The sequence below is a fragment of the Filifactor sp. genome (assembly GCF_057248345.1).
Map to the genome: position 1 here is coordinate 57,672 of NZ_DBHIIC010000003.1, position 44,558 is coordinate 102,229.

Annotated in this window: 49 protein-coding genes (2 of these 49 cut by a window edge); 43 read left to right on the top strand and 6 right to left on the bottom strand. The window is 35.3% G+C overall.

Annotated elements, in window-relative coordinates; translation table 11 throughout:
- A protein-coding gene (locus ACO5GE_RS01170; RefSeq protein WP_484829090.1) for an ATP-binding cassette domain-containing protein crosses the window boundary here: on the bottom strand, positions 1–16 show its beginning. The gene continues 578 nt to the left of window position 1, outside the view; 16 of the gene's 594 nt are visible here — the first part of the coding sequence; it begins with the start codon at positions 14–16; its stop codon lies off the left edge, out of view.
- On the bottom strand, positions 1–785 hold the 5' portion of the coding sequence (locus ACO5GE_RS01175; RefSeq protein WP_484829091.1) for an ABC transporter permease. It extends 4 nt beyond the left edge of the window; only the first 785 of its 789 coding nucleotides appear in the window; its start codon is at positions 783–785; the stop codon falls past the left edge of the window. The genes ACO5GE_RS01170 and ACO5GE_RS01175 overlap by 20 nt, the downstream gene beginning before the upstream one ends.
- Complete coding sequence (locus ACO5GE_RS01180) at positions 760–1,773, bottom strand: ABC transporter substrate-binding protein (RefSeq protein ID WP_484829092.1); 1,014 nt, start codon at positions 1,771–1,773, stop codon at positions 760–762. Before ACO5GE_RS01180 ends, ACO5GE_RS01175 begins: the two co-directional genes overlap by 26 nt.
- 546 nt (positions 1,774–2,319) lie before the next feature.
- On the opposite strand from ACO5GE_RS01180, the gene ACO5GE_RS01185 reads away from it, so the two are divergent.
- The 6 genes from ACO5GE_RS01185 (at position 2,320) to ACO5GE_RS01210 (ending at position 5,914) form a co-directional block, all read left to right on the top strand.
- Positions 2,320–2,916 carry a hypothetical protein gene (locus ACO5GE_RS01185; RefSeq protein ID WP_484829093.1) on the top strand — a complete coding sequence of 199 codons (597 nt, stop codon included), beginning with the start codon at positions 2,320–2,322 and terminating at the stop codon, positions 2,914–2,916.
- Between the two features lie 10 nt (positions 2,917–2,926).
- Positions 2,927–3,625, top strand: coding sequence for a hypothetical protein (locus ACO5GE_RS01190; RefSeq protein ID WP_484829094.1), 699 nt, complete (start codon positions 2,927–2,929; stop codon positions 3,623–3,625).
- 123 nt (positions 3,626–3,748) lie between these two features.
- Positions 3,749–4,258, top strand: coding sequence for a hypothetical protein (locus ACO5GE_RS01195; protein ID WP_484829095.1), 510 nt, complete (start codon positions 3,749–3,751; stop codon positions 4,256–4,258).
- Between the two features lie 45 nt (positions 4,259–4,303).
- Positions 4,304–4,801, top strand: a complete 498-nt coding sequence (locus tag ACO5GE_RS01200; RefSeq protein ID WP_484829096.1) for a hypothetical protein — start codon at positions 4,304–4,306, stop codon at positions 4,799–4,801.
- Positions 4,802–4,870: 69 nt separating this feature from the next.
- Positions 4,871–5,365 carry a hypothetical protein gene (locus ACO5GE_RS01205; RefSeq protein ID WP_484829097.1) on the top strand — a complete coding sequence of 165 codons (495 nt, stop codon included), beginning with the start codon at positions 4,871–4,873 and terminating at the stop codon, positions 5,363–5,365.
- Positions 5,366–5,434: 69 nt separating this feature from the next.
- Positions 5,435–5,914, top strand: coding sequence for a hypothetical protein (locus ACO5GE_RS01210; protein ID WP_484829098.1), 480 nt, complete (start codon positions 5,435–5,437; stop codon positions 5,912–5,914).
- A gap of 431 nt (positions 5,915–6,345) precedes the next feature.
- On the opposite strand, the gene ACO5GE_RS01215 is transcribed toward ACO5GE_RS01210, so the two are convergent.
- A complete protein-coding gene (locus tag ACO5GE_RS01215; protein WP_484829099.1) occupies positions 6,346–7,554 on the bottom strand; it encodes a BaiN/RdsA family NAD(P)/FAD-dependent oxidoreductase in 1,209 nt (402 codons plus the stop codon).
- A 40-nt stretch (positions 7,555–7,594) separates the two neighbouring features.
- Between ACO5GE_RS01215 and ACO5GE_RS01220 the strand changes: the two genes are divergently transcribed.
- From ACO5GE_RS01220 to hpf, 25 genes are all read left to right on the top strand, one after another.
- Entirely contained in the window at positions 7,595–7,864 is a 270-nt protein-coding gene (locus ACO5GE_RS01220) for a hypothetical protein (protein ID WP_484829100.1), read from the top strand.
- A gap of 439 nt (positions 7,865–8,303) precedes the next feature.
- Entirely contained in the window at positions 8,304–8,603 is a 300-nt protein-coding gene (locus ACO5GE_RS01225; protein WP_484829101.1) for a hypothetical protein, read from the top strand.
- Positions 8,604–9,297: 694 nt separating this feature from the next.
- Positions 9,298–10,728: an MBOAT family O-acyltransferase gene (locus ACO5GE_RS01230; protein WP_484829102.1), complete on the top strand. Its 1,431-nt coding sequence runs from the start codon at positions 9,298–9,300 to the stop codon at positions 10,726–10,728.
- Positions 10,729–10,843: 115 nt separating this feature from the next.
- Positions 10,844–12,130, top strand: coding sequence for an alginate O-acetyltransferase AlgX-related protein (locus ACO5GE_RS01235; protein WP_484829103.1), 1,287 nt, complete (start codon positions 10,844–10,846; stop codon positions 12,128–12,130).
- A 136-nt stretch (positions 12,131–12,266) separates the two neighbouring features.
- Positions 12,267–13,205: a peptide-methionine (R)-S-oxide reductase MsrB gene (gene msrB, locus ACO5GE_RS01240; protein ID WP_484829104.1), complete on the top strand. Its 939-nt coding sequence runs from the start codon at positions 12,267–12,269 to the stop codon at positions 13,203–13,205.
- A 424-nt stretch (positions 13,206–13,629) separates the two neighbouring features.
- Positions 13,630–13,893 carry a hypothetical protein gene (locus ACO5GE_RS01245; RefSeq protein ID WP_484829105.1) on the top strand — a complete coding sequence of 88 codons (264 nt, stop codon included), beginning with the start codon at positions 13,630–13,632 and terminating at the stop codon, positions 13,891–13,893.
- 479 nt (positions 13,894–14,372) lie between these two features.
- Positions 14,373–14,693, top strand: coding sequence for a hypothetical protein (locus tag ACO5GE_RS01250; protein ID WP_484829106.1), 321 nt, complete (start codon positions 14,373–14,375; stop codon positions 14,691–14,693).
- 2 nt (positions 14,694–14,695) lie between these two features.
- Positions 14,696–15,754 carry a V-type ATPase subunit gene (locus ACO5GE_RS01255; RefSeq protein ID WP_484829107.1) on the top strand — a complete coding sequence of 353 codons (1,059 nt, stop codon included), beginning with the start codon at positions 14,696–14,698 and terminating at the stop codon, positions 15,752–15,754.
- Between the two features lie 7 nt (positions 15,755–15,761).
- Entirely contained in the window at positions 15,762–17,738 is a 1,977-nt protein-coding gene (locus tag ACO5GE_RS01260) for a V-type ATP synthase subunit I (RefSeq protein WP_484829108.1), read from the top strand.
- Complete coding sequence (locus ACO5GE_RS01265) at positions 17,738–18,163, top strand: ATP synthase subunit C (RefSeq protein ID WP_484829109.1); 426 nt, start codon at positions 17,738–17,740, stop codon at positions 18,161–18,163. Before ACO5GE_RS01260 ends, ACO5GE_RS01265 begins: the two co-directional genes overlap by 1 nt.
- A gap of 11 nt (positions 18,164–18,174) precedes the next feature.
- A complete protein-coding gene (locus ACO5GE_RS01270) occupies positions 18,175–18,483 on the top strand; it encodes a V-type ATP synthase subunit F (RefSeq protein WP_484829110.1) in 309 nt (102 codons plus the stop codon).
- 18 nt (positions 18,484–18,501) lie between these two features.
- The gene (locus ACO5GE_RS01275) at positions 18,502–19,143 is read left to right on the top strand and encodes a V-type ATP synthase subunit E (protein ID WP_484829111.1); all 642 of its coding nucleotides are present in this window, start codon (positions 18,502–18,504) and stop codon (positions 19,141–19,143) included.
- Positions 19,136–20,920 carry a V-type ATP synthase subunit A gene (locus tag ACO5GE_RS01280; RefSeq protein ID WP_484829112.1) on the top strand — a complete coding sequence of 595 codons (1,785 nt, stop codon included), beginning with the start codon at positions 19,136–19,138 and terminating at the stop codon, positions 20,918–20,920. Before ACO5GE_RS01275 ends, ACO5GE_RS01280 begins: the two co-directional genes overlap by 8 nt.
- Entirely contained in the window at positions 20,920–22,296 is a 1,377-nt protein-coding gene (locus ACO5GE_RS01285; protein WP_484829113.1) for a V-type ATP synthase subunit B, read from the top strand. Before ACO5GE_RS01280 ends, ACO5GE_RS01285 begins: the two co-directional genes overlap by 1 nt.
- An 8-nt stretch (positions 22,297–22,304) precedes the next feature.
- Entirely contained in the window at positions 22,305–22,943 is a 639-nt protein-coding gene (locus ACO5GE_RS01290) for a V-type ATP synthase subunit D (protein WP_484829114.1), read from the top strand.
- Between the two features lie 594 nt (positions 22,944–23,537).
- The gene (locus tag ACO5GE_RS01295; RefSeq protein ID WP_484829115.1) at positions 23,538–24,743 is read left to right on the top strand and encodes a stalk domain-containing protein; all 1,206 of its coding nucleotides are present in this window, start codon (positions 23,538–23,540) and stop codon (positions 24,741–24,743) included.
- Positions 24,744–24,841: 98 nt separating this feature from the next.
- Positions 24,842–25,090 (top strand): hypothetical protein, encoded by a 249-nt coding sequence (locus ACO5GE_RS01300; protein ID WP_484829116.1) that lies wholly within the window; start codon positions 24,842–24,844, stop codon positions 25,088–25,090.
- Between the two features lie 446 nt (positions 25,091–25,536).
- Positions 25,537–25,821, top strand: a complete 285-nt coding sequence (locus ACO5GE_RS01305; RefSeq protein WP_014263141.1) for a co-chaperone GroES — start codon at positions 25,537–25,539, stop codon at positions 25,819–25,821.
- Positions 25,822–25,863: 42 nt separating this feature from the next.
- On the top strand, positions 25,864–27,486 hold the full coding sequence (gene groL, locus ACO5GE_RS01310; RefSeq protein ID WP_484829117.1) for a chaperonin GroEL: 1,623 nt from the start codon (positions 25,864–25,866) through the stop codon (positions 27,484–27,486).
- Positions 27,487–27,837: 351 nt separating this feature from the next.
- On the top strand, positions 27,838–28,137 hold the full coding sequence (locus ACO5GE_RS01315) for a LysO family transporter (RefSeq protein ID WP_484829118.1): 300 nt from the start codon (positions 27,838–27,840) through the stop codon (positions 28,135–28,137).
- Positions 28,138–28,731, top strand: coding sequence for a LysO family transporter (locus tag ACO5GE_RS01320; protein ID WP_484829119.1), 594 nt, complete (start codon positions 28,138–28,140; stop codon positions 28,729–28,731).
- Positions 28,732–28,800: 69 nt separating this feature from the next.
- On the top strand, positions 28,801–30,222 hold the full coding sequence (locus ACO5GE_RS01325; RefSeq protein ID WP_484829120.1) for a TldD/PmbA family protein: 1,422 nt from the start codon (positions 28,801–28,803) through the stop codon (positions 30,220–30,222).
- Positions 30,222–31,517: a metallopeptidase TldD-related protein gene (locus ACO5GE_RS01330; RefSeq protein WP_484829121.1), complete on the top strand. Its 1,296-nt coding sequence runs from the start codon at positions 30,222–30,224 to the stop codon at positions 31,515–31,517. The genes ACO5GE_RS01325 and ACO5GE_RS01330 overlap by 1 nt, the downstream gene beginning before the upstream one ends.
- Positions 31,518–31,564: 47 nt before the next feature.
- Positions 31,565–31,837: a hypothetical protein gene (locus ACO5GE_RS01335; RefSeq protein ID WP_484829122.1), complete on the top strand. Its 273-nt coding sequence runs from the start codon at positions 31,565–31,567 to the stop codon at positions 31,835–31,837.
- Positions 31,838–32,191: 354 nt separating this feature from the next.
- On the top strand, positions 32,192–32,710 hold the full coding sequence (gene hpf / locus ACO5GE_RS01340; RefSeq protein ID WP_484829123.1) for a ribosome hibernation-promoting factor, HPF/YfiA family: 519 nt from the start codon (positions 32,192–32,194) through the stop codon (positions 32,708–32,710).
- Between the two features lie 149 nt (positions 32,711–32,859).
- On the opposite strand, the gene dcm is transcribed toward hpf, so the two are convergent.
- Positions 32,860–34,104: a DNA (cytosine-5-)-methyltransferase gene (gene dcm / locus ACO5GE_RS01345; RefSeq protein ID WP_484829124.1), complete on the bottom strand. Its 1,245-nt coding sequence runs from the start codon at positions 34,102–34,104 to the stop codon at positions 32,860–32,862.
- 14 nt (positions 34,105–34,118) lie between these two features.
- Entirely contained in the window at positions 34,119–35,600 is a 1,482-nt protein-coding gene (locus ACO5GE_RS01350) for a Sau3AI family type II restriction endonuclease (RefSeq protein ID WP_484829125.1), read from the bottom strand.
- 226 nt (positions 35,601–35,826) lie between these two features.
- Between ACO5GE_RS01350 and ACO5GE_RS01355 the strand changes: the two genes are divergently transcribed.
- From ACO5GE_RS01355 to ACO5GE_RS01410, 12 genes are all read left to right on the top strand, one after another.
- Positions 35,827–36,453 (top strand): hypothetical protein, encoded by a 627-nt coding sequence (locus ACO5GE_RS01355; protein ID WP_484829126.1) that lies wholly within the window; start codon positions 35,827–35,829, stop codon positions 36,451–36,453.
- Positions 36,454–36,491: 38 nt separating this feature from the next.
- On the top strand, positions 36,492–37,310 hold the full coding sequence (locus ACO5GE_RS01360; RefSeq protein ID WP_484829127.1) for a hypothetical protein: 819 nt from the start codon (positions 36,492–36,494) through the stop codon (positions 37,308–37,310).
- 96 nt (positions 37,311–37,406) lie between these two features.
- Entirely contained in the window at positions 37,407–37,862 is a 456-nt protein-coding gene (locus tag ACO5GE_RS01365; protein ID WP_273159960.1) for a hypothetical protein, read from the top strand.
- Positions 37,863–38,441 carry a hypothetical protein gene (locus ACO5GE_RS01370; RefSeq protein ID WP_484829128.1) on the top strand — a complete coding sequence of 193 codons (579 nt, stop codon included), beginning with the start codon at positions 37,863–37,865 and terminating at the stop codon, positions 38,439–38,441. It abuts the gene before it with no gap.
- Positions 38,442–38,954: 513 nt separating this feature from the next.
- Positions 38,955–39,263, top strand: a complete 309-nt coding sequence (locus ACO5GE_RS01375) for a hypothetical protein (protein ID WP_484829129.1) — start codon at positions 38,955–38,957, stop codon at positions 39,261–39,263.
- Between the two features lie 188 nt (positions 39,264–39,451).
- On the top strand, positions 39,452–39,907 hold the full coding sequence (locus tag ACO5GE_RS01380) for a hypothetical protein (protein WP_484829130.1): 456 nt from the start codon (positions 39,452–39,454) through the stop codon (positions 39,905–39,907).
- Positions 39,908–40,052: 145 nt separating this feature from the next.
- Positions 40,053–40,286 (top strand): hypothetical protein, encoded by a 234-nt coding sequence (locus ACO5GE_RS01385; protein ID WP_484829131.1) that lies wholly within the window; start codon positions 40,053–40,055, stop codon positions 40,284–40,286.
- A gap of 683 nt (positions 40,287–40,969) precedes the next feature.
- Positions 40,970–41,332 carry a hypothetical protein gene (locus tag ACO5GE_RS01390; protein ID WP_484829132.1) on the top strand — a complete coding sequence of 121 codons (363 nt, stop codon included), beginning with the start codon at positions 40,970–40,972 and terminating at the stop codon, positions 41,330–41,332.
- A 330-nt stretch (positions 41,333–41,662) separates the two neighbouring features.
- Positions 41,663–42,631: a hypothetical protein gene (locus ACO5GE_RS01395; protein ID WP_484829133.1), complete on the top strand. Its 969-nt coding sequence runs from the start codon at positions 41,663–41,665 to the stop codon at positions 42,629–42,631.
- 241 nt (positions 42,632–42,872) lie between these two features.
- On the top strand, positions 42,873–43,301 hold the full coding sequence (locus tag ACO5GE_RS01400) for a hypothetical protein (RefSeq protein ID WP_484829134.1): 429 nt from the start codon (positions 42,873–42,875) through the stop codon (positions 43,299–43,301).
- Positions 43,302–43,433: 132 nt separating this feature from the next.
- Complete coding sequence (locus ACO5GE_RS01405) at positions 43,434–44,003, top strand: hypothetical protein (protein WP_484829135.1); 570 nt, start codon at positions 43,434–43,436, stop codon at positions 44,001–44,003.
- A gap of 92 nt (positions 44,004–44,095) precedes the next feature.
- Positions 44,096–44,558: DUF2185 domain-containing protein (locus ACO5GE_RS01410; RefSeq protein WP_484829136.1), on the top strand; the 463-nt coding region annotated here is incomplete at its 3' end.

Consider the following 44,558-nt stretch of genomic DNA (forward strand, 5'->3'; position numbering starts at 1 on the left):
GAATTGTGATGTCCATTGTTTCCTCCTTCCAAATAAATGACCAATTTGTCAAAAAAAGCTAACACAAGATACTTGAACAGTATGCTGAGTAGCAGAATGACGATAGTCCAAGCAAACAAATCAGACGTTAACAAATAGACCTTGGAAGTGTAGAGTTGTTCACCGATAGAGTATTTCGGAATTCCGATGACTTCTGCAGCAATTCCTGATTTCCACGCAAGTGCACAAGAAATATTGCAGGCAGAACGAAAATACGGAAATACTTCAGAAACATATATGACACGAACCAATCTTTTTTTGTCGACACGAAATACAGTAGCCATTTCCAAAAGACCTTTTGGTATATTGTCAATTCCACTTAACACATTGCGATAGATAATCGGAACAACCATCAAAAAAGAAATAAAGATGGAAAGATTTTTGGAAGATATCCAAATCAGACACAGAATGATAAAAGAAACAACCGGAGTTGCCTGGACAGTTGTAATGATTGGTTCAAGTAGGATACGAACAGTTCGATTCAAAGATGAAATAATCGCAAGTATCAATCCCAAAACAATTCCTAAGAAAAAACCGAAGCCGATTTTTGCAGAAGACAACAGAACCGTTTTCCAAAAATCAAGTTCTAAACTGAGAACGAAAAGTCTTTGAAAAGCAGAAACAGGAGATACCAAAAGTATCTCCTGTCCAATGATTCTACTTGTCAGTTCCCAAACAATCAGCCAAAAGATAAGTGCGACCAAATAAGTTTGTTTTTTGTTATTGAATATAGTAGAATTCTTCACCCGGTAATTTTCCTCCAATTGATTTTGGGTTTGCTTCATAAAGAACATTCAAGTATCCACCCAACAATTCTTTCATATTTCCACCGTCGATATAAACAATATTACATAGAGGAATTGCTCTTTTTGCAATTGGTTCCGGTACAATATCAGCCTCTGCAATCAAAGCGGCAGCTTCGTCTATATTGGAGTTGGTAAATTCAATTGATTTTTTGTAATCTTCCAAGAATGCTTTTACCAATTCAGGATTTTGTTCTACAAATTCTTTTTGTGCTACGATGACACCGGTAATCAAAACTCCGGTTTTTTGATCCGGATGTGATTCATTAACAACAGTCCATTCTTTTGTAAAATCTAACGCTACACGAAGACCGTCATTTTTCATTTGTGCAGCCGTTACAAAAGGTTGAGGAAGAACTGCAATTCCGTTTTTGTCATTCGTTAACGCTGCAAGACATTCTGCGTGTTCGGATTTGTATTCTATTGTTACATCTTTTTCCGGATCAAGTCCATTTCCTTTTAGGATGTAGTTCAGTACATATTCCGGAGTAGCACCTTTTCCACTGGAGTAGATTGTTTTGCCTTTCAAGTCAGAAACACTGTGGACAGTATCTCCGTTTTCTACGACATACAATACACCAAGTGTGTTGATTGCAAGTGTTACGATTTTTCCTTCTGTCTTGTTATAAAGAGCAGAAGAAACATTGGATGGAACAGCTGCAATATCAACTTCTCCTGTTGCCACTTTTGGAATCACTTCATCAACTGCATTCAAAACTTCAATGTCATAAGCTTTTGTTTCCAAGTCTTTTTGGTCATGAATCATTTTTGCCATACCCATTGCAGTAGGGCCTTTTAATGCTGCAATTTTAATGGTTGTCTGTTCTGTTGCAGGAGGTGTTTGAGCCTCATCTGAAGTTGTGTTGTTGCAAGCTGTCAAACCTCCAACCATAAGCAAAGTTGCCAGTAATACCGATAATTTCTTTTTCATAGAAATCCTCCTTCATATAAAATCATTGAGTAAAAATTGTCATTTCAAAGTTCTTTCTGTATCAGAAGTTCCTGAGATAGAAGAAAAGATTTGACAATTTTTTTTGAATCAAAAATTGTAAAAAATCGTATCAGAAAAATCGTTTCGCATTGTATCGATAAACATTCTCTTTTACACTAAGATTATAACGAATAATTTGTATTTTCGCAAGAGATAACCGTATTTCAATATTGATTCATGACAGGAGAGTTTCGTTTATTTGAAAACAATGGAAACAGAAATCTATCAGAGAGAAAGCACCTGAAAATTGTTGGGGCATAGGAATCAACAAAGGATAGAAAAATTGTCATCATACGATTGACATAATAATAATAATAGGAGTATTCTTTTTTTAGAGAGGTGATAGCTCTCAATACAAAAATAGATTGTAACTCAAAGGAGGCGTATGAAGTTGGACTCCATCTATCCACAAAGATATAAGAACGGAGATTGAGAAAGAAATATTCTAAGGAAATCTTTTAAAATTATATTGGGGAGGAAAGAGATATGAAAAAATTGATTAGTTCAATGTTAGTGGTTACAATGTTAATTTCAGGTAGTAGCGTGATGAGTTATGCTGATGAAAATACATCAGAAACTACTGATATCGTACAGTTTGAAATGGACAACGAGAATCATACGGATAAGTCTGATATTATAGAATTTGAAAAAAATTTAGATGACTCAGAGTTAGAAGATATTGAATATTTTGTCGAAGATGATGGAGAGTTAAAGAAAGTTTCTCGTGAGTATGCTTTACACACTAAGTTGCCATCTGTTGCAGCCAGTGTGAAAGCTACGATATATGAAATCTCCGGCGATTATGCATATGTAGGAGTGTCTGTTACAGCGACAGCACCGATTAAAAGATATCGTGGTACGGCTATCATGTATGATTTGGGTGCTGTTCATGAATATGAACGAAGTCGTACTACAATCACCTTGCATAATTCAAGTGGAAGTACTTTTTTAGGGGATGAGTATACTATGTATGTTGGTAATGCAAACTCCGTTAGAATTAAATTAACGGATGGAACTTTTGAAGATTTGAATGGGAGAACAGGTTCGATGCATTCCTTCAAATCGGGTTCTTTTCATAGATAGGATAAGATAAATGAAAACAACATTGAAATTTCCAAAATATGAACGAGTGAAAGGTTATGAGATAGGATTGATTTCTCAAGATGAAATGGAAGAAATCATAAAATATAATGTGAACATTCAGATTTGTTTGGCAAGTTATATTGTATTCAATTCAACTTTAGAGGATCCGAATGAAAGAGTCTGTACAGGCTTGGGCTTTGCGACCGGTGATATTGTTCAAGAACTTGATTTGTTCAAAAAGCTTTTTCCAATATTCTACTTAGTTGCTTTACCTGATAACAAAGGAGTCTATTGTCAACTTGCTTCTATGAGTATGGAATCGGGAGCAAAGGATGTTTTTTGTGAATTAAGAAAAAAAGGACAAATAAATGAATGGGTAAAGTATTTCATACTGAGAGAATTTAGAGATGATTGTTCCGGTATTGTGTATGATAGATATTGGTATCGACCACATAAAAGCATCCAAAACATTGTGTTGGATGAACAAGTTGACAAGATAAAATCAGATTCTTTTTTTCAATGGTTTTTAGATGAAAATCGAAATTGTTTTGGATATAAAATTATTCTTTCCGGATTTAAATTGGAAGAAATTTGGAAAGATGAGATGATATTTTCTTTTAGTAAGTTAGTTGATTCGCTCTACGTAGAGATTATAGACGGACATAAATTCTTAAATTGGAAACGTTCGGATACTATATCTTTAAACTAATTTAATAGCATGGTTATCTTGTATCATCGGATTGTGTTGTGGTCGAAGAGTTGGAGAAAAAATATTGATATGACTTCACTTTGTAATAAATTATCTATCAATAACATAATGGAGAGATGTTCTATGAATAAATATATATCTGACAATGTATTTCTAATCAACGCGGGGATTATTTTGGTAAGTTTTCCCTTAGCATATATCGCATATTATGTAGACGGAAGCATTATTGGGAATAGGTATATCGTTGCGTTATTTGCTGCACTTTTTTACATTCAGCGTCAAATGAAACCGTATTTAGAAGAAAAAGAAAAGTATGAAATGGATAAATATCCTCTTGAATTAAAGGTACTCGCAGGTTCAATTATATTATCCGGAGTGATGACTTTTAGTATGGAAAATCTGGTGAGTCAATACACCATATTGCAATTCTTTCAAAAATATCCTCTTTGGCCAATTCATCTTTTAAGACCGTTTGAGTATGTGATTGCACACCGTAATTATGTGAATGGAATTGAAGTCAAAAAATACGATTTTTGGTCACAGGATGAGAGAAAGAAGAAAGAGCAAGAAAAAAAGAAGAGAACAAAACAGAGGAGAAATAAAGAAGAAAGAAGACGGAATCATTTTGGGTAGAGGATAACACCATAATAGAGGAAAAGGATAAGAAGGTGGACTGTTATGAAAAAGTGGATATCGAAACATGTATTTCTTATAGATGCGATTTTTTTCTTTGGATTGTTTCCGTTAACTTACATGGCTTATCTCTATAAGCAAGAGTTATGGAAAAATGAATTTATCATTGCTTTGTCTGTAGTGGTGATTTTAGTTGATAGATATCTTAAACCGTTTATCAAAGAAAAAGAAGTATATTGTGTCAATATTCGTCCTGTTCAAACAGTTATTTTTTTTATTTCGTGTATGTTTTTGTCCTTCCTCCGTGGAATGGTAGAAAAACGAAGTTTTCTTGGTTTTTTATCAATGTATCCTTTTTCGGTGATTCTTTTTTTGGTTCCTATCGAACAACTGTTGAATCATCGTAATTATGTGAACGGAATTGAAGTGGAAAAATACGATTTTTGGTCACAGGATGAGAGAAAGAAGAAAAAACAGGAAAAAAAAGAAGAGAAAGAAAGAGAAAAGAAAGCAAAAAAAGAGAACAAAACAGAGGAGAAATAAAGAAGACGGAATCATTTTGGGTAGAGGATAACACCATAATAGAGGAAAAGGATAAGAAGGTGGGCTGTTATGAAAAAGTGGATATCGGAACATGTATTTCTAGTTGATTCAGTTGTATATTTTTTGTTTACCCTATATTTAAGTATCAATTATTTAGCCGGTAGAAACTCGTGGATAGATGCTCCTTTTTGGTGTTTTTTTGTTATCATAGTATATCTACATGTCTTGAAAAGAGCGAAAAAACAATATACGGTAAACAGTTTGGGATTTTGGATTATTATACTTCCTGTTATGGAACTTTTTTCTCGTATCGTTATCGGGATGGGTGTAGGTGTAGGGATGAACACCATTGAGAAAAATTCCTTGTTTTCTTTTCTGTTCATATACCATTTTTGGAAATTTACCCTTTTTATGGCAATTCAACAACTATTGAATCATCGCAATTATGTAAACGGAATCGAAGTGGAAAAATACGATTTTTGGTCACAGGATGAGAGAAAGAAGAAAGAGCAAGAAAAAAGAGAAAAGAAAGAGAGATATAAGAACAAAACAGAGGAGAAATAAAGAAGACGGAAACATTTTGGTTAGAGGCTAACACCATAATTGAGGAAAAGGATAAGAAGGTGGATTGCTATGAAAAAATGGATATCGGAACATGTATTTCTTATAGAGGCGTTCTTAACATTCATAAATTTTCCGTTACTATATATCATCTATAAGCAAGGTTTATGGACAAAGGAATTTATGATTCCTCTGTTTGTAGTGGTGTTTATAGCGGCGATTTCAATTGATAGATATCTTAAACCGTTTATCAAAGAAAAAGAAGTGTACTGTGTCGATGTTCGTAATGTTAAAGCGATCGTTGTGTTTGTTTCCTTTCTGTTTTTTACAAATCTTAGTGATAAAGTGGACAAACAAAGTTTTCTTGGATTTTTATCAATGTATCCTGTTTGGGTGATTCATTTTTTGTTTCCTATCGAACAACTATTGAATCATCGCAATTATGTAAACGGAATCGAAGTCAAAAAATATGATTTTTGGTCACAGGATGAGAAAAAGAAGAAGGAGCAGGAAAAAAGAGACGAACGAAACAACGAACATGAGGAGGAATAAAGAAAAGAAGTTGAGATTTTCATTGGCAGGAATCACTGATAAGGTATCATAACAATTTGCTTTTTTCTAATGTGGGTATAGTTGATTCTGTTTTCATCAGTATATACACTGTCTGTATTTTGAAATCGTGTTTCGTATGAAACAAAAGATAGATAAGCCGGTTGAAAGCAAATAGGATAAAAGAGCATAGCAAAACACTCTTATGGGAATGAGTGATTGCTATGCTTTTTTGTTACAATACTTTTTTGCTACTATGCACTCTGTTTTTCATAAATGATATTCTGATTCGGATATCTATTTGAATCCCTATCGGCAGTTAATTTTTATAGGGAATAGTTCTCATTCTGTACTGTTTGTGTTCAGCGTGTAGATAAACCATCGTGTTACAGTATTATTTTTTCGGAACACGATAGCGATTATGATTGTGTTTTTTATAATACTTCTCCTGCAAGATGTCCGCTTGAAAAGGCACAGGTGATGTTGTATCCACCGGTATAGGCATGAATATCTATCACTTCTCCGGCAAAGTAGAGATTGTCGATTATTTTGGACTTCATCGTTTGCGGATTGATTTCTTTGAGTGAGATTCCACCGGCAGTAACGAATGCTTTTTCGATAGGGAGACTTCCGTTTACTTTGAATCGAAAATCTTTGATGTGTTCGATGATGCTTTGTAAGGTTTTGTCATTCAATTGGTAGCTTTTGGTATCGGCATATTCCATACAGATAAAATCGGCATACCTCTGCGGAAGATAGTTTTTTAATATATTTTTGAGTGTTTTTTTCGGTTCAACTTGGATGATGTGAAGAAGTTCCGCTTTGGATATGTTCGGCAAAGCGTCTAAGGAGAGGGTAACCTCTCTTTCTTTTTGTTTCAACACAAAACCGGAGCATCTCAATGCTGCCGGTCCCGATATTCCAAAGTGTGTGAAGATGATATCGGAATGTTGCGTAACGACAGTTTTGTTTTTGGCATTTAAGACTTTGAGCTCAATATTTTGCAAGGAGAGTCCTTGCAAGATCTGTGCTTGAATGAACGATTCTTTGCTTGTCAATGCAACTTCGGACGGATAGAGGTCGGTTACTGTGTGTCCGATTTTTTGTGCAAGGCGGTATCCGTCTCCGTTTGAGCCTGTATGAGGGAAGGACATTCCACCTGTTGCAAGGATATAGTTTTTGGCTTGGATGATACTGTTATCTTCCAAAACAAGGGAGTCGATATGATGTTCCGTTACCTTCCAATCTGTTACTCTTGCATGATATCGAACAGAAACATTGTTTTTTTGAAGTTCCTGCCTCAAAGTGGACAAAATAGTTTTGGAAGAGTCGCTTACCGGAAACATTCTTCCGTTATCATCTTCTTTGAGCGGAGTATTTCGACTTTGAAAAAACTGAATGATGTCCTGGTTATCAAACTTTGAAAAGGCACTATACAAAAATTTGCCGTTTCCGATAATATTACTGATAAGATTTTCTATCGGAATGTTGTTAGTCACATTACATCGCCCTCCTCCGGTAAGAAGAAGTTTTTTTCCGAGAGAGTCATTTTTTTCCAAAAGAATGACTTTGTGAGTTTTGCTTGCGTGAATGGCTGCCATGATACCGGCAGGGCCTCCGCCGATTACAGCAATATCGAACATAGTGTGAATTCCTTTCTGAAAGTGATGGTTTGTTGTTCCTTTGCAACAGAAACGGGATACAACGATGACGGCAATAGGGACATTCGTTTTTTATTTTGGGATAGAATCGTTTTATTACCGTCAAATAAATAGATTGTTGTCAGCACGAAAAGACCGAACGAAACATGGTCTTATTTGTTATTGTTGTAGTTATCTGTATTCACAAACAGGAAAAGAGAAATTGATGTCAGAAAAAGGACATAATAAATCATTTTTGTCGTTCTCTTTTGTGTTGCCAATCGTGTGTTTTGTGAAGTTAAGTGTATCGTAAGCGTTGTTGTTTTTCAACTGTAGAAACAAACTTTTATCAAAAGAAATCGTTGATAGGAGAGGTTACAGTTTGAAATTACGTGAATGGAGTTTTGTCTGAGTAAAAATTTTGTAACAATAGTATTTGGGATTGGTTTTGTGATAGAATAAATGTGAATACCGGATGAATGAAATCAGATATTGAAAAATATTGTGATTTGTCGAAATTTCAGCAGATATGGTTAGTGTAGTTTTGATTTTTGCGATAGAATATCGGAAAATTGTCGAAAAAAGGAGAGATAATTATGTTTTCAGGATTTATCATGTTAGTGGTTTTGTTAATCTTTGCTTTATTTTTTGTGTTGTTGAAAAAATAATTTTTTAGACATATTTGGAAGTTTGTTTCAGAAGTGAAAAGTTGTTGATGACATGTTATTAACAGATAGGAAAGAGGGATACAGATGTGGATGTTGTTCGGTGTGCCGGCGATTCTATTTGCAGTATGGAATGTGATGTTTGCCGTACAAAAGAAAAATTCGGAGTATCTTCGATTTTTGAGCATGGCTTTTACGGCATTGACGCTATGTGCATTTTATCATCTTGAGGCACAATGGGTGATTCATCATGATTGGAGTGCATTGGAAGATACGATGCCTACCATGTCAAAAGCGTTGTGGGTGTTGACAATTCTCTCTATTCTTTTGAACGGCAGTTCTTTGTTGTGTAAGAAGACGTCAGATTCTGACAGGATAAGAAAGTAAGAATATCATCGGCAAAACGAAGTGTGAAAATTGAAAAGAGAAATAGAGCCTATTTGGAAATGGATGAAATGAGTTGCTTTGTTGATTAGGAAAAGAATCGGAAGAATGGAAGATACAGAAAGTACGATAAAATACAGTAAAATAAAACGGACTAATATACAAATAGTAATATAAAAACACAGTAAGAGAACAGACGGGATAATAGAATCTATTGTGGATAGACTTGTGAGTAAAAATCGACAGTTGATTCACTAAGCACTGAGGCATGCGATGTCAAGGTGCTTTTTGATTGTCATAAGAGGAACAGAGCCTATTTGGAAATGGATGAAATGAATTGTTTTGTTGATTGGGAAAAGGAATTGTTGATTGGAAAAAGAAATGGAAGATAAGTAAAGATAAGTTATGAGAACGAAAGATAAGGCAAGAAATGAGGAGCATAGTTACGATATAACAAAATAATAAAACCGTTCTGCTTTGAATCATTTGAAGGAATTTATATAGAAGGTCAACATCCGATAGGTGTTTTGAAGATATACTAACATAGGAATTCGGATGGATGATGGAACATGGATAGGATAAGAGTTTTTTTGACTGATAAGAGATTATCAGATGGATAGAGGATTCTGAAATGATTATCGTATTCTAAGAAACAGTATGATATAATTTAGCTATCAAAAAAGAGAGGAAGAACAGTATGTTATTTAGCAGTGGTATTTTTTTGTTCTGGTTTTTGCCGATTACAGTAGCGATTTACTACTTATTACCACATAGATTATTAAAAAACAGTTGGTTGTTTTTTGTGAGTATCTTTTTTTACGGATACGGAGAGCCTCTTTTTGTATTGCTGATGTTGTCTTCAATAGGGTTTAACTATTTGATGGGACTTGGAATACACTATTTTCAATCATCGAAAAAAACACAACAGTTTATTCTGTGGCTTATGGTGATTGGCAATTTATCGTTGTTTTATGTGTTCAAATATTTGGACTTTAGCATTGTGAATGCAAACGCACTGCTTGGAACAAGTTATCCTCTCAAGAAGATTACTTTGCCGATTGGGATTTCTTTTTTTACATTTCAGGCAATGAGTTATGTGTTGGATATTTATCGCAATCCGAAAGAAAATCCTGTCCAAAAAAATCCTTTTTTGGTCGGATTGTATGTCTCTTTGTTTCCTCAGTTGATTGCAGGCCCGATTGTTCGTTATGAAACGGTTGCCAAAGAGATGAAGGAGCGTCATGAGAATTGGAATGATTTTTCAGAAGGAACGGTGCGATTTTTGGTCGGTTTCTTGAAAAAAGTATTGCTTGCAAACAATATGGCAATTATTGCCGATGTGGCGTTTTCTTCTCCGACATCTGATTTGGGAATATCTTTTGCATGGTTGGGTGCAATTTGCTACACACTTCAAATTTATTTTGATTTTTCGGGGTATTCCGATATGGCAATCGGACTTGGAAAGATATTCGGATTCCATTTTTTGGAAAACTTCAACTATCCTTATGCAGCAACTTCGATTACCGATTTTTGGAGAAGATGGCATATTTCATTGAGTTCGTGGTTCCGTGACTATGTGTATATCCCCTTGGGTGGAAATCGAGTGGGAAAAACAAGACAGTTCGCGAATCTGTTTGTGGTTTGGTTGCTGACGGGAATTTGGCATGGAGCAAACTGGACATTTATTTTGTGGGGAATGTACTACTTTGTGTGGTTATCCTTTGAAAAATTCCTTCTTCCGAAAAAGTGGAAACAAAAGTTGGAGAGCAGTATATTCGGACATCTCTATGTGATGGTTCTTGTTACCATCGGATGGGTTATCTTTCGAGCAGATACACTCTCTTATGCAATTCAATATCTCGGTGCGATGTTTTCGTTTGGGACAACCGGTATTGTGCCTGCTCGAAGTTTATTCTATGTAAGAGAGTACGGTATTGTGTTTGTGATGAGCATTGTAGGAAGTGTTCCGATTTTTTCTTCGTTGGAACAATGGGCTGAGAGCAGAAATTGGAAGATTCAATTGGGATACCATAGTGTGGTCATGGTTGTGATTTCTGTGTTGTTCTATGGTGCAGTCGTATCTATTGTCAAGGGAAGTTACAATCCGTTTATCTACTTTAATTTTTAGAGAAGTTTTGTTCTTAGAGGAAGAAAGTTCGGATAGGATATTTCTGAATTGAGTTGTGTTAGGGTATGTCATATATGGTAAGGTTGGAAAAGAGAAGGTGAGGAGGAACGGTCAGTTGAATTTGTCAAAAGATACCATCAAAAAAATAAGAAACAGTGTTTTGACTGTACTGTTCTTTTGCTTTTTGGGATATTATTTCATTCATAACAATTTCTATAGTCCGAATGTTTTTTTTACTGCGTATCGTGAAGCTTTTTCATCGAAACAAAGTTTTTTTGAAAATGATAGGAATGTGAAACAGGCAATTTTGAAGGAAGAGAATCGATATAACGAGGCATTTTTTGATAGGCAGAAGTTTTTGGATCAATACGGTACGATTCAAAAGAAACTTCATCGTCATGTCGTGGATGATGCCGACAGAACAAGAACGGTATTTGTCGGACAAGAAGATATGTTGTACTATGTGGTTGACAAGCCCTTTGAGGTAAATTCGTTTGTTGATTCGTTTGAACAATTAAACGAGTTCTTAGCATTGAAGGAAATTCCGTTTGTCTATGTGCAGTGTCCGTACAAGCATTTGAAAAATTCTACCGTTTTTCCTGTCGGGGTGGCAGACTATGGAAATCAGATGGCGGATGAGTTTGTGAATCGATTGAGAGAAAAACAAATCTCTGTTTTGGATTTGAATACCTTAGCAGTGCAAGGAAACGAAGATACTGTTTTAAGAGAGCAGAACGATTTTTTTAAGACGGATACGCATTGGAGGATTCCAACGGCTTTTTGGGGGTATCAACAAATTGTAAGATTCTTAGAGCAAAAGGATGTACGTTTGGAGAATGTATCTCTTTCTACCAATCGTGAGCAGTATAACGAAAAAAAATGGGAGAAAACATATTTGGGTTCTCACGCAAAGAGAGTGGGAACGGCATTTTATGATAAAAAAGATGATGTGTCGGTCTTACTTCCGAAGTTTGACACGTCGTTGTCCTACACGAAGTGGAATCGGGAAGGGAAACAGATTAAGAAAAGAGAAGGAACATTTGAAGAGAGTTTTTTGTTTTACGGATATATCACGGAGGAAGATATTTTTCAAGACAAATATATTGTCTTTATGGATTGGGGCGCATCGGAGGATTGGATTCAAAACCGTAATGTAAAAAACGGAACAAAGGTATTGGTCATCAAAGATTCTTTTGCGATGCCGATTGCGGGTTTTTTGAGCTTGAATGTGTCGGAGCTAAGAATGTTGGATATTCGAAAAGAAAATCGTCCACAAAGTATCAAGAAGTATGTGGAAGAATATCAACCGGATGTCGTGTTGTTTGTTGCCTCTCCGACAAGTATGTACTACAGTCCGGAAATGTTTGAGATGAAAGAAACAATCAAAGACTTGAAACAGTAGAAGACTTGAAACAGTAGAAGACTTGAAACAATTGAACAATGGCAGAGTATATCATCTTGGTATACAGGTACCTAATAGGATGTGCCATCTTGTATCATGAGTTCTCAAAATGGGAAAGAAAGGAAAGGTGTAGAGGATGGAAAAGAGAGAGATTTATTTAGCAGGAGGTTGCTTTTGGGGAGTAGAGGCATACTTCCATGAAATGCTGGGAGTATTGTCTACAGAAGTCGGATATGCAAACGGAGAATCTGATAAGGCAACTTATGAAACTTTGAAACAGACGGGACACAGTGAAACAGTTCACATTGTCTATAACGAAGAGAAACTATCGCTTACAATGTTGTTGGACGCATTTTTCAAAATCATTGATCCGACCTCTGTCAACAAACAGGGAGGAGATGTCGGAACGCAGTATCGTACAGGAATTTATTTTGTAGGAGAGGAAGAAGAGGTAATCAAAGACTTTGTTGCCACAAAACAACAGGAATATGATAAACCGATTGTTGTTGAAGTGGAGCCTCTACGCAACTTTGTGCGTGCAGAAGAATACCATCAACAATATTTGGATAAAAATCCGGGGGGCTATTGTCATGTGGATTTAACGGATATTCCGAACAAAAAACCGAAAATTGAGGAAGTCTACGAAAAACCGGATGATGATTTTTTGATGGAACATTTGACAGACTTACAGTATGTGGTTACACAACATTCTCATACGGAGCCTCCTTTTGACAATGAGTATTTTGATACGTTTGAAAAGGGGATTTATGTGGATATTACAACAGGGGAACCGTTGTTCTTATCAGATGACAAATTTGATTCGGGATGTGGTTGGCCGGCATTTTCAAGACCGATTGATCAGGAGTCTTTACAGTATGTAGAGGATTTGAGTCACAATATGCAGAGAGTGGAAGTCAGAAGTAAGAACGGACAATCTCACTTAGGCCATGTTTTTGTAGACGGACCGAAAGAGTTGGGTGGACTTCGTTATTGTATCAACAGTGCATCACTTCGTTTTATTCCGATGGACAAAATGGATGAAGAAGGATACGGAAAGTGGAAAGTACTTCTTTAGGAAGAAAAAGTAGAACTACAATAAGAAATAAATCATAATTTTGAATCAAAAATAATACGGAAGATAGAGCAATCGGATAAAAAGTTTGCTCTATCAAAAACAGTTGACATGACAAAAAATTTGATAAAAATAGATATATTGTAAAAAACAATTTGTATATAAGTTCACAAAAATTTTGATGCGAATTTTCATCGAAGTTGAGGGTGTTATAAGTTTGTGAGAAAGAGTGCTTGCAGCCTTTTATTTTTAGTTCTGTTGCTGTTAACTTCGGTATTTCAGAGTAGTTTACAATGTTTTTGTATGATAAAGATACAATACTTGACGCAATATCATATTTTAGGATGTTCAATAAGATAGGTTTATTTTTTAAAAGATAAGGTGTATATCAGCGATGAAATAAATAAAAAATAAGGAGGCGATAATAATGTCAGATGTGGATTTTATGTGTGGGTTGATTGTATTTAGCATAATCGTTGGTCTTATCCTAATTGCTATCATACTAATCATTCCTCCTTTATCCGTTTTATACATACTGCTTTCAGCTCCGTTTTGGTGGTATGTGGCAGAACAAGCCAACAAAGGTGTGATAAGTAAAGACTATGTCAAAAATCTTCCGCTTGGAAAATTGCTTATTTCTCCATTTCAGTTTTATTATTGCCTATTTTTTCGAAAACCATATCATTTCTAAGAGCCTTTCGGAAGGCTCTTTTTTATTTAGTTGAAAAGACTTTAGAGATGGTAAGAGACAAGAGAAGTATTTCTTATCTTATAACTTTGCAAAACACAGTAATATTTGTCATATAAAGTATGTGAAATTTGTAAAATAATAATAAGTCATGTAAGCGTTGAATTTTATGGAAATAGAAATAAGATTTAATGTATAATTGATCAAAATTAGGTAAATTTTAGTAACAAATAAGGTAAAATAGTATGTTTTTTGTAAAAAAATAGCAAAAATAGTGTGAATATATCAGATATGAATCTTATAGCAAACGATTTCCTTCTCAAAAATTAAAGTTTTTTGAAAAATATAATCTTTGATTTTTTGTAGAAATAGGTATATTATGTCATTAGGCCTTAAAGTTGGGTAAAATTCGCTTATTACAAAGGGTACATACCATTGAGCTTTTTGCCGAACATGAATTTTGAAAGAAAGGGGTGGGAAAGGTGGAAGAAATCATCAAATCCATTATTCAAATAGACAGAAATGCAATTAGAAGACAGGAAGAAGCACAAGAAGAACTTGATTTGCTTGGGCGTCAGAAAAAAGATTTACTTTTAAAACTAAAGTCTGAAATGGAAGCAAAAAACAAGGAAGAAATTGAAGCGTATCGTGAAAAAGCGAAAGCGGAAATTTTGGAAGAAGAAAAGGTCATTCGGGAAGAAGGGGAAGAGCGTTCTAAAAGACTGGATGCACGATATCAAGAATATTCCGATAAGATTAGTGAAGAGACTTTTCGCATGATATTAAGAAGTATGGAGGGATAGGTATGGGAAGTGCAAGTGAATTTTCAGCACTGAATACGAAAATCCAATCTATGCGAGGGGATCTATTGCAACAACAAGATTATCAACAATTGTTTCGGTTGAATTCAACAAGAGAAATTGCACAATACCTATCGAACAACACGATTTATCGAGAAGCTCTGAAGGATACGAATCTCAAAGAGATTCACCGTGGAGAATTGGAAATCAAAATTAGAAATCATGGTGTGAGCAGGGTGCGTAGTCTCTCTTTTTATTTGAAAAAAGAGTATAAGGACTTGTTGAAAGCGATTTTGTTTCGATATGAGGTGGAGAATGTCCAAGTAATTTTACGTGGACTTAGTCAAAAAAGGCCAATCCAAGACATCAAAAGAATTCTTTATGATACAAAGTCTTATTTGAACTTAGATTATGATTTATTGTTAGGATCTGAGAGTGTAGATGAGTTCTTTCTACATTTTCAAGGAACCATCCTTGAGGATGCTTTCAGAAATGTAACAAAAGAAGATGTCAAAAAAAGAGAGTTTCATATCGAAATGAATGTCGACTATGTTTACTTTTTGAATCTGATTAAAAAAGCGGAAAAGTTGGATAAGGAAGACCGTGACATTGTGACTTCTATTGTCGGAGCGTTTATTGATTTTACAAACGGACAATGGATTTATCGGGCGAAGAAGAATTATAAGTTATCGGATGAGGAAATCTTGAATTACACCTTGAAAGGTGGAGCGAAACTGAGCTTTAACAAAATGAAAGATATGATTTATTCTAATAACTTTGAAACACAGTTTAAGGAGTTTTTTGATAAGAGTTATCGTGGGATGTTGGAAAAAGATGAATATATCTACGGACAACGTATGATGTCACAATATTTGTCAAAAAAGATGAGAGAAGTTTCCAAGAAACATCCGATGAGCATTGCTCCTTTAATTGAGTATGTGCGTCTGTTGGAATATGAAAACTTGAATATGGTTACTGTAGTAGAAAGTGCAAAATACAAAGAAGCAGATAAATGGAAGTATATGATACCTACAACAACAGAAATGAGAAAGGAAGGAAGGTGATTGAAAAATGGCAGTAGAAAAGATGAAGCTTATGAATATCGTTGCTCCAATCGAAGATATGCATGACATCTTAAAAGACTTGATTTTGAGCGAAAAATTGCATGTCAAAAACTATACCAAGGATAAGATTGCTGATTCCTTAACGATGTCGGTGTTGTCCAAGTACGAAGATCCTATTCGTGATTTGGGCAGATTCACGAGATATCGTCCGGAAAAGATTGATTTCAAATCATTGGATGAAGACATCGTACAGATTGAACAGTTGTTGGATGTAAAAATTCCGGTAAAGAAGAATGTAGACGACCACTACGAATTTGACAATGTAGCAAATCGTATCAGAGAAATCTATCATTCCTTGAGACCGTTGAGCAAGGATCGTCTTTTTGAAGACAAAGAAATTCGTGATAAAGAAGAATTTCTGGAAAATATTGAATTTTTGAAGGATATGGATTTTGATGTTTCGGAAATTCAAAATATGGAGCATTTCAATTATCATATCGGAACTTTGACGAAAGAACGTCGTATCAAGTTGCGTGATAACTATGAAAATATTCCGGCAGTAGTTCTTCATATCGGTAGTTCAGCAGGAACGGAATCCTATTTGATTTTTACACTGAAACAAAATGAAGAAGAAACGAGTAAAATACTGAAATCGTTGAATTTTAGAGAAATTGCCATTCCGGAAAATGTGACCGGTTTGGTAAGTGAGGTAGCCCAAGACATCAAGAAACAGGTTGATGCTTTGAAGGAAAAGAAAGAAGACAGGCTGTCTATTGTAAAAGGAATTCAAACACAATATTTGGAAGAAATTGTTTTGTTGAATTCTGAGCTTCAGTTGGAAAAAGAAATTCATGAACTGAAGAACAATGTTGCAGTAACCAAAAACTTCTTCTACTTCACAGGTTGGATTTCAGAATTTGATTGGAAAGAAGTGGAGCAGGAGTTACTTCGTAAATATGAGAATATCATTGTTCATCCGGTGGAATCCAAAGAGGTGGAAAGAGAAATTATTCCTCCTACCAGATTGAGAAATAACAGTTTGATTAAACCGTTTGAATTATTAGTAAATATGTATGGAATTCCAAATTACAATGAGTTGGACCCTACTTTCTTCTTGGGAATTACTTATTTGATTTTATTTGGAGCAATGTTCGGAGATGTTGGACAAGGACTTGTATTTATCTTAATTGGGTTCTTGTTGTCTCCTAAGAGAAAACCGTCTCCATACGGAGAGATTTTGAAACGAATCGGGATCAGTTCTACGATATTCGGTTTTCTATACGGAAGTATCTTCGGATTGGAAGAAGTCATTCCGGCATTGCTTGTAAGACCGATGGAAAACATCAACCAAGTGTTATACACTGCAATTGGATTTGGGGTTGTTCTATTACTTATCAGTTTTGGAATGTCTATGTATAACCTCGGTGTAGAAGGTAAGAAGGATGAAATGATTTTTGGAAATCATGGATTGGCTGGTTTTATATTCTATATTGTACTGTTGGTAGGATTATTACAGACAGTGTTAGGATCCAGTGTTATTCCTTCTGTTGTATTAGTAGTTGTGTCCGTTATTGCATTGGGAATGATTTTGCTTCGAGTACCGTTGTATGCAATGATGAAGAAAGAGAAACCTCACTATGAAGAAGGTAAGTCTTCTTACTATATTGAAGGTGGATTTAACTTGATAGAAACAATTTTGAGTTTCTTATCAAACACAATTTCGTTCATTCGGGTAGGAGCGTTCGCATTGAACCATGTCGGTTTATTCTTAGCGTTCACTACGATGGCGAATATGGTAAACAATAAAGCAATCGGTATCTTTATCATGGTACTCGGAAACATCATTATCATTGGATTGGAAGGCTTGATTGTATTGATTCAAGGGCTTCGTTTAGAGTACTATGAGTTATTTGGAAAATATTTTAAAGGAGACGGACGTGCGTTTGTTCCGGTAACATTTATAGAAAAAGAGGGGGAAATCTAATGAACTACGTGTTAGCATTAATGATATTTTTTGTATTATCTACAATCGGTGTAGGTATTCGTTTGTATATTAAAGGTGGAAAACAAGACAGCTTGAAAAGTGTAATTATGGCGAATGTGGCATTGTTCACACCATTGGTAGGTTCTTCTATTGCTATGATGATGCCAAAAATCATCTTCGCTGCCGGAGAAACAGCTGCAAATCCAAGTGCAGGATTAGGATTAGGATATATCGGTGCTGCTTTGGCGACAGGTATGGCAACAATCGGAGCCGGATATGCAGTAGGTGCTGCAGGTGCTGCGGCTCTTGGAGCAGTTTCTGAAGATGAAAAAATTCTTGGTAAAACATTGATCTTCGTTGGTCTTGCAGAAGGGATTGCTATTTACGGTCTAATCGTTTCTATCATGATTTTAGGAAGACTTTAGGATGTGATTATATGAGAACAATGCTCATATCTGATAACAACGATACCCTCGTTGGAATGCGTTTGGGCGGAGTAAAATCCGTTTTGGCGAGTAACAAAGAAGAAGTGATAGAAGCGATTGAGTTTGCTTTATCAAAAGAAGAAGTTGGAATTTTGATTGTGACAGAGAAAGTGTTTGAAATGGCGAAAGCAGAATTGCTTGATATTAGAATGAATCGTCGAACACCACTTATCGTTGAAATTCCTGATCGACATGGTCAAATAAGAGATGATAACTATATTACACAGTATATTAACGAATCTGTAGGAATTAAGCTGTAAGGGAGGAGGTTAAACAACATGATAACCTTGGAAGAGAAATTAAAGCAATTTAGTGATATGATAGATGAGAAAGTAGAGCTGGAAATCAGTGAACAATTGGCTGAAAAACAAGCGGAAGTACAAGCGTTTTTGGAAGAAGAAAAATCAAGAGTAGAGTCCGCTTTGGAACGTGAGAAACGTTCTGCACTACGTCGTATAGACAGACAAAAATTGGAGAGAGTTTCTACAATCAAACAAGAAGAAAAAAGAAATTATCTGAGAAAAAATGAATTATTTATCCAAGATTTAATTCAAAAAGTAGAAGAAAAATCAAGAGACTTTGTTTTGACACCGGATTATCCACCTTTCATTGCAAGAGTATTGGGACAGACACTGGCGAAAAATGAAATCGGTTTAGACAGACAAATAACAATTTATATTTGTCCATCCAACTTTGATGAAGTAAAACGTCAATTCCAAGAATTGGTAACAGAAAGAGGGTACAAGCATGTTCAATTCAAAGAAGGTGAAATACGCGAAATAGGTGGATTCATCTTAGAAGTATTGGAAGATGATATTCGTATCAACAAAACCATTATCAGAACAATGGATAATATGAGAGAACCAATCGGACAATACTTGAGCAACTATGTAAGAGAAGGGACTGAATTGAATGGATAAATCAAAAGCAATAACAACATCCGTCAACGGACCGGTTGTTCAAGCGTCCGGAATGAAAGACTTTGAAGTTCGTGAAATGGTCATGGTAGGAAGCAAAAAGCTTCTTGGAGAAGTTATTTCTTTGGAAGGCGATGTTGGAACCATTCAGGTTTATGAAGAAACAGAAGGTTTGAAAGCAGGAGAAACGATTACTCCGACAGATCGTCCCCTTTCTTTGACATTAGGACCGGGAATGATTGGAAATATCTTTGATGGAATTGAACGTCCTTTGGAAAGAATCCAAGAGATTTCAGGAGAATTTATCGCAGAAGGAATCGGTTTGATTTCTCTTGATATGGAGAAAGTATGGGACGTGGAAATGCTTATCTCTGAAGGAGACTTTGTTCAAGAAGGTCAAGTATATGCTAAAGTTCAAGAAACTGATTTGATAGAACATCGTTTGATGATACCTCAAGGAGTAAGAGGAGAAGTTCATGATGTAAAACCTTCAGGACAATATAATATTGAAGAGGTTGTTGCAATGGTTGCAACCAACCGTGGCGAGAAAGAATTGAAACTGTATCAAAAATGGCCTGTTCGTACCCCGCGACCTGTTCGTGAAAGACGTCCGATTCAAGAGTTATTGATTACAGGACAACGGGTATTGGATATTTTCTTCCCGATTGCAAAAGGTGGAACAGCTGCATTGCCGGGAGGATTCGGTACCGGAAAAACAATGACACAACACCAGTTAGCTAAATGGTCAGATGCAGATATTATCGTATACATCGGTTGTGGAGAACGTGGAAATGAAATGACAGAAGTTTTGGAAGACTTTCCGAAACTGATTGACCCGAAAAGTGGAAAACCACTGATGGATCGTACTATCTTGATTGCAAATACATCCAATATGCCGGTTGCTGCTCGTGAGGCCAGTATTTACACAGGAATCACAATGGCTGAATACTATCGTGATATGGGATACCATGTAGCGATTATGGCTGATTCTACTTCTCGTTGGGCAGAGGCTCTTCGTGAAATTTCAGGACGTTTGGAAGAAATGCCTGCAGAAGAAGGATATCCTGCATATCTTCCATCTCGTTTGGCACAGTTCTATGAAAGAGCGGGATATGTTACCACATTAGATGGAGAAGACGGTTCTGTTACCATCATCGGTGCAGTATCTCCTCCGGGAGGAGACTTCTCTGAACCTGTTACAGAAAATACAAAACGTTTCGTAAATGCGTTTTTGGCATTGGACCGTAAGTTGGCTTATGCACGACATTATCCTGCTATCGGATATTTGACAAGCTATAGTGGATACGGAAAAGTGTTACAAGATTTTTATGCGCAAGAAGTAGCTGAAGATTTGACAGAAATTAGAGATCGTATGATGTTGGTATTGCATGAAGAAGAAAAATTGAATGCAATCGTACAATTGGTTGGAGAAGATGTACTTCCTGATGACCAAAGAATTACTCTTGAAATTGCAAAAGTAATCAAGAGAGGATTCTTGCAACAAAATGCAATGCATGCGGACGACACCTTCGTACCGCTACAAAAACAATACTTGATGTTGAAAACAATCGACCATCTAAATCAACGTGCAAAAGACGCGTTGGCAGAAGGAATTCCTCAAAGAGAAATTCGAAACTCAGAATTATTTGAAGAAGTAATTAAGATGAAATATACGATTCCAAATAGTGATTTGAGTAAAATTGGAGAGTTGGTATATACCATCGACACCTTCTATGACGGATTGATTAAAAGATACGAAAAACGGAAGGATGTGAAGTAATGAGCGACAGAGAATATTTGCACCTCAATCGGGTAAAGGGAGACCTAATCGTATTAGAGGGCGTAAAAAATGCAGCCTATGGCGAAATACTAAACATCACTTTAGAAGACGGTAAGAAAAGAAACGGAAAAATTGTTGCCGTTCAAGGTGACAAGGTAGTTGCTCAAGTTTTCCAAGGGACACAGGGAGTTTCTACGAACAACGTAGCGGTTAACTTTACGGGAAAACCGTTGGAAATTCCACTTTCAATGGATATTTTAGGAAGACAGTTCAACGGATTGGGACAAAGTGTGGACGGAATCGGTCCGATTTATTCCTCAAAGAGATACAATGTAAACGGAAGACCGATGAATCCGGTTGCACGTTCTTATCCGAGAGACTATTTAGAAACCGGTATTTCTGCGATTGACAGCTTGATGACATTGATTCGTGGACAAAAATTACCGATTTTCTCAGGAAACGGATTGCCACACAATGAGTTGGCTGCACAAATCGTAAGACAAGCATCTGTAAAGGGAGAAGAATCCAACTTTGCAATCGTATTCGGTGCAATGGGAATCAAGCACGATGATGCTGACTTCTTCAGACAATCATTTGAAGGATCAGGTGTTATCGAGCGTGTTGTTATGTATGTCAACCTTGCAGACGATCCGGCAGTAGAACGTATTTCCACGCCAAGATGTGCGCTGACTGCAGCTGAATACCTTGCCTATGAAGAAGGAATGCACGTACTTGTTATTTTGACAGATATTACTGCCTATGCCGAGGCGCTTCGTGAACTTTCTTCAGCAAGAGAAGAAGTACCGAGCCGTAAAGGATATCCGGGGTATCTATACAGTGACTTGGCAACACTTTATGAAAGAGCCGGAATGGTATTGGGTAAAAAAGGTTCTGTAACCTTGTTACCAATCTTGACCATGCCGAATGATGATATCACTCACCCAATTCCTGACTTAACAGGATATATCACAGAAGGTCAGATTGTATTGTCAAGAGATTTGGCAAAACAAAATGTATATCCTCCAATCAACGTATTACCATCTTTGTCTCGTTTGATGAAAGACGGTATCGGAGACGGATTTACAAGAGAAGACCATGATGAAGTATCTTCCCAATTGTTCTCTTCTTACTCAAGAGTTCAGGAAGTACGTTCTTTGGCGCAAATTATCGGAGAAGACGATCTTTCCGAATTGGACCAAAAATTCATGGCATTTGGAAAAGCGTTTGAAGATAGATTCTTGACACAAGATCAAGATGAAAAGAGAACAATTGAAGAAACCTTAGATATTGCATGGGAAATTTTATCCATCCTTCCAAAAGAAGAATTGGAAAGACTTTCTCCAAAAATGATAGATAAATATTACTGTGGAGAGTAGGTGGTACTATGGCAAACGAATTAGCACCTACCAAAGCCAATCTGATGAAGGCGAAAGAAAATTTGATTTTCTCCAGAAGTGGATTTTCTCTGTTGGATAAAAAGAGAACTGTGTTGATTCGAGAGGCAATGGGACTTGTTGGCAAGGCGGAAACACTTCAAAAACAAATCAAAGAAGGTTTCGAAGAGGCGTATGCGTCGTTGCAAATGGTCAATCTGTCCATCGGGATTAATACCGCTGATGAAATTGCTATGTCTATTCCCGGAAGAGAGAGATTTGACATCTTGTATCGCAGTGTTATGGGTTTGGAAGTTCCAACAGTAGTTTTTGAGAGAGATGAGTTGCTTCATACAGATTACAGTTTCTTTCGAACAAATGAGGCAGTAGATCAAACTGTCATGAAATTCAAAAATCTTCGTTATCTCATCTATGAGTTGGCAGAAGTAGAAAATGCCGTTTTCAAAATAGCGATGGAAATTAAGAAGACAGCAAAACGTGCGAATGCATTGGAAAAAATTCAGATTCCACGTTATGAAGAGGCAGTAAAATATATTCAGGAAGTTATCGAAGAAAAAGAAAGAGAAGATTTCTTCCGATTGAAAAAAATTAAAAGTAAAAAAATTCGAGATGAACAGGAAGGAGAATAGACCTTCTGTGCAGATTGAATCAAGGAACACTCTTTGTCATACGATGAAGAGTGTTTTTTTAGCAGTTTTTTCTACCAATATCTTGAACGAACAACTGTGCTTATGGATAGATTAACAATTTAAAATGATATACCGATACATAGAAGATAGAATATCGCACAATGTTATGCAAACCGAACTTTTATGATGTCTTTCCGTTAGAGGAGGTATCAAAATGGAATCAGAATAAATGTAATTTCAATAAGGATTCATCCATCCACTTTATGGTGTGGTTGATTGACAGTAGTAATAAAACATGATACAGTAATAAATATATACATATATTTATTTACAGAGTGACGATTTTTAGTAATGCTTTGGAATTTCTCAATGCAAAACCTTACAATCAAATACATTTTACAAGATACATTCTATTAGCATAAAAGATAACGGATAGATATTAGTAAAGATAAGAAGATGGTTCCATGGAGTTTATGTGATATGAGTATCACAAAATAAGAGTTTGATAAGGTAATGACATTATCCTATTGTTGGTTGATTGATAATGGTTTAGTGATAAAAGGTAATTGATAAAAAAATGAAAAGGAGAACATTATGTTAAAAAAATTTACTACAGTACTTCTGACAGGTGCATTGCTTTTGACACCGATTCAAACTGTAAATGCGGCAGGAAATTATTTCGTTACGTTAAATGGAGCGAAACAAAATGTCACACCGATTGTTCAAAATGGTACCACCTTGTTACCGGTAGCTACAGTTGGAAATTTGGTAGGATACCAAGCAATTTGGAACAACACGATTAAAGTTGGAGTGTTAACCAATAATTCAAAAGATATTCATTTCAGTTTAGGCAGCAATGTTTTGGTTGTAGTGGCAAATGATGAGGTGTCTAAAATTTACATGCCACAACCGGTAAAAGTAATGAAAGGGAAAACCTACTTGCCATTGAGAGCAGTGGGAGAGTGTTTAGGAATGACAGTTGGATACGATGCCAACACACGAGAAATTTCTTTAAATACAGCTATAGGAAATAATTTCAGCATTGAAAAGATAAGTGACGATAAAGAGTATCTTGATGCAGAAATCAAACAATTGGAAAATGAAATCGAAGCGATATTTGGACCTGAGGCGGTAGAAGAAATCAAATTAAATGTCAATCTACTGGGCTTTCGTATCACAAAAGGAGAATATAAAGACTATCTTGAAACAATTGTGTTAAACAAAGAAAATATCCAAAAAGAGATAGAGAAACAAAGAGAAGAATTTTTGAAAGCACAAAAACAAGAGTCTAAATCAAAACAGAAGCAACCATCTAAACCAAAACAACAACCTAAGCAGGAACAAAAGCAACCATCTAAACCGAAACGACAAGAGAAACGATACTCTGAGGAAGAACTGATTCAAGAAACATTGCGATTGGTAAATGAAGAAAGAGCAAGTATTGGAATGAAACCTCTTGAAATGAAACGGGAATACAATGATTTTGCAAAATGGAAGGCAAACTATTTGGTAGAACAAAATGACGGTGAGTTAGACCATGAGCCTCATGGAAAGTCAATGAAAAATCAAGCAGTTGAATTCGGTTTGTCCTCACAATACTTGTACGGGGAAAATTTGGCAGGTCATTCCGTACCTTATACAAAGTTGGACAAAGATACCCTCTACGATCAATGGTTCCATTCACCGGGTCATCATGAAAATATGATGAGTGACCGATACACACATATTGGGATTGGTGTATCTGATAAAATACCTACTAGAGGTTATAATATGGGATGTATGCTTCTTGTAAAAGAGTAGGATTTGAAAATTTAATCGTTTGTGTAGGATTTATAGGAATCTTCGATAGTGATGCATACCACCAAAAATAAAGAGAAACCGTTTCATAAGGAGATAAGATGGATTGTATAAAAGCTCATAAGTATAGTTTTGCAAACAAGTCAATGCTGGAAAAAGATGAGAAATGTGGATGCTTTTATTGTTGTAACATTTTTTCACCAAAGGAGATAACAGAATGGACGAAGGATGAATCCGGTTTTATAGCAGGATGTCCATACTGTTGTGTGGATTCTGTCATAGGGAAATCGGTCGGTTATCCACTAACAAAAGAATCATTAGAAAAGATGAAACAAGAATGGTTTTCATAAAGTGACAGATGAAAATAGAATAGAATGTTATTAGACGATGGAATATTTGAAATTCTATCGTCTTTTTCTTTCACAGAAAAAACAGAGTTGAATTCGGTTCAATATGCTCATTTTCTGGTTTGTTTGCAGGTGTTTTTTTTTGAAGACTGTGTTTCTTCCATCGTGGAAATAATTTTTGTATTGATGAAGAAATAAAAAGGAGAATCTGGAAAAGAAGCATTTTTTGAACGAATAAATGCAACTTTGTGATAGAGGTTGCATTTTTCTGTAAAAACATTGTAGAAAAACAAAAAAAATACTTGAAATGTATTCAAAAATTCGTTATTATAAAAATAGATTAGCACTCAATGACAAAGAGTGCTAATATAACAATAACTTAAAGTGATACCTATATCGAAAAAATTGGAGTATTTTGTTCGATATAAAATATGAGGAGGATTTTTGAAATGAAAATAAGACCATTAGCAGATCGTGTAGTAATTCAAATGTTAGAAGCTGAAGAAAAAACAAAGAGTGGAATCATCTTGACAGGAACAGCAAAAGAACAACCTCAAATTGCAGAAGTTGTAGAAGTTGGACCGGGTGGAGTAGTAGATGGAAAAGAAATCAAAATGGAAGTTGAAAAAGGAAACAAAGTGTTATTCTCTAAATATGCCGGAACAGAAGTAAAGGTAGAGGGAGAAGAGTATATCATTTTAAGACAAAGCGATATTTTAGCTGTAGTAGAATAAGATGGAATAAGAGAACGATAGTATATAAGGAGGAGTATTATTATGGCAAAGGAAATTAAATTCGGAGAAGACGCAAGAAAAGCATTAGAACGTGGAGTAAATATTTTGGCTGATACAGTAAAGGTTACAATCGGACCAAAAGGAAGAAATGTTATTTTAGATAAAAAATTCGGAAGTCCATTGATTACGAATGACGGAGTTACCATTGCAAAAGAAATAGAATTGGAAGATGCTTATGAAAATATGGGAGCACAATTGGTGAAAGAAGTAGCGACAAAAACAAATGATGTCGCAGGAGACGGAACAACTACAGCGACATTATTGACACAGGCAATCGTGCGCGAAGGATTGAAGAATGTGGCTGCCGGTGCAAACCCAATCTTCATTCGTAAAGGAATTCAATTAGCAGTAGACAAAGCAGTAGAAACATTGCAAGCAAACTCTCGTCCAATCGAAAGCAAAGAATCTATTGCACAAGTAGCTGCAATCTCTGCAGGAGACGAAGAAGTAGGAAAAATGATTGCAGATGCAATGGAAAAAGTTGGAAAAGACGGTGTTATTACAGTAGAAGAATCCAAAACAATGGGAACTACTTTGGAAGTGGTAGAAGGTATGCAATTTGACAGAGGATATGTTTCTCCTTATATGTCAACTGATATGGAAAAAATGGAAGCAAACCTTTCCGATCCATTGATTTTAATTACAGATAAAAAAATTACTAATATTCAAGAAATCCTTCCTGTATTGGAGCAAATCGTACAACAAGGTAAAAAACTGTTGATTATTGCAGAAGATATTGAGGGAGAAGCGTTGGCTACTTTGGTCGTAAACAAATTGAGAGGAACATTTGATGTTGTTGCTATCAAAGCACCCGGATTTGGAGATCGCAGAAAAGCAATGTTACAGGATATTGCTATCTTGACAGGAGGAACCGTAATCTCTGAGGAAGTTGGATTGGAACTGAAAGATGCAGATTTGACAATGCTTGGTCGTGCAGGCTCTGTTAAAGTAACGAAAGAAAATACAGTAATTGTAAACGGAGCAGGAAGTGCAAGTGATATAGAAGAAAGAGTAGCATTGATTCGTAGACAAATTGAAGATACTACTTCTGAGTTTGATAGAGAAAAATTGGAAGAACGCCTTGCGAAGTTAGCAGGTGGAGTTGCAGTAATCCAAGTAGGAGCAGCAACTGAAACAGAATTGAAAGAAAGAAAACTTCGTATGGAAGATGCATTGAATGCGACAAGAGCTGCAGTAGAAGAAGGAATTGTATCCGGTGGTGGAGTTGCATTGATTGAAACAATTTCTGAAGTAGAAAAACTATTGACAGAAGAAAACTCAGAAATCAAAACAGGTATCAAAATCATCTTAAATGCATTACAAGAACCGTTGAAACAAATCGCAATCAACGCCGGTTTGGAAGGAGCAGTTATTGTAGAAAATGTTCGTAAAGGCGAAAAAGGAATGGGATTTGATGCGTTCAAAGAAGAGTATGTTAATATGATTGAGGCAGGAATTATCGATCCTACAAAAGTAACAAGAAGTGCATTACAAAATGCTTCTTCTGTAGCATCTACTTTCTTAACAACAGAAGCTGCAGTAGTAGACATTAAATCAGAAGAACCTGCAATGCCTCCAATGGGTGGCGGAATGCCGATGATGTAGGAAAACTTCAAAAGTATCTTGCAACTGCAAAGAATACAAGGTAAGATAAGAGAGACAGAGGATGTCTCTCTTTTTTTCTACTACAAATAGAGTGTGAATTTGCTATGTAGAGGAGCGTTACTTTCTCCACCGTGAGAATAATAATATCTTTTGGAGCAAGAAGAAAACAATGAAGGAGCAGATGTCATGAAAAGGAAGTGTTTTTATTGAGAACAGCTTTTATTGAAAAGAGGATATGGGGAACCAGACAAGATACATGAACTGTATCGCCATTTTTTGACAAAATATAGCGATAACAGTTAGTTTGGTGTGTTCAAAAATAAAAAACAAAAGATAATACGGAGGGATGTTATGTTATTTCGAATGGCGTGTTACCTTTTTATGATGGGATCCGGAATTGCATTAGGCAGAAGCGGAAAGGTAAGCAAAAGATTGATGGAAAGATTGGATAAATTCCAATTATTATGTTTGTTGTTCTTGCTCTTTGTGATGGGAATCAATGTGGGAACGAATCAGGAGATTATGGACTCTTTCCTCTATATCGGAAAAGAATCTGCTCTGTTTGCGTTATTCACCATTGGATTCAGTGTGTTGTTTGTATTTTTATTCAACAAAATTTATGGACAATTTCAGAAAGGCAAGGTGAGATAGATGACTTTGGTAATCGTGATGTCAGTGATTGCAGGTATTTTATGTGGTAAATTCATCGTGGTACAAGAGATATCCTATATTTCAACCTTACTTGATGTGGGACTGTGTCTTTTGATGTTTTTTGTGGGGATAGATATTGGAAAAAATAAAGATGTGATGAGTCAAATCAAATCAATCGGCGTAAAAGCAATTTCGACACCTTTGATGGTGGCAAGCGGTAGTTTGGTCGGTGCGATTGTGTGTGGAACATTTTTGGGATACGGAGCAAAAGACTCCTCTTTGATAGGAGCGGGAATGGCTTGGTATTCTCTTTCTGCAATTATGATAACGCCGTACTCCAAAGAACTCAGTGTATTGGCTTTCTTGACAAATGTATGTAGAGAGGTGTTTGCGATTGTTCTGATTCCGTTGATTGCAAAGTATATCGGTCATGATGAGGCGATTGCGCCTTCAGGAGCAACAGCAATGGATACGACCTTGCCGATTATTTCAAAAGCAACTGATGCAAGAACTGCTATCATTGCATTTATTACGGGATTTATTTTGACGCTCAGCGTTCCTATTTTGGTAACACTATTACTGAGTTTGGGATAGAAAGAGAACGATGTTGTAGAACCGATATCGTTTGTGTCGATGGAAGCTCGACATGGGAAGGAGAAAAAGATGAAGGTAAAACCATCTGAATTTTTATTAAGTAAAAAAGAAGAATTGAAAAGATTGGTATCCGAGTTGAAAAAAGAATTTTATTATGTATCCGTTTTGGGAACAGATGTGACAGGTTCTGCTTATTCCGTAAAAAAGAGTGGAATTTCAGCAAAACCGTCTCCGGATACGGAAAAAGGATTTGTAGTAAGAGTGTTTCAGGACATCGGATTCAGCGAATATTCCTTTAATCACTTGGATGTAGAGCAAGCAGTTCGAAAAGTGAAGGAGATAGCAAAAGAAGATAGAGAAAGATATGTAAAAAATAATTTGTTTTTGGAATATCTTGCAGTTCCTCAAGACGAGACGATAGTTAAAGAATTTTTCTCAGAAGTGAAAAACCTTCCGGAACAAGATAAACCGGATGAAATTATCCGAAAATTGACAGGGATTCATTCCGATGTGATGAAAAAACATCCGGACTTGTTGGAGTTACAAGTGAGTTTGACCACAACTCAAGTGAATAAAATTTTTATTTCAGAGAACAAGGACTTGTATCAAAGCTATGTCTATTCAACCGGTTATGGAGTTGCAGTTGCAGGAGATGAACAGTCGACGAAAAATGATTTTCTTGCAGTTTCCGGACTGTGTGGTTCAGAATTGATTGAGGAATTGGAAGAAAAGGTATATCAAGCTGCAGAACGAGCAAAAGAGCTCCTTCACAGTGAAAAAGTGATTCCCGGAACTTATGATATCATCTGTGATCCCGATTTTACCGGATTGATTGCACATGAGGCGTTCGGACACGGAGCAGAGATGGATATGTTCGTCAAAGAACGTGCAAAAGGACAGGAGTATGTTAACAAGAGGGTAGCCTCCGACAAAGTATTTATGCATGACGGTGCAACTGCTTGTGAAGAAGTTTCAACCTATCTGTTTGATGATGAAGGAAATTTAGGAAAAGACACCTTGATTATTGACAAGGGAATTTTGAGAACAGGAATGTGTGATGAACTCTCTGCATTGCAACTTGGAGTAGAACCGACAGGAAACGGAAAGAGGGAATCCTACAAGAGAAAAGCATACACAAGAATGACAAATACTTTCTTTGAAGAAGGGACGGATTCTTTGGATGAAATGATTGCATCCATTGAGTATGGTTACCTGTTGGAAGGATTTTCTTCCGGTATGGAGGATCCGAAAAACTGGGGGATTCAATGTGTTGCATCCAAAGGAAGAGAAATTAAAGACGGAAAATTGACAGGAAGAATTGTCAGTCCGTTATATTTGACAGGCTATGTGCCTGAATTGTTGGAATCCATTACCATGGTATCTCCGGGATTAAAACTTTCCGGCTCAGGATACTGTGGGAAAGGTTGGAAAGAGTGGGTTAAGACCTCAACAGGAGGATCTTATATCAAAGCGAAGGGAAGATTGAACTAATGATTGAAACAATAAAAAAGATACTGTCTTCCATGACAGAAGTATCCGATTGGATTATCACAGAAGAACAGTCTGCCTCAAAAGAATTGTTTTTTGTCAAAGATAAGTTGGATATGAATCGTGGAACAGATATTCATGAGTTTGCAGTGAGATTATTTGTGGATTTTCAAGAGGGTGAAGAACGCTATAAAGGAGATTCCGATGTAGTATTGAGTCCTTTGGACAGTGTGGAAGAACTTACAAAAAAATTAGAGCAAGCGGCATTTTCTGCAAAATTTGTCAAGAACAAATGGTATCCTTTGCCGGTGAATACGGTGACAGAATATCCTGAGATGAAAAAGGCGGATAATATCAAATCGCTCAATGAAAACTATGATGACCTTCACCGGGTATTTTATCAAGACTATGGATATACTTCAAAAGTCAATTCCTGTGAAGTATTTGCAATAGAAGGCACAAAGAGAGTGGTGACTTCAACAGGTTGTGATTGCACTTATCCGAAAAATGAATTTACTTTCGAGATAGTGACTGATTGTAACGAGGGAGAAGAGCCGGTAGAAATCTTTAACGGATATTATTTGACCGAAATGGATTTGCAAAAGATAGAGCAAATTACAAAGAAACAGTTAATGGAAACACAAGGAAGAAGCATGGCGGTTCGAAATGCGACACAATCCGATATGAGAGTTATTTTGAGTGGAGATGCAGTGGAAGAATTTTTCCAATTCTATTTGCAACAGGCATCCGATGTGATGGTGTATACCAACATCGGAAAAGCCAAAATTGGGCAAGCATTTCAATCCAAAGATGCAAAAGAGCCGATTACTATCAAAATGAAACCGAATTTGGAAACCTCCATCTATGCGAGACCGGTAGATACGGAAGGAACGGTATTGAAGGAGTACGACCTTATGAAAGAAGGAGAAATCAAAGCACTTCGTACCACTGCAAAATTCAGCCATTATTTGGGAATTGACCATGTCGGTACAGTCAATACCTTTGAAGTTCTTGGTGGAAAAGAGTCATTAGAAGAATACAAAAAACAAGATTACTTGGAAATTTTGACATTCTCATGTTTTCTTGCAGATGAAATCACAGGAGATTTCGGAGGAGAATTCAGATTGGCAAAATTGGTACAAAATGGAACAGAAGCCTTTGTGACAGGAGGAGCAATTTCCGAAAATATATTTAAAATACAAAATCAGATGAGATTTTCTCATGAGCAGGAAGTTCGCCGTTGTTCTGTGACACCGTCAGCCATTATTTTGGACGGTATCACTGTATCCGGAGAATAGACATCTAGGGTTTATCAATTTGAAATATGACATAGGGAGTGATTTATTTGCAAAACAAATTATCTAAAATAGCAACAGTTACGGCAATCTTAGGGTTTATCATGTTGGGAATAGCGTTGTTGACAGGAAATTCATACCACAATATGAACTTTCGTATCGAGATAACAGTTGGCTTCCTACTTATATTTCTTTCCTTATTACTGAAAGTGATTCATTTCATACGTGAGTTTTTCAGTGTGGCAAAAAATAAACAACACGCAACGGCTGTACTGTTTTTTGTTTTGGGAATTTATGTTTTCATCAGTTTTATGAAAAAGTAACACAAAGACTTGTGTGATAAAACCACATCATAAGAGGAACGATGTTTTGAACAGTCTGTGAAAAAGAGTGAGTGTCACTCCATGGACAATTTGGAATGTGGTTCCTTTTTTGTGTTTATGACAATAAGAGATGGAGATAAGCGTATGAAATCATGAAAACAATAATACATAAAATAGATAGCAAAAAGATGAAAATTTTTTTATGTTTTTAATAAAAAAGTTAGAATATTTTAACAAATTAACAAAATAAGGTGTACTTTATTTAAAAAAGAGGTATAATGAAGGTAAGAAATAGCGATGAGTTATTTCTAAAACAAGATAATCTTCGATTATCTTCAAAAGGGAGGCAGTTTTATGAACTTAAAGATGATCGGTAAAAACATAAGTATCACAAAAGCGATGGAAGAGGTTCTAAAAGAAAAACTAAGTAAGTTGGATAAGTTTTTTGATACCGATGTAGAGGCAAAAGTAACAGTTTCCGCAACAAAAACAACACAAAAAATTGAAGTTACAATTCCTCTTGGTTCAGGAATCATTCGTTCCGAAGTGCAAGACGAAGACTTATACAATGCAGCGGATATGGCAGTAGAAAAACTAGCTCGCCAGTTGAGAAAATATAAAGAAAAATTGATTCGAAAGGGACATGATACCATTCGATATGAAAATATAGAAACGCCATCTTCTGATACAGATACTATGGAAATCGTAAAAAGAAAAAGATTTGTTTATAAACCGATGTCAGAAGAAGAAGCAATGCTTCAAATGAATTTGTTAGGACATGACTTCTTTGTATTCAGAAGAGCGGAAGACGATATGTTTTGCTTGTTGTATATCCGTAAAGACGGACATTACGGAATCATTGAGCAAGAATAGAAGTAATAACAAAAATAGCATAATATAAGTAGTAACAAAAAAGAGTAGGGAAAATCTACTCTTTTTTTCTTCATTAAATTTGATGCTGAGTATATAGTTCATGGAATTCTATATAATTTAATTAAAGATTAATTTTAATGGTATCGTTTTTATTCATTTGAAATTATTTGTCTTATAGTGGGTTCTATTCTTGAAATGATTCCTGTAACCAATGCATTTCCCATCATAAAATATCTATTTCTTACTGGCATAGTATTTGTCCAATTTACAGGAAACATCTGAATCAACTCACATTCAATTGGTGTTAGTATGCGGTATTGACTAATGCTTTTGTCAAAAATAATGTGGGAGGATCTGTTGGTACTGCCTTCACTGGTAAGCATAGTTCTAGCTGGTTCTTCTAAGTTTTCTGGGAATGCCATTGAACCTTCACTATACATATAGTAGTGACCAGAATTTGATAATCGTTCTATTTTTTTTGAACCTTTTAAATATCTCCATTTATCTAGTTTGTCTTGAGGTATGATATAATTGCTAATATTTTCATTTAAAGGTTTTGCTTGTTCTAAAATATCAGCTAGAGTATACTTTTTTTCATCGATAGGAGTAACGTTTCCATGAACAATAGTGCCGTTTATCATAATCCCACACTCTAAAAATTTTCCATGACTATAATTATCTGAAATATCAAGAGTATTTTTATAAGGCGTTAAATCGATGGTTTCAAATTTATCAATAGGTAAAACAGGAAATATTTTATTAAAGATATTTTTTGTATTCAGATTCATACCATTTTTTTTAATAGAGTTAGCAAATTTAGTTGAATTTTTATATGCAAAGATGAAAACCCTTCTTCTTTTTTGAGGCATAGAGTAGTTCGCAGCATTAATTACTCTCCATTGTACGTCATATCCTAAATTATAAAAAGTCTCTAGCATTATAGCAAAATCACGACCTCTTTTGTTTGAAGGAGATTTTAATAATCTGTCAACATTTTCCAACAAAACAAAGGGTGAGTTTTTTTCTAATAATACATCTCGAATATCCCAAAAAAGTACACCTTTTTTTCCTTCGATACCTTTTTCTTGATAAAGAGATCTAGCTACAGAATAGTCTTGACAAGGGAATCCACCAACAAGAAGAGAATGGTTAGGGATGTCAGACTTAGTTACTTTGTTTATATCTATATTTGAATGATTATTTTGACCAAATCTGGTGATATAACAATTAAACGCATGTTGTGTTTTTATAGATGGTTCAAATTGGTTTGCCCAAATAAAGTTCCAACTTCCGTTTTCAATTGCTCTATTATTGGAATCGAAAGACTTTATGTTGTTTAGACCCACTCTAAAGCCTCCTACACCAGCAAATAGTTCTACTACTGTTAATTCCATTTATTTAACTCCTTTTAAATATCCTTAATTATCTCAGCTATATAATGGTTATTTAACCAAAAACATTGATGAGTCATTTTGTCCCCATTGGGTAATTGGTCCATGTCTGAGTTACTACCATTACCATATTTCTTACCATTTATTAAATATGAACTTTTATTGGAATGAGGTCTTAGATGGAAAATTTTGGTATCTGTTTTTTTAGGCAAATCATTTTCTATAATTTGTTTTCCACTAGTTAAAGTCTTAACCTTAAAATTAACACCTTGCATAAATTTATTCTTATAAAGGTTCCATTCCTGCTTGCCTATTGTTTCAAGACTCTGTATTGGCATATTCCAAAATTTTGAGCCTGATAAAATAAATGTTCCATCAAGGGTTTCTCTAAATACAACTAATAGAAAACGTGTTGTCTCAAAAAATTCATACTCATACGAAGTCTCAAATTCTTGGTTAATAAAATCAGTGATTATTATCTTGGGAAATGACATACTTTCTCTAGGTTTTCCATTTCTCTGAACACGTATGGTCTTGATTATTATATTAGCTTTCTGAAATTCTTCTGAATTATCGGTATTTACCCCTAACATTCTATTTATTAAAGTTTTGTTTATTTGTTTAGATTTAGAGTCCGTAGGTATGTTGAAAAATTTATATAGTTCATTTTCGCTTTTATTTACATATAAATAAATTTTGGATAGTACCTTAGCGTCAAATTCTCCATCTTTTAAATCTTCTTCAGTAAAAATAGAATCATAGTTCATCAATCCAGACTGAACATAGTTATTTAAAACGTAGGTCATATAAGATTGTTTTAATGAAAAAGCACGTCTTTTTGCAGGAACATTTTTATTATAGTATTGTGGTTGTAGGCTTTTTTTTGCATTTGAACCTTTTGTACAAGCTCCTAAATACTTTGTATCACCTTCTGACAATTCGTGAGCTTTACCTGAAATAATTTTATTTACAATAATCTTGTAGTCATCTAGTATTATTTCTAAATCTTTAGCACATATCTTACTATAAATATCATATAGATTGATAAAATCAATGGTATGCTCAGTTCGTTTTTGATTTTTTATTCTATGATACCAAATCATAAGGATTTTACGAATTTTTTTTTCTAAGTGTGAGTCTTTGAATTCTATTTCTATAGGTTCGGTATTTGGAATCATCGTAATAACAAGGCGTTCTCCCGCTTTACTTCCTTTACTGTTTTGTTCGTATGGGGTTGCTTTTAATTCTATACCAGCTTTGTAAAAGTCTGGTTCAGGGCTGCTGTTTGGTTTATAAAAAAAATAGTGTTCTTCAAGTAAATTTCCCAAAGAGCCTTTTCCTTTAGGGTTATTGTAGTATTGAACTTTATCTTTTAATTCTTCATTTTTAAAAATTCTAGATAGTACATCAACAAAACTTAGACCTAAAAGATCTTGTGAATATCGTAATATATCTTTTGGTTTTGTATCATCATAAGGTAGTTTTTTCTCGTCACTCATTTTATAAGTGCTCCTTTCGGTTAAAAATAGGTTAGAATTCTTCATAAACTATCTTTTTTGTATGATTTATTTATACTAAAGATGTAGCGTCAGTATATCATATTTACATAATTTTATCTATGGACACGATGTATAGATGATATCAGTGGCAAAAGTATCTTAAAAACTGGTATAATAAAACTGTTAATTTTAGAAATTACGAATTCAAAACAGGGAGGTTATTGTTTTGTCATATGTAGGATTCGGTTTATTGATAGCATTGTATGTCATGATTCATATTTTGTTGGTATGTTTTGTAATCTACAATGCTAAAAAATATCAAAAGATGAAAGAAATCATGTCAATTTCTCTTATCATTATGAGTGTTTTGCAAACGATTTTGATTTTCGGTGTGAGTAGATTTATAAATGATACCCTGGAGACAGGGAGAACCGTTCTAACTTACAATATTGGTTCTAAAATCCTTTTAGCTGAATTGATGACATTTCTATTTATAGTGATTTGTTTCATTTTTATCTTTGGAATATTTTGGAAAAAAGAACATCCAAATTTTGCATTAGTTCGACTTAAGGGACATAAAGAAACCGGAAGTTTCATTGAAGTGACACATATCGATGGTGTAAGAATCAATTCTTCTAAAGAGTATTTTCCTTTGTTGTTTAGGAAGATAATGATTACAGAAGGGGAGCATGAATTGGTATTACGAGAAATTGTGAGAAGCACGAAGAGTTTTGAAGATTTTGTGATATTTGAGCAAAAAGTAAGACGACAGTGGGTTGCAAAAGAATATGTTATAACAGTAATAACATCTCCAAAAAGATGTTTTGAAGTCGTTGATAAAAAGGATAAGTAAGTTAGGTAATTGAAATAGGAACAGGAACGGAGAGTTTTATGGCAATAGATGGAGTCAAAATAATAGATAGTGATGATGGTTACGACATTTATAACTATGTTGTCGAAAACTACAAGGATGGAGTAAGTGTCGATAACATAATCGCAACGATGTTGGAGGACGAAAAAAATTACTGTACAGATGATTTTTATACGGAGATTTATTGGACGGCTCTTGCCTATGCTCTATGGAAAATAGGACATTTACCTGATGAGATAAAAACGAAGGCTTTGAAAATCATAGGTAGTGGTGCAAATCCGTTTTGGCTTGAAATTGACAGTAAAGCGCTGAGCAAGCGACAAAAAGTGTTGGATCAATTAGCAGTGCAGTTACAGACTGAAAACCTCAAACCGATCAAAGTTCCCAAGGCAAGAACAAAACGGACACCACATTTTCACACTGGAGATGTTCTTGCGATAAAATTCGAACACGAATATGGAGTCGTTTTTGTATCCTCAGTGGAACAAAGTCCGAGAAAAATAGAATATCATTTGGCTTGTACCCGATTATTACAAAAAGAGAAACCGAATATGGATGATTTCTTTTATAGCCAAATTGCTTGCAGTAAGCATGATACATTGTATTGGATTGATACAGACTGTTGGTTCAATCATAAAGACTTGGAGCTTTTGTCGGATTGCCTTGAAAAAATAGGAACCGTTGAATTGGACGACTATTATTTGGGCTTAATATCTCCTGCTCATACGTTGACCGATATTTATGATGAAATTACACAAGATATCGAAGCTTTTCAGTTGCAACTCAACGACACATCTTGTTTGATTATCAATTTTAAGGAGTGCGGGAATGAAAAATGACAGTACAAAAACTGTTAAAAAATGATATACTATTATTAAATAGTTAGAGGGATACATTTGCAATTTATTCATGAAAGGGGAAATGGTGTGAAGGAAATGATAAGTTTTGTATCCGATAGACCTTGGATCATATTTGTTGTCATGACAATTCTGTTCTATATCAGTGTAGGGAGATTGGTCTATCAGCAGTCTAAACGCAAGAAAGCTTTTCGGATGATTAAGAGTATGAAAAACAACAGTGAATTATCTAAAGTGTATCTTAGGATAGATCACGGATATGGCGATTTCTATGATGTTGCAGTCAGTGATGATGGAAAAACGTGGCATAAAGCGCTATTTTCCGATGAGGTATTAACACCGTCGATATTACTTCCGCCGGGACAATATGAGGTGAAGTTTTCTGTAAAGTCACGTTCAGGAATTTCAGTATATCACAGTAAAAAGGGAGTTTTTTATACTGAAGTTACAGTAGAACCGTTTGTTGACACGATGATTGTGTTTGATAATGATACACTGGATAGTTGGCAAGAAGAATATAAGGAGGAAATTTAAATGAGTAACCTAAGAATCAATTTTATCGATGAATGGGAAAAGAAAGATGTTAATTTGGAAGAACTGAGACATGCGTTGGAGGATGGAAATTCATCTGTTTATACGGATGCGAGTTTTAAGAAGGTATCATCCAAGTGGAAAAAATTCAAGGAGAGAGGTGTTTCCAACCTTTATTTGATTAAAGAGTTGGATGATGATGGCGTTGCATGTGCATACTATGCGTATTCCATTACTGACGGTGTCATTGACGAGGAGACTTTAGAGATGATTAGAGAAGTTTGTGCACAGAAGCTATCTTCAGATGAGATGAGAGCTAATGGTTCGTTTTCGAAGCCGAATGAATGGTGGGATACCCATCCTTTGCGTTCAATAAAGGCGGTTGAGAGCGGTTCGGCAGACAGCTTACATCAGTATTTATCAGCCGAGTTATATCCAAAAGGCATTGTGCTTGATGCCAGAAGTATCAAGACGAAGCATGCAAATGAATTAGCTTGCTCAGCAGTCGCATGGGGTGTGAGTACATCACTTTTCAAAAAAGGTGCCTATATGAGTGTTCTGATTCATAACGATTCTCTGTAAATTTCATTGCGATGGTTGATAAAAGGAAGTTATTTCATGAGTGTCTGAAAATGAAAAGGGAACGAATCAGAAATCTTTTGTTGTGGACCTAAAATAGTCGATGAGTTCGGAGTTTTTGAAGAAAATCAATACAATAACAGAATAGATAGCAATTTATGAAACAGTAAATCAAATAGGTTTGCTGTTTTTTGTTGCTCAAAATAAAGAAATGATACGAAAATCGGATGAAACGATGGAACGAATCCAATTTCTACAAGTGATACTTTTGGTTGTTTCGTTTATCCGTTTATTGATATTTTCACAGAGTTTGTCTATAACTTTTTGAATATCTGAAACACTTTATTTTTTAGGAAATCATGAAATGATTCTATTGAGTTTTTGTATTACCAACAAAAGAAAACAGATAACCGATACATATAAAGCAAAATAAGTCAAACCTATAAAACTGAGATGAAATATGGTACAATATCATAAGCATTGCATGAGACAAATTAGAATGAAGAGGTGGGTGCAATGAGTGATTTCGAAAAGTTATTTTCTCAAATAAAACAACTTGCAACTGTCGTTACCGATGAGAATTATAATGAGTATAGCAAGCGAGGATATGATATTTTAATGAGAATACATGATTCCGGTATGACACAAAACCAAGTATATAGTATATTTTTTCAATACTACAACAGGTTAGAAGATGGATTATCAAAAGATTGGTTTGCAGAGATGTTAGATTATATATGTGGGTGGTGTGATCCGGAAAAATACATTTGGAAGAATAATACCTCTGATTCTTTACAAAACGAGAGTGCAGGGAAGTTTTTCTAAGAGAGGAAAGATAATATAAATCGTTCCAATGATAATAGTAACGATGACAAGATTGTAAAGAGAATGAAACTGTGTTCTGAAACAGTTTGTCTGAAGATGGAATGGCGCAAGAGGTTGAACATTTTCGTCTACGACAAAATAATAGGAATTATTTGATGATAACTTTTAAGGTGAGATAGGAGGAAAAAATGACAGAAACTAAGATTATGATTGGCGAAAATGAGTTTGTATTGGATGAGAGTGGCGACTATGTGGGTAAGATGACAGTTTGGGGAAGGGAGACGGATATTTTTTTAGATATTGACGTGAATGAAAGCACAGTGACTGATGTAGTGAATGAAAAGATAAACTGGCTCAACGAGAACAGAGATGTGGTGGTCGATGCATTTATGGAGGAGAATGATCATTATGTCGATGTAATTAACGAGATGATTGAAAGCGGAGATTTTGATGCGGACGAGCAGATTTCGCAGGAAGATTTTGAAGATGCTCTGTTTGTCAACAATGTATTGATTTTTCTAAGAGGCAGAAACAGTGAGTTTTCTCTTGATTTGGATGCAGAACCTGATTATTTGCTTGGACATTTAGCTTGTATGGAGATAGATAGCGATTACGAAGTGGAATGTGGCGGAATCAACGGTTAACAAAGAATTAGGAAGAAGACAATGAAATAGAAAAACAATAGTAATTCCAAGCCATGCAACTCCATACTGAAAGAATGCCGAACTTTATATTGCAAAAACTTCTTTACAAATTTCAAAAGCTGAGATAGAGAATGCAGTTGACAGTATGATGAAAGCCATCGATATCGGAAACGATATGATTTCGGTGTCACAAGCACATTGTTTTTTGGGAGAATATTATTTTGTAAATCAAGACTATGCTTCATCAAAAGAACATTTGGAATGGATTGTTCAAAGACAAGAGGAGCTTGAAACGGAGTATGACGACCTGTTGAATGATGAAATCGATAAGGCGAATCTATTGTTAGATATGATGGAGACCTTCTCTTTAATGGAATAATATGTGAATTGTTTTTTGATTCAAACAAGCAGTAAATCAGATGGATGGTATGTATGTTATGGCTACATATCACCTATCTGATTTTTTTGTTAGCAAGACTGTATACAACCGTCTGGCACCGATAGTTTGAAAAGATGATGATAAACAGTTGGAACTAATCTGATAGGAATGGTTGATGGAATTTTTTGAAATAGTGAAGTGTTCTATTCGCTCAAAAAAAAGATGTGAAACTTTATGAAAGTGTCAAAGAACAGATGAATGAAACAATCAAAAGTATCACTTGCAAAAATTGGATTGATTCCATTGTTTCATCGACACAATAAAACAGACAGGAAACAAGATTGTGGAAATATGATGATAAACGTAAGAGCAGACTGAAACGGAAGAAAGATATAAAAAGAAATGAAAAAATGATATAATATATCAAGTGAACAAATCATACGAATCACAGATAAGAAATAGAACAAAAGATAGAGTAAGAAATTTTTTCTTTTCATATCATAATATTGTATTCTCTTTTTTATCATCGCAAACGATGGCTATCGTTTCAAAGTGTGATTTTTATTAAGAGTGGGAAAGGATTGAAAGAAGTGATCGTCAATATTTGGTTAATTATTTGCGGTTTTATTTGTATTTGGAAAGGATTTTACTCATCATCCAAATCCGAGGAGTTAAAGAACTTTATGGAAAATAAGGAGCAGGTATCTCAAACAGAAGGAACAATTTGTGTTGTAAAAATAGAGTATCATGCTTCACCTCATTTTGATGAGTATATTGTAAACATCAAGTTTAAAGACGTTAGGGGAGAACAGATTTCTGTAACAAAATCGTTCAATGCCAGTCATTGTTCGACCAAATATCTGAGAAAGAATAAGAAGAACGGAGAGGTTCCGGCAACTGTTTTTTATTGTACAAAAAATCCGAAAGAGTGTCTTGTGAAAGAACTGCAAGAGTTTGAGTATGCAAGAAGTGAAAGATGGTTTATGCCGATTGTAGGAATCGCATTGATATTATTGGGCGTGATATTCATCTATCATGGCAAGTGATGTAATGTATGATTCTAAATTAGAAAACAGTTCAAAGAAATAAGTTCTTTTATGAAATATTATTTTAAATAGATGCTACAAAGGTGAGGAAGTACTGTTATCAAGAATGGGAATTCATTCCTATTCCAAAAGTCTGCAATACTTTATAGAATGCCAACATAAGAATAATTATTGCAAGGTGTGCAGTTGTAGGAATAGACAAAAATATTACGGGAGGGGAATCGTATTTTACAAAAAACCTTGCCTGAAATTCATCTCATCAAGGATAGTTGAAACTTTAAGCCGAATGTAAAAAATTTGCTGACGAGTGAGTTGTTTGGAGGAGAAGTAATGGAGAAATTAAAGTTGAGTCTTTTACAAAAATGGGAAATACCCCAAAAGTACAGCTTTGTGCATAGTTCAGCCGTGCTTTCTGACGGAAGGGTATTGATTTTGACAAATGAAACAGATGATAGCGACAAATATTGTGTCCTTGTATTATCTTCTTCCGGGCTGAAAGAAGTAGAGGTTTGTGACTGTTCTGATGATAGAAGAAACTATCCCGTACTGTTCCGTTTTGGAGAAGGCTTTGGAATCATAAAAAAAGGACAGGAGATTCAATACTATACCGGTGATTTTTCATCACCGGAAATCATACCGATCAAGAATAGAACTTCGGATGTGAACAGTATCGTTCCCGAAAAAGCACAACAGAGATATTTTCAGGTGATATCGGATAGTTCGATGATTCCGGTTTGCTTTGAGCATAATGTGTATTACGGAGATGCAAGATATTTTGCTCTTTTGGAATTTGATGCTAAAAAAAAACACGCCGAATGGAACTCTTTTTCAAGCATTGATAAAAAAGGATTGACCCATCATGATGACCGAACCGATGAAACACCGAAAATTGATAGTCTGAAAATAATCGACAAAGACATCTATGTTTTCACTTCGGGAGAAAGTACAACATCAGTTAATAAATGGGGTATGGATTACTATGCACTTGCAAAAATCTCTACAGACGGAACAGTGGTTGAAAAGCTTTTGGAATCGGATTATTTGAAACAAGACGGCAAAAAAGGCGGTGTGAACGGAAAGTTCACCGACTCCGACTATGTCATCATGACACCTCTGTTTAAGACGGATGATTGGAAGGGAAAACAAAAACTTTTTTCACTTACTGCAAGGGAATATTTTGATATCGGGTTGCCACGAGGAATGAGCAAACATAAGGTACAAAACATCAGCAGAGATAGTTGTATTACCTCTCTTTATGACAGAGGGTTAAAAGAAGTTGCGTTGTGCAAAATAGAATAACAATATTAAGGTTTGCGATATTGTTCCATTAACGATAAACTGTGATAAAATGAGTTAAATTCACATCAAAAGACCGGTTTTTGTGTAGTAACATCATGCTATTAAAATTAGTTTGCTGAGAAAATCTATTTTATTTCGCGGTTTGATTTCCGTTTCGCATTTACTTAAGATAGAAAAGTATGTAATCATATGAAAGAAAGGGAAAAAAATAATAATAATATAATTTGAGGAGGAATGCAAGATGTTGCTGGATAATGAAAGATATGAAGAGGTTATTGCTTATGGTAAGGATGCCATCACTAAAATAGGAGAAAATAAGCTTGAAGAAGGCTTTGCTCTTGCAGAACAAGGTTGGAACGCTTTTCCGGAGTCGGGAGCAAAATGGAACCAAGGATACAACTATGCAAAAAGCTTTTTTAAGCATGCAATAGGGAATTGCGATATGGGAAAGGCAAAAGTGTGGCTGGACAGGATGGTTGAAAACAATGACGAATTGCATTTGTATGATTCTGAAGTGGAACACATGAAGGCGAAGTATGAATTTGAAGACGGTAACTTAGATGCAGCATTTGAATTATGGAAAAATCTGCTCAAACAAAAAGGTGTAGGCAACCGATATTTTCAGTCTGATGATCCAAAGTATCAGGAATTCTATCAATCAAGAAAATAATGTTTTTCAGTAAAGATGAATTATGGACGGAACAGGAAATAAAAAATGAATTTTAGAGGAAATGGATATCTATATAACGGATTGGCTCAATAAAAGAAATCCTTATAAGGAAACACGATTTTGGGAGGAACTATGAACGAGATTGAGAAATATCGAATATTGAGTGCAGGGAAAGCCTTTGGGCATCGTGCCCAACTTGCACTGGTTTTGCTTGACAGCAAGACGGCTTATGAAGAATTAAAAGAAGAAGGCTCACAAAGTATGGTTGCCGGAAGTTATGATTGTTCCGGTGGAGATCCATCTGTAATACTTGAAAAAATAGCAATAGAATTGATTTGTCGCGATACTCGTAACACGTGGTATTTGCCTGATGATGTTAAATTTTGGGACAGGCGTTTCGCAAGTTTGTTTGAGACCAAGTTTTTTTGCTATGATGATGATGTAGAAACGTGGAGTAAGATACTCTACAAGTTTTTTGTAACACTCAAGTGGATGCCGAAAAGAGAAGATTATTCTTCCACAAGAAGCTATAACAATGTTTGGAGGTATTTTGCAGAACTGTTAGCAGTTGTAAAACAAAATCATCATACTGAATTTGATAAGTATTATGAAATTGCAGTCCAAAACGGAATGAATCCGGTGGTGTTGGAACGAAAGTTACAGGAACTGTCTGACTTAAAACGGACCTTTGTTGAACTTTAAATCGGTTTGGAGTCATATTTGATCAATGAATCGTCAATCAAGGATAACAATTTTCCTGTAAAAATGTGGATATCAATTTGTCGGAGGGAACCATGGAGAAAAATTGGAACATAAAAACAGAAGATATGAAAGAACTTTTTCATTGGAATGAGGGAGAAGGTTGTATTGCAACAGACAGAATTATGGTAGACGGAGAAAAGGTCGGCTATATGTATCGTGAAAATCCCGATTATAACGGAGACAGTGGTTGGAGATTTACTGCCGGAGATGAAGATGATGTGTATATGAGTGAACCTGATCATTCAGGACTCTATACCTTAAATGCAGTTGTGAACAATGATGTGGATATTATTCCATTTCTTCATTCTCCGATTGGGACAGGTTATTACCGAGATGAAAACGGAGAATTTGTCAAAGATACCTTTCATGTTATCGCCAGACAGGAGATAGACGAAATATTATATGAATACAAGATAATGACCGGAGAAGATTATAAGAATCAAAGTCCTGAGAATTTAGCTGTGATTTATGAGAATATCAAAGCGGTAATGGAAC

What these genes read in the sequence shown, in the direction of transcription:
- ACO5GE_RS01180 (WP_484829092.1), bottom strand. Translation starts at nt 1,773, where the DNA reads ATGAAAAAGAAATTATCGGTATTACTGGCAACTTTGCTTATGGTTGGA.
- ACO5GE_RS01185 (WP_484829093.1), top strand. Translation starts at nt 2,320, where the DNA reads ATGAAAAAATTGATTAGTTCAATGTTAGTGGTTACAATGTTAATTTCA.
- ACO5GE_RS01190 (WP_484829094.1), top strand. Translation starts at nt 2,927, where the DNA reads ATGAAAACAACATTGAAATTTCCAAAATATGAACGAGTGAAAGGTTAT.
- ACO5GE_RS01195 (WP_484829095.1), top strand. Translation starts at nt 3,749, where the DNA reads ATGAATAAATATATATCTGACAATGTATTTCTAATCAACGCGGGGATT.
- ACO5GE_RS01200 (WP_484829096.1), top strand. Translation starts at nt 4,304, where the DNA reads ATGAAAAAGTGGATATCGAAACATGTATTTCTTATAGATGCGATTTTT.
- ACO5GE_RS01205 (WP_484829097.1), top strand. Translation starts at nt 4,871, where the DNA reads ATGAAAAAGTGGATATCGGAACATGTATTTCTAGTTGATTCAGTTGTA.
- ACO5GE_RS01210 (WP_484829098.1), top strand. Translation starts at nt 5,435, where the DNA reads ATGAAAAAATGGATATCGGAACATGTATTTCTTATAGAGGCGTTCTTA.
- ACO5GE_RS01215 (WP_484829099.1), bottom strand. Translation starts at nt 7,554, where the DNA reads ATGTTCGATATTGCTGTAATCGGCGGAGGCCCTGCCGGTATCATGGCA.
- ACO5GE_RS01225 (WP_484829101.1), top strand. Translation starts at nt 8,304, where the DNA reads ATGTGGATGTTGTTCGGTGTGCCGGCGATTCTATTTGCAGTATGGAAT.
- ACO5GE_RS01230 (WP_484829102.1), top strand. Translation starts at nt 9,298, where the DNA reads ATGTTATTTAGCAGTGGTATTTTTTTGTTCTGGTTTTTGCCGATTACA.
- msrB (WP_484829104.1), top strand. Translation starts at nt 12,267, where the DNA reads ATGGAAAAGAGAGAGATTTATTTAGCAGGAGGTTGCTTTTGGGGAGTA.
- ACO5GE_RS01245 (WP_484829105.1), top strand. Translation starts at nt 13,630, where the DNA reads ATGTCAGATGTGGATTTTATGTGTGGGTTGATTGTATTTAGCATAATC.
- ACO5GE_RS01255 (WP_484829107.1), top strand. Translation starts at nt 14,696, where the DNA reads ATGGGAAGTGCAAGTGAATTTTCAGCACTGAATACGAAAATCCAATCT.
- ACO5GE_RS01260 (WP_484829108.1), top strand. Translation starts at nt 15,762, where the DNA reads ATGGCAGTAGAAAAGATGAAGCTTATGAATATCGTTGCTCCAATCGAA.
- ACO5GE_RS01265 (WP_484829109.1), top strand. Translation starts at nt 17,738, where the DNA reads ATGAACTACGTGTTAGCATTAATGATATTTTTTGTATTATCTACAATC.
- ACO5GE_RS01270 (WP_484829110.1), top strand. Translation starts at nt 18,175, where the DNA reads ATGAGAACAATGCTCATATCTGATAACAACGATACCCTCGTTGGAATG.
- ACO5GE_RS01275 (WP_484829111.1), top strand. Translation starts at nt 18,502, where the DNA reads ATGATAACCTTGGAAGAGAAATTAAAGCAATTTAGTGATATGATAGAT.
- ACO5GE_RS01280 (WP_484829112.1), top strand. Translation starts at nt 19,136, where the DNA reads ATGGATAAATCAAAAGCAATAACAACATCCGTCAACGGACCGGTTGTT.
- ACO5GE_RS01285 (WP_484829113.1), top strand. Translation starts at nt 20,920, where the DNA reads ATGAGCGACAGAGAATATTTGCACCTCAATCGGGTAAAGGGAGACCTA.
- ACO5GE_RS01290 (WP_484829114.1), top strand. Translation starts at nt 22,305, where the DNA reads ATGGCAAACGAATTAGCACCTACCAAAGCCAATCTGATGAAGGCGAAA.
- ACO5GE_RS01295 (WP_484829115.1), top strand. Translation starts at nt 23,538, where the DNA reads ATGTTAAAAAAATTTACTACAGTACTTCTGACAGGTGCATTGCTTTTG.
- ACO5GE_RS01300 (WP_484829116.1), top strand. Translation starts at nt 24,842, where the DNA reads ATGGATTGTATAAAAGCTCATAAGTATAGTTTTGCAAACAAGTCAATG.
- ACO5GE_RS01305 (WP_014263141.1), top strand. Translation starts at nt 25,537, where the DNA reads ATGAAAATAAGACCATTAGCAGATCGTGTAGTAATTCAAATGTTAGAA.
- groL (WP_484829117.1), top strand. Translation starts at nt 25,864, where the DNA reads ATGGCAAAGGAAATTAAATTCGGAGAAGACGCAAGAAAAGCATTAGAA.
- ACO5GE_RS01315 (WP_484829118.1), top strand. Translation starts at nt 27,838, where the DNA reads ATGTTATTTCGAATGGCGTGTTACCTTTTTATGATGGGATCCGGAATT.
- ACO5GE_RS01320 (WP_484829119.1), top strand. Translation starts at nt 28,138, where the DNA reads ATGACTTTGGTAATCGTGATGTCAGTGATTGCAGGTATTTTATGTGGT.
- ACO5GE_RS01325 (WP_484829120.1), top strand. Translation starts at nt 28,801, where the DNA reads ATGAAGGTAAAACCATCTGAATTTTTATTAAGTAAAAAAGAAGAATTG.
- ACO5GE_RS01330 (WP_484829121.1), top strand. Translation starts at nt 30,222, where the DNA reads ATGATTGAAACAATAAAAAAGATACTGTCTTCCATGACAGAAGTATCC.
- hpf (WP_484829123.1), top strand. Translation starts at nt 32,192, where the DNA reads ATGAACTTAAAGATGATCGGTAAAAACATAAGTATCACAAAAGCGATG.
- dcm (WP_484829124.1), bottom strand. Translation starts at nt 34,104, where the DNA reads ATGGAATTAACAGTAGTAGAACTATTTGCTGGTGTAGGAGGCTTTAGA.
- ACO5GE_RS01350 (WP_484829125.1), bottom strand. Translation starts at nt 35,600, where the DNA reads ATGAGTGACGAGAAAAAACTACCTTATGATGATACAAAACCAAAAGAT.
- ACO5GE_RS01360 (WP_484829127.1), top strand. Translation starts at nt 36,492, where the DNA reads ATGGCAATAGATGGAGTCAAAATAATAGATAGTGATGATGGTTACGAC.
- ACO5GE_RS01365 (WP_273159960.1), top strand. Translation starts at nt 37,407, where the DNA reads ATGATAAGTTTTGTATCCGATAGACCTTGGATCATATTTGTTGTCATG.
- ACO5GE_RS01370 (WP_484829128.1), top strand. Translation starts at nt 37,863, where the DNA reads ATGAGTAACCTAAGAATCAATTTTATCGATGAATGGGAAAAGAAAGAT.
- ACO5GE_RS01375 (WP_484829129.1), top strand. Translation starts at nt 38,955, where the DNA reads ATGAGTGATTTCGAAAAGTTATTTTCTCAAATAAAACAACTTGCAACT.
- ACO5GE_RS01380 (WP_484829130.1), top strand. Translation starts at nt 39,452, where the DNA reads ATGACAGAAACTAAGATTATGATTGGCGAAAATGAGTTTGTATTGGAT.
- ACO5GE_RS01385 (WP_484829131.1), top strand. Translation starts at nt 40,053, where the DNA reads ATGATGAAAGCCATCGATATCGGAAACGATATGATTTCGGTGTCACAA.
- ACO5GE_RS01390 (WP_484829132.1), top strand. Translation starts at nt 40,970, where the DNA reads ATGGAAAATAAGGAGCAGGTATCTCAAACAGAAGGAACAATTTGTGTT.
- ACO5GE_RS01395 (WP_484829133.1), top strand. Translation starts at nt 41,663, where the DNA reads ATGGAGAAATTAAAGTTGAGTCTTTTACAAAAATGGGAAATACCCCAA.
- ACO5GE_RS01400 (WP_484829134.1), top strand. Translation starts at nt 42,873, where the DNA reads ATGTTGCTGGATAATGAAAGATATGAAGAGGTTATTGCTTATGGTAAG.
- ACO5GE_RS01405 (WP_484829135.1), top strand. Translation starts at nt 43,434, where the DNA reads ATGAACGAGATTGAGAAATATCGAATATTGAGTGCAGGGAAAGCCTTT.